This window comes from Plantactinospora endophytica, assembly GCF_016862915.1.
Taxonomy (GTDB): Bacteria; Actinomycetota; Actinomycetes; order Mycobacteriales; family Micromonosporaceae; genus Plantactinospora; species Plantactinospora endophytica.
In genome coordinates this window covers 282,503-336,129 of record NZ_BONW01000041.1, presented here as the reverse complement: position 1 = coordinate 336,129, position 53,627 = coordinate 282,503, and the positions used below count along the sequence as shown (strand labels likewise).

Below are 53,627 nucleotides of genomic sequence, written 5' to 3'. Positions count from 1 at the left end.
GAACGCGAACTCCACCAGGAAGATCGCCCTCGGGGCAACTTGCCCAACCTACCCGCTCGACCTCGCAGTGTCAAGCCCCAACTTCGGGCTAGTTGCTTGCTCGAGTGGTTTCCCCGTACTCACGCACACCGAAGGACGGTGGTCGCTTCTGTCGGGGGAGGCCCGCAGACCGGCCGATGGCCGCTCGCGGCCCATCCGCCCGGCTCCTGCCGGCTTCAGGTACTCTACCCGGTTGGTCTCGCAATCTCAACCTGAATGTCATCCGGTCGAGCACACCACCCGGCCCCGCTCTCCGTCCGGCTCACACCCTCCGGAAGATCGGGGTGCTCGCGGCCCGGCCTTTTCGTCCGGTGCGCCGCGCGCAGAGAGAAAGTTACGCGGCCGGCCCGCTGGGCGCAAATCGACGTACTCCTCCCTCCCGTACCGCTGTGACCCGACCGTGCCGCGGTTGTCCGTGTCAGAGCCGGCCAGGCGTGTCAGAGTGGCAACCATGGCCGCGTCAGCGAGCTCCACAGACGTCACCCTCGCGCAGGACAGCTTCACCGCGCTCCTGCTGCCCTTCTGGCAACTCGTGATCGGTGGTCTCGTCCTGCTGGCCGTGATCGTCTCGGTACGCCGGCTGGCCCGCCGTGGCCCGTCCCGGATGACCACCGGACTGTTGGTCACCGCCTCGGCGATCATCGGACTCGCCGTCGTCGGCATGCTGCTGCAATGAACCTTCCTGGCAGAAGCCCGATCACCTGACGACGGCCGGCACCGCCGTCAGAGCCGGCGGTTGGCCAGGCTGGGCAGCTCGGTGCGGATCTCGCGCAGCCGGTCGAGGTCGAGGTCGGCGACGACGGTCCCGACCGTGTCGGGCGCCTGGCCGAGTACCGTCCCCCAGGGGTCGATCACCATGCTGCGCCCGAAACAGGTACGGCCGGGATCGTGGTCACCGATCTGACCGGCCGCCGCCACGTAGCACTGGTTCTCGATCGCCCGGGCGCGCAACAGCACCTCCCAGTGGTCCCGACCGGTATGCAGCATGAACGCGGCGGGCACCACCAGGAGTTGGGCCTCCCCGGCGACGGCCAACTGCCGGTACAGCTCGGGAAAGCGCAGGTCGTAACAGATCGACAGGCCGACGCGTACCCCCTCGATCTCGACGGTGACCGGCGCGGAGCCGGCGGCGACAGACTTGGATTCGAGGTAGGAGACGCGGCCGGGGATCTCCACGTCGTAGAGGTGGATCTTCCGGTACGTCGCGGCGAGCGCGCCGGAGCGGTCGAAGACCAGCGAGGTGTTGTAGGTGTGCTCCGGATCCGGGCCGATCTCGTGGAACGAGCCGGCGTGCACCCACATGCCGTGCTGCCGGGCCGCCTCGGCAAAGAACTCGGCGAACTCGCCGTCGACCCGCTCGGGGGCCGGCAGACCGCGCGACGGGCCGAGATAGTCGACGTACTCCGGAAGAATCGCCAGATCCGCCCCGGCGGCTGCGGCCCGACCGAGCAGCTCGCCGGCGGCGGCCAGGTTGGCCTTCCGGTCGTCGCGGGCGTTGAGCTGACAGACGGCGACGCGCATGCCGAGAGCCTACGGCGACGGTCTCCGAGTGGCCAGACTGCGCTGGCCACCCGGGCGGCCCTCCGCAGGCTCTCAGGCTGTGCAGACCGTCAGGCCGAGCGTTCCTCACGCTCGCGGCGGGCCCGGCGTCCGGTGAACTCGCGCGGCACGATCGTCGGGTTGACGTTCTCCAGTACGACGCCACGGGTGATCAGGACACGGGCCGCGTTCGGGTTGCTGGGCACCTCGTACATCACCGAGAGGAGGACCTCTTCGAGGATGGCGCGCAGCCCTCGGGCGCCGGTCCCCCGGAGCATGGCCTGGTCGGCGATCGCCTCCAACGCCGCCTGCTCGAACTCCAGCTCCACGCCGTCGAGCTCGAAGAGGCGTTGGTATTGCCGGACAAGCGCGTTGCGGGGCTCGGTGAGGATCCGGACCAGCGCCTCCCGGTTGAGGCTCCGGACGTTGGTGATCACCGGCAGCCGGCCGATGAACTCGGGGATCAGACCGAACTTGAGCATGTCCTCCGGCATGACCCGGCCGAAGATGTCGTCGGTCGAGCGCTCGGAGACCGAACGGAGGTGGGCCCCGAAGCCGAGCCCGCCCTGGCCCGTCCGGGCCTCGATGATCTGGTCCAGCCCGGCGAAGGCGCCACCGCAGATGAACAGCACGTTTGTGGTGTCGATCTGGATGAACTCCTGGTGCGGGTGTTTCCGGCCGCCCTGCGGCGGCACGTTCGCCACCGTGCCTTCCAGGATCTTGAGCAGCGCCTGCTGCACGCCCTCGCCGGAGACGTCCCGGGTGATCGACGGGTTCTCCGACTTACGGGCGATCTTGTCGACCTCGTCGATGTAGATAATCCCGGTCTCGGCCCGCTTGATGTCGTAGTCGGCAGCCTGGATCAGCTTGAGCAGGATGTTCTCGACGTCCTCGCCGACGTAGCCGGCCTCGGTCAACGCGGTCGCGTCGGCGATGGCGAACGGCACGTTCAGCATCCGGGCGAGGGTCTGGGCCAGGTGTGTCTTGCCACACCCGGTCGGACCGATCAGCAGGATGTTGGACTTCGACAGCTCCACGCCGTCGCCCGAACCGGGCCCGCTGGCGGACTCGGCCTGGATCCGCTTGTAGTGGTTGTAGACCGCTACCGCGAGGGCCTTCTTCGCCTGGTCCTGACCGACGACGTACTGGTCGAGGAACTGGCAGATCTCCATCGGCTTGGGAAGCTCTTCCCACTTCACCTCGCCGGACTCGGCCAGCTCCTCTTCGATGATCTCGTTGCAGAGGTCTATGCACTCGTCACAGATGTAGACCCCGGGGCCCGCGATGAGCTTCTTGACCTGCTTCTGCGACTTACCGCAGAAGGAGCACTTCAGTAGGTCGCCGCCGTCGCCGATCCGTGCCACCTACGTTCTCCCTGCGCTCATCGGCCAGCCTGTTCTTCCCAGAGGCGCTGGCCTGCGGACGGTATGCCCCGTCGGTCGTGTTCGCCGGCCGGTCCCGACCGGCGGTGGGCGGTGCAGAACCGACGTTACCCGCTGCACGGGGTTTCTCCGACCCCCAAAACGGGTGTGTCAGAGGCCGGCCCCCGCACAGCGGCCCGGCCGGCCTCTGACCCAAGATGATCAGCTCGAGGCGTTCGCCGCGAGCAGGCCCTTCTTTCGGCTGGTCAGGATGGTGTCGACCAGGCCGTATTCCCGGGACTCCTCGGCAGTCATGAACTTGTCACGGTCGATATCACGACGGACTCGTTCGATCGGCTGGTTGGAGTGTCGGGAGAGCATCTCCTCGAGCTGGGTACGCATCCGGAGGATCTCCCGGGCCTGGATCTCGATGTCCGAGCCCTGCCCGTAGCCGCCCTCGGTGGCCGGCTGGTGGATGATGATCCGGGAGTTCGGCAGCGCCATGCGCTTACCGGGCGTACCGGCGGCGAGCAGTACGGCAGCGGCGCTGGCCGCCTGACCGAGGCAGACGGTCTGGATGTCCGGCCGGACGTACTGCATCGTGTCGTAGATCGCCGTCATGGCCGTGAACGAGCCGCCGGGCGAGTTGATGTACATGATGATGTCGCGGTCCGGGTCGGTGCCCTCCAGCGTCAGCAACTGGGCCATCACGTCGTTGGCCGACGCGTCGTCCACCTGCACGCCGAGGAAGATGATCCGGTCCTCGAAGAGCTTGTTGTAGGGGTTTGACTCCTTGACGCCGTACGAGGTGCGCTCGACGAAGGAGGGCAGGACGTACCGGTTGTGCACGGGCTGGAAGCCGCCACCGGCCAGCAGGGTCGGGTCAGTCATCGTTCCGCTCCTCAGCTCAGGGTCCCGGCGCCTTCCGGAACCTGCGCGGCCCCGGTGATCACCTTGTCGATGAAGCCGTAGTCCTTGGCCTCGTTGGCGGTGAACCAACGGTCCCGGTCCGAGTCCGCCTCGATCTGGCCCTGCTCCTGGCCGGTGTGGAAGGCCACCCGCTCCTGGAACATCCGCTTGGTGTAGAGCATCTGCTCGGCCTGGATGGCGATGTCGGAGGCGGTACCGCCCATGCCGCCGGACGGCTGGTGCATCATGATCCGCGCGTGCGGCAGGGCGTAGCGCTTGCCCTTGGTGCCGGCGCAGAGCAGCAACTGGCCCATCGAGGCGGCCATGCCCATGGCGACCGTGGAGACGTCGTTGTCGATGAATTGCATGGTGTCGTAGATCGCCATGCCGGAGTAGACCGAGCCACCCGGCGAGTTGATCCACAGGTTGATGTCGCGGCTGGGGTCCTCCGCGGCGAGTAGCAGCAGCTGTGCGCAGATGCGGTTGGCGACCTGGTCGGTCACCTCGCTACCAAGGAAGATGATCCGCTCCTTGAGCAGCCGGTTGTAGACCGAGTCGTCAAGGTTGCCACCAAGTGCGTCCGCACCTCGGGCTTCGGTCACCCGCAGGGGCATAGCTGAGAAGTCTGAACCAGTCATGGCAGCCCTTCGCTCTCCGTGCGTCTTACGCCCGACACTAACCGCTGACCGGGGTCGTAACGTCCCGGTCCGGGCACTGTTCGCTAACAGCGCAGTTGCCGGCGGTACGGCAGCGGCGCGCTGACCGCCGGGGCGTACCCGATGGGGTTTTGGCCGGTCGGGCCCGGTGCGTGGCGTCCGGGCCCGGCGGTCGCGTCCCCGCGCGGCTCAGTGCTCGTGGTCGTGGTCGTGCTGGTGGTCGTGCTCCTCGCCACTCGCGGCACGCAGCTCGTCCATGCTGATCGTGTTGCCGGCCGAGTCGGTGATCTTGATCCGCTCCATCACCATGGCCAGGGCCTTGCCGCGTCGGACGTCGCCGAAGACCGCGCCGGCCGCACCGGACCGGACGAGCTGGTCGTAGTACTGCTGCGGAGCCATCCCGGCCCGCTGCGCCCGGTGCACGATCTCGTGACCGAACTCGTCGTCGGAGACCTGCACCTGCTCGGCGTCGGCCAGGGTGTCCAGCAGAAGCTGGATCTTGACCCCCTCGGTGGCCGCGTCCTTCAGCTCGGCGTCGATCTGCTCCTCGGTCTTCTCCTCGGAGGTCAGGTATTCCTCCAGGGAGGCGCCGATCCGCTCGAGCTGGTCGACCATGGCCTGCTTGCGGTGCTCGACCTCCTCGCGCACGACCCCCTCCGGGGCCGGTACGTCGGCGGCGGCCACGATCTGCTCCAGGGCGCGGTCCCGGGCGGCGTAGATCTGCTCGACCTTCTTCGACCGGCTGACCCGCTCCCGGATGTCGCCACGCAGCTCGTCGAGGGTGTCGAACTCGCTCGCGAGCTGGGCGAAATCGTCGTCGAGCGGGGGGAGTTCCTTCTCCTTGACGGTGCGGACCGTCACCGAGACGTCGGCGTCGCGGCCGGCGAAGTCGCCGCCGACGAGCTGGGTCTGGAAGGTGGTCGAGTCGCTCGCCGAAAGGCCGACCAGCACCTCGTCCAGCCCCGGCAGGAGCTGCTTGCTGCCGACCTCGTGGGAGATGTTGGTGGCCGAGCCGCCCGGCACCTCCTCGCCGTCGACGGTCGCCGCCAGGTCGATCTGCACGTAGTCGCCCTCCTGGGCGGCCCGCTCGACCGTCTTGAGCGTGGCGAACCGCTCCCGCAGGCTGCCGACCTGGGCGTCGATCTCGCTCTCGTCGATCTGCAGCTCGTCGACGGTCACCTCGACGGTGGACAGGTCGGGCAGCGTGATCTCGGGGCGGACGTCGACCTCGGCGGTGAACTTCAGCGCGTCACCGTCGTTGAACTCGGTGATCTCGACCTCGGGCCGGCCCAGCGTCTTCACGTCGTGCTCACGGACCGCGGCGAGGATGTTCTCCGGGATGGCGTCCTGCACGGCCTCGTTGAGCACCGTGCCCCGGCCGACCCGCTGGTCGATCACGGCCGACGGCACCTTCCCCCGCCGGAAACCCGGGACGTTGACCTGCGAGGCGATCTCCCGGTACGCCTTCTTGAGGCTCGGCTCGAGCTCGACGAACGGCACCTCGATGGCGAGCCGCACGCGCGTCGGGCTCAGAGTCTCGACGGTGCTCTTCACAGGCGTACTCCTTGACGGATCTCGATCTTTATTCTGGGCCGGTGTTCAGCCCATCGAGTGTAGGCGAGCCGGCGAATGCGTCGGACGGCGCGGGGTGGCAAGGCTCACCCCGCACCGCAGGCGACAGTCGGGGTGGCGGGATTTGAACCCACGGCCCCTCGCTCCCAAAGCGAGTGCGCTACCAAGCTGCGCCACACCCCGTGGCGGAGAAGAGTGTATGCCGTCCGGTCAGGGTCGCGCCCGCCCGGTCTCCGCACCCGGCCGCCGTGTCGTCCCGGACCAGCTTGGTCCAGGGGTACGCGGGGAGCTGATCTTTCCGGTATTGACCCTGTTCGGGTGGGTGGTGTGAGAGGTGGGCGGCGCTGCGGCGGGGTGCCGGTATCCGGGGAGCGGGGCGACCCGTTAGGCTGTCGGTCGTGCCCTGGATTGATCGGGGCGAGCGCGGGCGTAGCTCAATGGCAGAGCTTCAGTCTTCCAAACTGACGGTGCGAGTTCGATTCTCGTCGCCCGCTCCAAGTGTTCCGGCCCAGGTCAGCGGCATGATCGCCGAGCCTGGGTCGTTTCGTTTCCCGCCGTTGTCGATCTTGTGGGCCGTCCGCGTGCCATCGGTGGTCCACGCCGGTGGGCCGGCTGGCTGCGGACAGTCTCCAGACCATCGGGGTCGGGGCACTCACGGCAAGCGACTCCGATACCCCCAGCGCATCGACGTTCCCCGTATCTTCCCCTCGTGCATGACGAACCGACGCCGCCAGGGCTCGGCAAGCGCGGGTCGACGTTCGATGACCTCGCCGCTTTCCTCCAACAGCCTGATCCCGGTGGGTACCCAGTCCAGGCCGTACGCGAGTGTGTGTGCCGCTCGTGCGGGGGCCGGTCGTTCGAGGTAGCCGTCATGGAAGAGGAGAACGCTGCTCGGCGGACCTGCCTCACATGCGGGCAGCACGAGTTCATCGCCGACAGCGAGGAGTACTGGGACGACGACACCGAGCTCGAGTGCTACTGCGCCTGCCCGTGCGGCAGTGAAGAGTTCGCGGCTGCCGTCGGGTACTCGCTGCGTGAGGACGGGGATGTCCGGTGGGTCTTCGTCGGGCTCCGTTGCCTGACCTGTGGTGGGCTTGGCATCTACGAGGACTGGAAAATCAGCTATGGCCCAAGCGCGTTCCTGCTTGACCGAGCCTGAAGATTTCTCCGCTTCTCACTCCTTGCGGTTCCAGCCGGACGCCAAACGTTCGTAGGCGACTCTGCCGGCCCAGCAGTATCCCGTGTGGTCCGGAGGGTTTCCGCATGCCCGGCAGACCTGGTTGACCAGGCGGTGTCGGAGCAGGACGGACCTCATCTCGGCGCGCTCGACCTCTTCCGGGATCGGCACCGGGCCAGGGTCACGCAGCGGGTAGAGGCTGGGCTCTCGCTCTGGCAGTGGCTCGATGTCATCCGAAGACATCGGTGCCGTCCTCCGGGATGGGCCGGGGCGGGCCTGCTGTCCGGTAGAGGGTCTTGCGGTGTCGTCGGTACTGCACGATGGTCAGCACCGCCCTGCGAAGCAGCGGGCAGAGCCCGTCCGGCTCGCAGCGCCAGCACCCGCCGAGCCGATGCACGTCCACGACCAGTACGGCAGCCATTACGCGGACATCAGGTCCGTAGTGGCCGTAGTCCGGCGAGTCGTCCGGCGACCCGCCTCGGGTGCCCATCGAGTGCCGTCCGGACGGGACCGGACCCCCATCGGCCGAACGTTGAAGCATGGGTAGTACGGCCAGCCGCAGGCACACCGGACCCGCCACGGGCGCCAGAACTTCCGAACAGGACGATGCGGGATCGGACCCACAGAGATCATCTCCTCGCGCCATGGGCGTATCCCCTGGTCCGGACCCTAGCTTTATACGTGTAATACGTCTAGCTCATACGACATGTTCACCTCGTACAGGTCGTACCGGCTGATCTGTACGCCTAGATCGTCTTCTAGGTTGTAGTCATGATCGACGAGATGTCGCCGACGCCGTTCTACGTGCAGCTCGCGGACCTGCTCGCGAAGCGCATTGAGGACGGCGAGTTGGAGCCAGGGCAACTACTGCCCAGCGAGGCGCACATCCAGCAGCAGTACGGAGTGGCTCGCGGCACGGTACGGGCTGCGCTGAAGCTGCTCCGCGAGCGCGGACTGATCGTCACGATGCCGCAGCGAGGCAGCTACGTCCGGCGCAAGTAGGGATCAACCTTGGCCGAGTTTCACCCGGCCAAGGCGGGAGGGTGGTCAGAAGCGGCCGGGGACCGCGGAGTAAAGCGCCGCGATGTTGGCGTCGGCAGCGCCTCGGCCGCCCCAGAAGCTACTTCGCGGATTGAACTGGACGGTGCTGCCGTCGCCTCGCCGGACGGTCACGTAGGAGTTGCCGGTGTAGACACCGCCGGTGTGCCACCGGGAGAAGTTGTCCTTCAGCGCGACGTTGTCCAGCGGCTCCGTCCAGAGCAGACCCTTGTCGCCCACCGACGCGTATCCGCTCTTGACCACGACGAGCCTGTGCGTGGTCACGCCGACCACTCGACGCCCCAGACCACCACCCGTGTAGGCGGAAAACGCTAGGCGGATCTTCTCACCGGCGTCGACGTACCGGGACACGATCTCCATCTCGTGCGACGTCACATCGGTCTCCAACCGCGAGGACGGCGTTTCGAGGTAGCACCAGGGCTCGGAACCTCGGCGGTCGATCCGGCACTTGCGGAGCCGGCCGCCTACCCGTACGGCCTGGCCATTGTGGACCTCTGGACGGCACAGTGTCCAGGCCAGCACGGACCGTACTCGGGACATCTGCTTGCCCTCCTGGACGCCGAGACACAGTTCCGGTGGATGCCGCGACCGGGCATCGCGCCTGGCATCGATCCCGGCGAACCGACCGGACCTGTGTCTACCCGGTGGTCAGCCGCCATGGCGCGTAGACGAACCGGATCAGCAGCGCCGCCGCCAACGTGAGCCGGGACAACGACGGTTCCCACCACCGGTCCAGAGCCGAGCGTAGGGCGGCGCGATGGCCGCTCGGGCGCGCTTGTGGACTCCCGGGCCGCCCGGCAGGGCGCATCACGGTCCGGAAGATCTCCGGAACTTTCGGCAACAGCGGCCCGGATCCCGATCCTGCGACTGACGCTCTGCCAGGTCAGACCTGAGCCGCAGCGACCAACTCTGGCCGCTGGCCAGCAACAACGTGTCCACACGCGAATCTCTGGCCGAGACCAGGTTTCCACAACGTTTCCGAAAGTTGTTGACAAGGCAACGACGTCGGTTCAATACTGACGCCATCGACGGAGCTCTATCGCCGTCGATACCACCCACCGCGGCCCGCTCCCTCCGGTCGTCGTGCAGGACGACCGGCCCACCCCCACCGCGTGGTACGACGCCGACGTCCGGTGGCCGCCCGTTGGCCATCAGCCGCACCGGGTCGTACCGCGCCGCTGGCCTCCCGCCAGCCGCCACAAGGAGGACCCACGTACATGAACGACATGAACCACACCCCCACCAGACCGAGAGGGCGCAACCGGATCCGGCTGCTCCTCGGCGCCGCCTGCGCGGCAGTGCTGGCCGTCGCCGGCACGATGGTGCTGGTCCCCAACGCGTACGCCGAGGCTGACCGGCAAGTCTGCTCGAACACCACCGGTACGCACAACGGGTTCTACTTCTCGTTCTGGAAAGACAGCGGCGACGCCTGCATGGTGCTGCGCGAGAACGGCCGGTACTCCAGCTCGTGGAGCAGGAGCACCAACAACTGGGTCGGCGGCAAGGGCTGGTCCAGCGGTAGCCGGCGCACCGTCAGCTACTCGGGCACCTACAACCCGGGCAACAACAACACCTACCTCGCCCTGTACGGATGGACGCGGAACCCGCTCATCGAGTACTACGTGGTGGAGAACTTCGGCAGCTACAACCCGAGCAGCGGCGCCACCCGGATGGGCACCGTCACCACCGACGGCGGCACCTACGACATCCTCCGCAGCCAGCGGGTGAACCAGCCGTCGATCGACGGTACCGCCACGTTCTACCAGTACTGGAGCGTCCGGCAGTCGAAGCGCAGCAGCGGCACCATCACCTTCGGCAACCACATGGACGCCTGGGCCCGCGCCGGCCTGAACCTCGGCAACAGCTGGGCCTACCAGGTCATGGCCACCGAGGGCTACCAGAGCCAGGGAAGCTCCGACATCACCGTCCGGGAGGGCGGCGGCAGCAACCCCCAACCCACCACCACCGGCCCGGGCAACCCGGGAGGCGGTAGCTGTTCGGTCAGTGTGAGCCGCGCCGAGGACTGGAGCGACCGGTTCAACACGACCTTCTCGGTCAGCGGTGCCAGCAACTGGGTCGTCACCATCCGCACCAACGGCAGCCAGAGCCTGCAGAACAGCTGGAACGCGTCGGTCAGCGGCACCAGTGGCACCATCACGGCACGCCCGAACGGCAGCGGCAACAACTTCGGCATAACGCTCTACAAGAACGGCAACAACACCACACCAACCGCGAGCTGCGCGACCGGCTGATCGGACGCGCGCGACAGGGTGGGGTGCCGGCGGGTGGTCGGCACCCCACCCGTCGTTCCGGACGACCGCCACCGAGGAGGCCGGCATTTCGACGGTACGACGGCTCGCGGTCAAGCCAGACCGAGGCGTTGCAGGGCGAGCGCCACGAAGCCGCGCGGGGCGCGGGTCCACCCGGGAATCTCGTCGGGCAGGCTGCTCCCGTAGGCGTCGACGAGGCAGGTCAGCGCGATATCGGGAACGGCGTGACCGTTGCGGTAGGCCAGGGCGACCGCAGCGCTGACCGAGACGAGGCTGTCACCGGCGACCAGCCGCTCGCCTGCGGCAAGACTCTCGGCTGCGGCAAGGCCGTCACCGGGGACGAGGTTGCCACTGGGAACGAGGCTGTCACCGGCGACCTGGCCGCTGCCGTTCCTGGCGACGTGGCCGCTGCTGGCGATGACGGTGTGGCCGCTGCTGGCGACGAGGAGGGCGGTGAGGTGCCGGTCGACGTCCGGACGGGTGTCGGGAGAGTGTGCGATGGTCAGGTTCGCGCTGGCCCGGACGCCCACCCGGTCGGAGGGTACGGCCAGCAGGGCGGCCAGGGTGGCGTCGGTCGCCGGGAACCAGGCCAGCAGGGCGGCGGCTCGCGCGGCGACTCCCGGGTCCGGATCGGCGAGCCACCGCCGGTAGCTGTCCACGTGCTCGGCCGCAGCCCGGTACGCCTCGGCGGCCCACCGGACCACCGCCCGGTCGGCAAGCAGCGAGAACGCGTCGTCGTCGAACGGATCGTCCTCGTGGTACACCCGCCGTACCACCTCGGCGATCTGGTCCTCGGTGAGCGCGGCACCGGCGGCGAAGGCCCCGACGTGGTCGAAGGGCAGCCGGTCGTCCCGCAGGTCCCCGATGGCGATCCTGGTCAGCAGTTGCGCGATCGCGGGGCGCCCCGGTGTCCGGGGATCGTCGACCAGACCGACGAGGAACGGGACGACGTACGCGCTGGCCTGCCACCGGGTGCCCTGGTGGCAGACGTTGCCGAACAGTTGCCCCAACGCCTGCGCACGAGCATCGGGGTCCGGATCCCGCAGCGCCCGCAGTTGTCCCGGCACGTCGACCGCCGGCCCGTACGCGTGATAGAGCCGTGCCCAGGCAATCCGCTCCAGGTTGCCCGAACCGTCGACGGCTAGCCCTGCCATTCCTCGGCGAGCAGTCCGTAGACGACGTTGTCCGCCCAGGTGCCCTTCGTCCAGTAGTCCCGGCGCAGGTACGCCTCCCGGACCATGCCCACCCGTTCGCACAGCCGCGCGGATGCCTCGTTCCGGGCGTTGAGCTGCGCGATCAGGCGGTGCATTCCGCAGTGCCCGAAGGCCACGCCGATGAGGGCCCGAACCGCCTCGGTGGCGAACCCCTGGCCCGACACCGCCGGGTGGAAGGCCCAGCCCATCTCGCCCCGGGACAGCGTTTCGTCGGCCGGCCACAGGATCAGGTCGCCGACGACCTCGCCCTTGTGCTCCACCACCAGCGCCAGCCGGGACTCGATGCTGGTGATGCCGGTGTAGTCGACGCGCTTGCCGACCATCTCGGCGGCGAACTCCCGCGACCACGGCTCCCACGGGATGTAGCGGGCAACGACCGGATCGCTGTAGTACGACAGCAGCGCGTCCACGTCGTCGGCGCGGTACTGGCGAAGCAGCAGTCGCTCGGTGCGGATCGGCAGGACGGGTTCGGACATGCCCCCCAGTATCGACGTTGCCGACCGCCGGCCCGACAGGGCATGCACCAGAGTCCCCGACACTGCGCTAGGGCGGCGGACCGGCTATCCGACCGGCACCGGCTCGCGGGCGGGCGGTCGGGGGGCCGGCCGGCGGCGCCCGACAAGCAGGGCCAGGCCGGTGACGCAGGCGGCCGGGATCAGGGCGTACCCGCTGAAGGCCAGCACGGCGACGACCGCGACGAACGCGACGGCGGCGACCGCCCGGAGTGCTCCGGTCAGCAGTCGGACGGCGGCGGCGGTGCAGCCGAGGTACACCACCAGGAAGAAGGTGGTCGGCACGTTGACCAGCCCGGCCAGGCTGAGCACGCCGGTACCCAGCAGTCCGATCAGCCCGGCCCCGACGGTCAGCAGGACGACGAGCAGCCACGGCGGCAGGGTGTCCCGGGTAACAACGTCCAGGGCAACAACGTCCCGGGCGGCGGCCTCGCGCGCGGCGGCGGCCTCGCGCGCGGCGGACTTCCGGGCGGCGCGGCTCGGGGACAGCGAGCGGGCCAGGGTGCCGGCGCCGGAGAGGTACGCGAGGACGGCGCCGACGGTGAGCACCACCGCGCCGACTGCGGCGACGGCCGGCCCGACCGGTCCGACCGCGAGGGTGAGCAGCGCGGCCAGCGGCACCGACGTGCTCGCCCCGGGGCCGAGCGCGGCCACCGTCACCGCCCCCAGCGCCAGGTAGATCACGGTGGTGGTGCCGAAGGCGATGCCGATGACGACCGGGAGTTGCCGGCGGGGCCGGGCGAACCGGTTGGTCAGCGGGGCGATCGCCTCCCAGCCGACGAACGCCAGCATCAGGGTCGAGGCCGCCGGACCGATCGCTGCCCAGCCGTGCGGCGCGAACGGCCTCCAGTTGGCGCCGCTGCTCGCCGGTGCGGCCCCGACGACCGCGCCGACGACGATCGTGACGAGCAGCACGACCAGGCCGAACTGCACCGTCGCCGAGGTGCGGACGCCACGCAGGCTCACCGCGAGGGTGCCGAGCAGCAGGACGGCGGCGGTGGCGCAGGCGAGCCGGAGGTCGCCGCCGAGCAGTTCGGGGACGTAGTTGCCGCAGGTGACGCAGACGATCGGCGCCCCGCTGACCACCCCGGCGAGGAAGCACCAGGCGACCGCGCGGCCGGCCCGGGTGCCGAGACCCGCCTCGGCGTACGCCCGGACTCCGCCGGCCGACGGGTGACGGACGCCGAGGGCGGCGAAGACGACCGCGAACAGGCCCGACGCGACCAGCAGGCCGGCCCAGGCCAGGATCGACGCCGGTCCGGCCCGGGTCACGGCGAGGCCGGGCAGGAGCAGCAGGCCCGGCCCGAGCAGGGCCCCGATGTAGAGGGCGGAACCCCGAAGAACACCGAGATCCGGTACGACAGAAGCGCGCTGACGGGTCATGCGACGGAGTTTCGCAGCGCGGGCGCGGCACACGATGGCAAAGATGCGCGGATGCTCATCCTCCCACGCAATAATATTGCGCCGCCCCCGTCGGCTACGGCAGCATGTGCCGATGGCTGCGTACGACTCCACCGACCGGGCGATCCTCGACCGGCTGCAGAGCGACGGGCGGATCGCCAACGTCGACCTCGCCGAGGCGGTCGCGTTGTCCCCGTCGGCCTGCCTCCGCCGGGTACGTGCCCTCGAACAGGACGGGCTGATCGCGGGTTACCGGGCCGAACTCGACCGGGCCCGGCTCGGCCTGGACCTGACGGTCTTCATCGAGCTTCGGGTCGGGGAACACTCCCGGGAGACCGCCGCCCGGATCGAGGCGGTGCTGACCGGCATCCCCGAGATCGTCGCCTGCCACGTGGTCTCCGGTTCCGCCGACTTCCTGGTCGAGGCGGCGGTGGCCAACCTCGCCGCGTACGAGCGGCTGCTGATCGATCAGATCCTGGCCATTCCGGCGATCGTCGACGCCCGCAGCACCTTCGCCATCCGCACGGTGAAAACCCGTGGACCGCTCCCCCTCGCACAGTTGCGCTGAGCCGCCCGGCTGTTTTCCCGCCGACGGATTCGCGGGACAATTCACGGGTGATCTCATTCGTGATCTGTGCCCGGGGCGAGCATCCGGAAGTGCTTCGGCGTACGGTCGACGGACTGCGGGCGACCAGTCCGGGCGGGGAACGCGAGATCGTGGTCGTCGACGACGGGAGTATCGATCCGGTCGGCCCGTTGGGGCCGGGTGTGGAAGTCGTCCGCAACTCCGTGCCGGCCGGGGTCTCCGGGGCCCGACGACAGGGTTTCGCGCTCGCCGGTGGAGAAGTGCTCGTCTGTCTGGACGCGCATATGACCTTCGACCCCGACTGGTTGACGCACATGCTCGACCACGTCGATTCCGGCGCCCTGTTGTGCGCGTCGTTCTGGGACTACGAACGTACGGTCGGCGGTTTCTACGGCGCCGACTTCGAGTGGTGCGGCGTACGCGACTACGCCGCCGGGCACAGTCCGGGCTTCCGGCCACGGCACCGCGTCCGGTACCCGGGGCCGGGCGCCTCCGACGTGCCGATGGTGCTCGGCGCCTGCTACATGATCCGGCGCACCAGCTACGACCTGCTCGGCGGCTTCTCGCCGCTGTTCCGGGTCTGGGGGGCCGACGAGCAGGACCTCTCGGCCCGGGCGTGGCTGGCCGGGATCGGCGCCCGCTGCGTCGCCGACGCCCGGGTGGGCCACCTTTCGCGAAAGAGTTTCCCCTATCCGGTCTACTACGACCACGTGGAGTTCAACCAGCTCGCATTTCTGCGCAGCGTGTTCGACCATCGTACGGTCGAGGCACTGGAGCGGTCGTTCGAGCCGCTGTCGGATCCGGTGCGTAGCTGGCTGGCGGAGGCCGGGACAGGGCGGTGGCGGGCGGTGGTGCAGCGCACCCGGCAACTGACCGACCGGGAACTCTTCGCGCGCATAATGCCGGGCGCCCGGTTGCCCGTCCAACATCGTCGAGCGTCTCCGTCGGATCAGGGACACCGGCACGATTGAGTATTGATTTGACATTCAGCGGAAAATAGTTTCGGGACGTCGCTGGCCACGCCGGCCACGCAACGTCCGGACGGTGATCCCCATGCCCGACAACGACTTGGCGAGAATCGCGAGAGAATTTCAGCTCGAATATCCGATAGCGACCAAGTCAGAGTTCGTCGAGCAGATGTCCCGTTCCCCGGAAGTCACCTTCCGCGGCGTCGCGTACGAGACGCGGTTCGCGGCAGCGCTGATTCCCGGGTTCTTCTTCCCGATCAGTTCGGCGGACGACCTGATCCGGAAGGCGACCGAGCTACTCGCCACCCGGGGTCTGCGGGTGCCGGCGCCGCCGAGCACCGGAGCGACCCGGCGGCCCGGCGGCAGACCCGACGGACCGGCCAGGTCGATCGAGGAGATCCTGGCCGACCTCGAAACCACCATCACCGACCCCACCGTCGACGAGACGGACCGGCACCGCATCGAGGCGCTCGACGTACTCACGCACGCCTTCGAGTTCGTCGGCCATCCCCAGGCACTCGAACTGTGGCGCGCGGCCGTCGCCGGCCACCTCCCGGCCACCACCAGAGACACCGTCGGCACCATGCTCCGGTACATGAAACAGGCGATCGACCGCGGCGACTGGGACGCCGTCTCGGCGGTCTGCGACTGCCTGTTCGACCTCTACCACCCGGAAAGCCCTCGGGTGCACATCGGAGGCATCCGGCGGACCGCGCCGCCTGCCTGACCACCGCCATCCGATCCCTGCCCGACCACCGCCATCCAATCTCTGCCCGACCACCGCCATCCGATCCGGTGAGCCGAAGGAGGCCACTCGTGATGCCCAACGACGACTTCGAGGACTTCACCCCGGACGATCTCCGGTATCTGAACCTGGCTCTGCGGGCGTTCCCGGGGGTCGCCGACGGGCTGCGCGCCGTCGTCGACGTCGCCGCCCGGCTCCGGTTCCCGGTCGAAGGGGCCGACGCGCTCCGGGCGGCCATCGACAGCGGCGGTGTCCGGCTCGGCAGCCAGGAGATCCCCGTCGCGCAGCTACCCCAACTGATGCCCGAGTTCTACTTCCCGATCGAGTCCGAAGAGGACTTCGTGGCGAAGGTCGCCGACGCCTGTGCCCGGCAGCGGGAGCCGTACGGGCCGAACATGCCGGCGGTGACCCTGATGGAGGCCACGGCGGAACGACGGGGTGACCCGCCCCGGATCAGCGAGGCGGAGATCCTCCGTCTCGCCGGATTCCGGCCGGACGAGGACGGCCCGGCGTCTCCCGGTGCCGGCTCGCCGGGCGTCGGCGGACTGACCAAACGTGGCCGGGAACGGAGGTGAGTCGCCATGTGGATCCACGTCTTCGACTGCAACACCCAGGCACCGATCCTGAACGCCTGGTTCAGCGTCGCCGCCTACAACGCCGGTAACGGCTGGTACGACATGCAGATCGGGCTCGGCCAGAACTTCGGCGTCGGCGCACCCGGTTACTACACCCTCTACGGCAACACCGACTACTACGAGTCGATGTGGGCGAGCCTCTGCCCGCAGCCTCCGCCGCCGCCGACGTACGGCGACTGTTGGTCGTGACGATGCCGCCCGCACCGTCGGGCGGCACCTCCGCCGTAGCGGCCCCCGGCTGGGTCCCGAGCCGCTACGGCGGAGCGATGTCGACCCGGCACGTGGCCGCGGCGGCCCGAACCGCCCTGTCGGCCCGGGGCTTCCGCCCCGATCTGGCCACCCTCGGCCGCAGCGTCGCGGCCGAGGTGGCCCGCCGGGAGGTACTCGTCGACACCGTCCTGCCGGCCCGCTGGCCCGACCTGGCCAGGGCGTGGCGGCAGACCACCGGCCCGTTGGCCGAACGGCTTCCGGCGATGCTGGCGCTCGGCGAACGGCACGCCCGCCTGCTGCACCGGATCGCCGGTGGCACCGCCGACGACGACCCGACCGACCCGAGTGCTCCGACCGACCCGAGTGCTCCGACCGATACGAGCGCTCCGACCGACACGAGCGCTCCGACCGACGACGACTCGACTGGCACGAGCGACTCGACCGACACGAGCGACACGAGCGACCCGAGCGACTCGGTTGCCGACGACGGTCCGAGCGATCCGAGCGACCGGACCGACAGCGTCGCGACCGACGTCGGGCTGCTCGGCGGGCTGTTCAACGCCACCATCGCGACGATCGACACCGTCGGCGACGCCGGAGACGGGCGGCTCCTCGCCGCGCTGACCCCGGAGGCGCTGAGCACGCTGCTCGACGGCGGGACCGGGCGTATTGCGACCCTCGACGGCTTCCGCCGCCGGGCGTACGACCATCCGTCGGCGCGGGTGGCGGTGGAGTTGATGGCTGCCTGGACGGCGCTGGCGGGCCGGCTGCTGGCCCGGTACCGGAACGAGCCGGCCTGGGTACTCCTCCGGGGCACGCTGCACTCGCTGCTGAAGGCGCAGCGGACGGTGACCGGTGCGGCGGCCGGGACAGGTCCGCAGGTACCCGGACTGCTGGCCGCCGCCCGGCTCAAGTCGGCGGGGCCGTCGACGGCGATCGCCCAGATGGTGGCCCTGGCCCGGCGGCCCGGCGACCCGCCGCCGGAGCTCCTGTACCGCGCCGCCCGCCGCCTCGGCACGGTTTTCTGCCTCGCCGACGACCTCGCCGACCTGGTGGACGACGCCCGCGCCGGGCGGCCCAACGTGCACCTGCTGTGGGCGCGGCCCGGCGGCGGACGCCTCTCCGACCCGGCGGTCTACGCGACGATCGACCGCGCCGCCGCCGAACTCGGCGAGGTCGTCCGGCCGACCGGCGGACCCGACGACGAGTTCGCCGCCGAACTGGTGGCCCGGTGGCTCCGCTGGGACGACCATCAACGGAACCCCGCACCGCCGGTGCTGCTGGCCGACGGCGACGACCGGGCGGCCCGGGCGGCCGTGACCCGACTGCTGGCCGATCGGGCGGCCGGCCACCCCGGTGCGCGGCACGCGCTCACCCTGCCGGTCGGCCGGGTCGGCGCCGAGCGGACCGAGACCCACTCAGATCTGCTGTTCGCCCGGGCGGTCGCCCTGGACGCGCTGGTCGACGCGTACGACGCGGGGCTGCCGGTCGGACCCGACGTGCTCTGCGCGGAAGCTATCCAGTTGCTGCTCGCCAAGCACCCGGGCGTCCGGGGCGGCTGGAACTACCTGGGCAGCCTGCCGGAGCTGCCGCCGGACACCGACGACCTGGCCCAGGTGATGCAGGTACTGGCCCGGCTGGGCGGGCGCCCGCTCGCCGCCGCCTGCGACGAGGCCGTCCGGGTCGCCCTGGACGGCGGCGACGGCACCGGGGCCGTACCGACCTGGATCGTGGACCGTCGCCGGGGCAGCGCCCTCGACCTCGCGATGGCCCGGTTCGTCGAGGTCGTCGGCGGTGGCGGGGTGCATCCGGAGGTCGTGGCCAACCTGCTCGTCGCGCTGTCCCGGACGGATCCGGTCCGGTACGCCCGGGTCATCGCCTCCGGTGCCCGCTACCTGGCCGGAGCCCAGCGCGCCGACGGCTCCTGGGCCAGCGCCTGGTACGCCGGCCCGTACTACGGCACGTTCCGGGCCGCGTCGGTGCTGGCAGCGGTGCCGGGCTGGCCGGAACAGTGCGCCCGGGCCCGGGACTTCCTCGTGGCACGGCAACGGCCCGACGGCGGCTGGGACGGTAGCAAAAGTCGGGACGGTGCTGACGGTCGGGGTAGCGAGGGTCGGGACGGTGACGCTGGGGAGCGGGCGAGTCTGGCTACCGCGTTCGGCGTACTCGGGCTCTGTGCGCTGGACCCGGTTGGTTGCCGGGACGCCATCGCCGCAGGTGCCGATTGGTTACGGGTCGCGCAGCAACCGGACGGCGGATGGCCGGCCGGACGGTGGATCGAGTTTCCGACCCGGGACGGCACGGTGTCGTACCGCAGCCCGACGGCCACCACCGCGTTCTGCCTACAGGCGCTGCTGGCGGCGGCCCGGGCCGGCGGTACTCCGGTGGGGCCACGGTGACCGCGCTGACCCGGTTCGCCGACGACGTGGCGGTGCTGGTCCGGGGTGACGACGCGGTACTGCTGCGGGACGGCGTCGAACTGCTCCGCGTGCCCGGTGCCGGTCCGGCCGCCGAGTGGCTGGCCGGATGGTCGACGCGACCGTGGCACCGGCAGGAACTGGCCGGCGCACCGGCGGCGGTACGCGACCTGCTGGCGCTGCTGGAACGGCACGGGGCGGTGGTCGCCGACCCGCTCACCGCGCACCTGCTGGACCTGCACGGCCGAACCGTCGGCGGTCACCTCGACCTGCCGGCGGTGCCCGGTGCCGACACCGCCTTCCAGGCCCGGGAGGCCGGCAGCGGGCCGATCGTCCGGCTGCCGCCACCCGCACCGGGCAGCACGCCGCTCGGCCGGGCCCTGCGGGACCGGCGGTCCGCCCGACGCTTCGGCACCGGCCCGATGCCGCTGGAGGTGCTCGGCACCCTGCTCGGCGCCGGCGCGGGAACCGTGCCCGACAGCGCAGACGCCACCGGCCGCGCGAGCGGGCCCGACGACAGAGGCGAACCCGACGGCGCGAGCAGGCCCGACAGCAGGGGCGAGCCCAGCCGCGCGAGCAGGCACGACGTCAGAGGTCAGCCCGGCGGCAGAGACGAATTCGACGGCAGCGAGCAACCCGACGGCAGGGACGAAGTCGACGGCAGGGACGGAGTCGACGGCGCGAGCTGGTTCGGCCGCGCCCATCCGTCCGGGGGTGGGCTCTGTCTGGTGGAGACGCACGTCGTGGCGGTGCGGGTCGCGGGACTGCCGGCGGGCGGGTACCGCTACCTGCCCCTCGCCCACGCACTGTCCCGGCGGGCGGGCGCGCCCCCGGCGACCGAACCGGCCCGCTGGCTGCCCGAACTGCCGCCCGGAGACACCGGCGCAGTGGTACTGCTCACCGTGGACTTCGCCCGCCCCGGCCTGGCCCGGTACGGCGGCAAGGCGTACCGGCTCGCGCTGTTGGAGGCCGGGCACATCGCGCAGAACCTGCTGCTGCTCGGTACCGCGCTCGGGGTCGCCGGGCGGCCGTACTGCGGGTACGACGACGAGGCGGCGGCCCGCGCCGCCGGGCTCGGACATCCGACCGAGACGGTGGTGTACGCCGTCGCCCTCGGCCCCGCCCCGGAACCGTGCCGGCCGAACGCGCTCACCTCGGCAAGTCAGGTGCCGGACGGGCGGACGGCGGACGGGCGGGGCTGAGTGGACGGGTGGGTCTGAGTGGACGGGGTGGCGGCGGAGCTGGTCCGGCGGCTCGGGATGGTGGTCAGCGACGATCCCCGCCCCGGACCGGTGGGACCGGCGACCGCCGCCGCACATGCCATGATCAGCGTCGACGGAGAGACCGTGCGGGGCTTCGGTGCCGGGCGTACCCCGGAGCGGGCGCGGACGGTCGCGGTGTGGGAGTGCGTCGAACGGTGGGCGCAGTTCGGCCGGTCCGCCGCCGAGGCATCCGGGAGCAGTTACCCGGCACATGTGACCCGGGACAGTTACGCGGCGCTGGGCGAGGTGGCGATACACCCGTCCGACCTCGGCCTCTACGCCCAGGCCCAGTACCGGCGGCCGGACTTCGGGCTCGCCGCCTTCGACGAGCGGGCGCCACTGGAGTGGCTGCCGGTGAACGAGCTGGTCACCGGGGCACAGCGGCTCGTACCGGTGGAGTTCCTCCATCCACACGCCCCGCTGCGCCGGCCCGCACTGGTCGCCGAGACGTCGAGCGGATCGGCGGCGTACCCCGATCCGGACCGGGCCCGCCTGGCGGCACTCTGCGAGGTGGTCGAGCGGGACGCGGCGATGCTGCTCTGGCACCGCCGCCCGGCGGCACGGGTCGTACCCCTCGGGGAGCTGCCGGACCGCGCGGGCCGGGCGATGACGGACCTGGCCCGGGCCGGGTACGTCGGCCGGGTCGCCCGGATCGACCAGGACGTCGCCGTACCGACCGTGCTGGCGATCGCGTTGCGCGGCCGGTCCTTCCGGTACGGGCTGGGCACGCATCCGGACCCGGACACCGCGACGGAACACGCCGTCGTCGAGCTGGGCCGGGGGCTGCGTGCCGGTACCCGGCCGGACCGCTACACCCATCTGCCCCTCGACCAGGTACGCCGGCCCGCGCAGCACCGGGCGCTCTACGACGACGGCCCGCTGCACGACGTACTCCGGACGTTCCTGGCCGACACGCTGGTCTCCGGCGTGCGGCCGAGGCGGGCCGGACCAGGACCGGCCGTGGGCGACGTCGAGCGGCCGGGCGTCGACGAGTTGCCGGCCGACCCGCTCGACGCGGTGCTCGGTGCTCTCGGCCGGCACGGGCTGGCCGGCTACTCCTACGACCTGACCCCGCCCGAGCTGGCCGACTGCGGCGTCAGCGTGGTCCGGGTACTCGTGCCGGGTCTGATCCCGCTCTCGTTCGGTTATCGGCGGCTGCGGCTCGGCTGCCGACGCCTGGTCGGCGGAACCGCCCCGGGCCGGCTCAGCACCCTGCTACCGCACTTCATGGGCTGACCCTCACCCGTCCCCCGACCCCCTCGCCACTCCGCTGACCCCTCTCCACTCCCCTGCGCCGTGGCCGGGCCCCTGATCCCTGGCCGGCCCCCTGATCCTGAGCGGGTCCGGCGATCCTGCGCGGGTCCGGCGTCGCCGGGCAGCGGGAGGGGTCGGTCGCGCAGTCGTGAATTAGGCTGCCCCGCGCCGACCGGGTACGGCATCCTGCTGTCACGGTGTCACCGTTGGTGACCCGGGTCAGGAGGTGCGGCCGACGATGGCGGTGGAGCTGCTGCTCTTCGGCGACGTGCAGGCCCGGGTCGACGGTCGGACGGTCGACCTCGGCCATGCCCGGCAGCGGTGCGTACTGGCGGCGCTGCTGGTCGACGCCAACCGGATCGTGCCGACCGACCGACTGCTGGACCGGGTGTGGGGCGAGGAGCGGCCCCGGCACGCCAGGAACGCCCTCTCCGGCTATATCTCCCGGCTGCGGGCCCTGCTCGGCACGACCGGCGAGATCGCGATCATCCGCCGCTCCGATGGATATCTGCTGACGGTCGATCCGGACGCGGTCGACCTGCACCGCTTCCACCGGCTGCTGGAGCGAGCCCGCACCGCAGCCCGGCACGCCCGGCACGACACGCTCAAGAACCACCTCGAACAGGCGCTGTCGCTGTGCCGGGGCGAGCCGTTCGGCACCCTCGACACGCCGTGGCTGGCCGGGCTGCGTACCACGATCGCGGCGGAGCGGCTGGCCGCCGAACTCGACCTGGTCGATCTTGCCCTGGCCGCCGGCCGGCATGCCGAACTCCTCGCCGAGCTGGCCGCCCGCGCCGGCAGGCACCCGTTCGACGAGCGGATCGCCGGACAGGTGATGACCGCGCTGTACCGCTGTGGCCGGCAGGCCGACGCGCTCCGGCACTACCAGGACGTCCGTACCCGGCTGGCCGAGGAGCTGGGTATGGATCCGGCGCCGGCACTGCAACGGCAGTACCAGCAGATACTCACCAACGACCCGGCGTTGGACCCGCCGCCGGCAGCAGAGCCGGAGCCTGTGCGGGACTTTACCGAAGGCACCGACGGCACCGACGGCACCGACGGCACCGCGACGAGTCCGACGCCGACGGTGCCCCGGCAGCTACCGGCCCCGCCGGCCGCGTTCACCGGCCGGGAGTACGAGCTGACCGAGCTGGACGCCGTGCTCGATCCGGCATCGGACGGCAGTGTGCTCGACCCGGCACCGCAGGGCAGTACGACGGCGGTGGTCTCCGGCTCCGCCGGGGTGGGCAAGAGCGCGCTGGCGGTGCACTGGGCGCACCGGGTCGCCGACCGTTTCCCGGACGGGCAGCTCTACGTCAACCTGCGCGGCTTCGACCCGGACGGCGTGCTGGTCGGCGCCGAGGAGGCGGTACGCGGCTTCCTCGACGCGTTCGGCGTCCCCGCACGGCGGATCCCGGTCGGGCTCGCCGCGCAGACCGCGCTGTACCGGAGCCTGGTCGCCGGCCGGCGGGTACTCGTGGTCCTCGACAACGCCCGGGACGCCGCGCAGGTCCGCCCGCTACTGCCCGGCGCGGCCGGCTGCGCCACGGTGGTGACCAGCCGGAACCGGCTCGCCGGCCTGGTCGCGATCGACGGCGCCCGGCCGGTCGGACTGGACCTGTTCAGCCCGACCGAGGCCCGCCGCTTCCTGGCCCGTCGGCTGGGAGCCGACCGGGTGGCCGACGAGCCCGCCGCCGTCGACGAGATCACGGCCCGCTGCGCCCGGCTGCCGCTGGCGCTGGCCGTGGTGGCCGCCCGCGCCGCCGCGCACCGGGGCTTCCGCCTCGCCGACCTGGTCGCCGAGCTACGCACCGCCGGCGGCAGCCTCGACCCGTTCGACGGCGGCGAACCGGCCGCCGACGTCCGGGCCGTCCTCTCCTGGTCGTACCGGGCGCTCAGTCCCGCCGCCGCGCGACTGTTCCGGCTGGTCGGACTGCATCCCGGGCCGGAGCTGACCACGCCGGCCGCAGCCGGTACGGCGGGGCTGGCCGCGTCGGCGGCACGGCGGCTGCTGACCGAACTCGCCCAGGCACACCTGCTCGACGAGCGGTCGCCGGGGCGGTACTCGCTGCACGACCTGCTGCGGGCGTACGCGGTGGAGCAGGCCGAGGTCGAGGAGGTCCCGGCCGAGCGGCGGGCGGCTGCGGGCCGGCTGCTGGACCACTACCTGCACACCGCGTACGCGGCCGACCGGCTGCTGTACCCGCACCGGGACCCGATCGTGCTTGCCGAGCCGGTACCGGGTGCCGGGCCGGAACCGTTCGCCGAGCAGGCCGGCGCGCGGGCGTGGCTGCGTGCCGAGCACCGGACGCTGCACGCCCTGGTCGACTGGGCGGGCCGAACCGGGTTCGACCGGCACTGCTGGGAGCTGGCCTGGAGCCTGACCAGCTTCTTCAACCTCAGCGGGTACTGGCACGACCAGGTGGCCGTGCAACGGACCGCGCTGGAGGCTGCGGCGCGGGTCGGCGACGAGGCGGCGCAGGCACACGTACACCGGAATCTCGGGCGGGCCCAGACCCAGCTCGGCCGGCTCGACCAGGCCCGGACCCACCTCGCCGAGGCGTCCCGACTGTTCGTGGCGGTCGGCGACCGCGCCAACCAGGCCCAGACGCGGGTGAACATCGCCCGGATCCTGGAGCAGCAGGGTCGGCACCTGGAGGCGCTGCACCACGACCAGCGCTCGCTCGACCTCTACCGGGAGTGCGGGCACCTGACCGGGCAGGCCCGCGCGTTGAACAACATCGCCTGCATGCTGACCCGGCTCGGCGAGTACGACCAGGCCCGGGAGCTGTGCCGGCAGGCGCTCCGGCTGAACGACGAGATCGGCAACCGGCACGGCGCCGCCACCAACTGGCAGAGCCTCGGCTATCTCGACTGCGCCGCCGGGGCGTACCGGTCGGCGGTCGCCGGCTGCCGGCGCGCGCTCGACCTCTTCGACGAGGTCGGCGACCGGGCCGGCGCGGCCGAGACGCTGACCTGCCTCGGCGAGGCACTGCGGGGCAGCGGCGAGATCCGCGCCGCCGTGCGGGCGTGGGAGCGGGCGCTGCTGCTGCTCGACGAGATGGGTCACCCGGACGCCGGCCTGGTCCGCCGGCACCTGCTCGCGGCCCGGGACGCGGGTGGCGGGCCGGTCGAGGCGGCGGTCGCCGTGAAGCCGATCTGAAGCCGCTGGTTGGCAGACGTCGGGCGCGATCGCCGTGAAGCCGATCTGAAGCCGCTGGTTGGCAGACTTCGGGCGCGGTCGACGGTTCGGACCGCTGCGCCGGACGGGCGGGGCAGCGCGCGCCTGGTTTCGGTGGCAGAGGACCGGTGGCAGCAAGTACCGGCTGACCGGGAGGAGACGACATGGAAGCCTCGTCGGCCGGCGTCGTGCGGGCCGGGTTCCCGCGCTGGCACGCCGTGCTGCACCGCTGGCCGAGCCTGCTCGGACTGGCGGTGGCCGTACCGCAACTGGCGCTCGGCGTGGACCGTGAGACGGTCGCCATCGTGGTCTGCGTGGCCACGCTGTGCTACCTCGGCGCCGCCGCGTTCGACCGGCCGTGGGTCGCCTGGGCGGCGATCCCCGGCGCCAGCGTGGTGGTGACGGTCAGCAAGATCACTGGCCTGGCCTGGTGGGCCGGTACCGGCATCGCCGCACTCGCCCTGGTCGTCGTCGGACTGGTCAATTGGGCACCCCGGCCGGCGTTCACCGCACAGGTCTGGGCCCTGATCGGGTACGGCGGCCTGGCCGTGGCCGCGCTCGCCGTCGCGCCCCGCGCCGGCCTGGTACTCGCCGGGCTGGTGCTGGCCGTGCACGGAGTCTGGGATCTCGTCCACTACCGGCGCGACCGGGTGGTCCCCCGTTCGCTGGCCGAGTTCTGCATGCTGCTGGACCTACCGCTGGGGATCGGCGCCGTCGTCCTCGCCTTCCTCGACTGACAGCCGCGACGACCGGAGTCAGGAGCCAGAAGTCAGGCCCGGGGGTCGACGCGAGGAGACGGGTTCAGGAGTCCGGAGTCAGGAGTCGGGTTCGGGTTCGGAGGTCGACGCGAGGAGGCAGGGTCAGGAGTCAGGAGTCGGGGTCGGGCGCTGTCGCGGTGAGACCACCGTCGGCTCCGGCTTCGCCGCCCGGTCTGACGCGTCTGCGTAGTCGTGGATGGTTCAGCACGATGTCGACGGCCGCGTCCAGCGTCCGCCGCTGCGGCCGGCCGTCCACCGGCAGCACGTGCCAGCCCCACTCCCGCGCCGCCGTCCGGTACTCGTCCGCCATCACCGTCTGGAACCGCAGGTACGACTCTGGTCCGGTCTGGCCGGTCAACCCGAGGTCGGCGCCGGGCTCGACCCGCCCGGTCTGCGACACCCGCCACCGGTACGCCAGTTCGGGATCGGCGTCGAGCAGGATGCCGACATCCGGTTGCAGGTACGCGTCCGAGTAGGCCGCCCGCACCGCGTCGACCAGGGTGTCCAGCGCGCCGGACGGTACGGCCGGGTCGGGCATCCGCTGGGCGAGCCGCAGCGTACGGACGACGTTCTTCAGCGGGAAGCTGTCCGACACGCAGACGGCGCCCCGGAGCAGGGCCGGCCGGATCACCTCGGCCCGCAGCAGGTAGTGCCCGGCGAACTCGACGAGCGCGGAGACGACGACGCCGGGCTGCCGGACCCCGGCCGGGCCGGCGGGCAGGTCGGCGCCCATCCCGGCGAGGCCCGACGAGGCGAAGGCGGACGACACCGCGTCCTCGGCGGGCCGGCCGTCGACCGTGCCGCCCGCGTAGAACAGCCGCCATGCCTCCAGCGCCAGCAGTTCCAGACTGGACCGGGGATAGCCGGCCGGCAGGCCGGTGCGGGACAATGCGGTGGTCAGCCCCGGATCCACCACCTCCAGGCCGGCGGCGCCGAGTGTGGCCCGGAGTTGCCCGGCCAGGGTGGTCTTGCCGCAGCCGTCGATCCCCATTAGCGCGACGGTCACGCCGTCGGACGTCATCGCCGCCTCCACCTCCGTGGCTCGGGCCGGACCGCCCGGGTGCCCGGTGCCCAGCCTGCGTCCCCCTCCGGCTACCAGCCGCGCAGCCGGGGCCAGACCTCCGCGACGGCACCCGTGGCCGGGTCGAGCACCTGGTACTCGTCGTGCTGCGCGCCGGTCGCGCAGGCGTGGATCGGCAGGATCCGGACCCGGGTACCGACCGGCAGCTCGGGCAGCGCGGCCGAACTGCCCGGCCGGACGGTCAGGATGCCGTGCTCCTGGCTGGCGTCGGTCATCAACAGGTCCGGACAGAGCGGCCCGTCGAGCCGGGCGACCAGCCCGTACCCCTGGTCGACGGGCTGCTGGGCGGTACCCCGGTCGCGCGAGGTCGCCATCCAGCCGCCGTCGGTGACGATCCAGCCCCGCTCCGGCTGGTGGCCGATGACCGTGACCACCACGGACATCGCCAGGTCGTCGACGGTGCAGACGCCGATCCCGGCCATCACCAGGTCGAAGAAGACGAAGTTGCCGGCCCGGACCTCGGTGACCCCGGTCAGATCTGCTGCGAAGTGCGCGGTCGGGGTCGAGCCGACGCTCACCACCGGCGCGGCGAACCCGGCCGCCCGGAGCCGCTCCGCGACGCGTACGCCGGTGGCCCGCTCGTGCTCCGCCGCCGCGACCAACTCCGCCCGGGACCGACAGTGGTACGACCCACCGGCGTGCAGCAGCACACCCCGGGCCTCGGCACCGCCCCGTTCCAACGTCTCGGCGATCCGCACCGCCACCGGGTCGTCGGGGCGTACGCCGCTCCGGTGCCCGTCGCAGTCGACCTCGATCAGTGCCGGCACCCGTACCCCGGTCCGGGTCGAGACGGCGGCCACCGCCTCGGCCTGGGCGACACTGTCGATCAGCACCTGGAGGTCCACCCCGGCGCGGTGCAGCGCGACGACCCGGTCCAGTTTGTGCGGGGCGAGACCGACCGCGTAGAGGATGTCCGAATAGCCGTGCGCGGCGAAGACCTCCGCCTCGCGCAGTGTCGACACGGTGATCGGCCCCGGCTCGCCGTCGAAGAGCAGCCGGGCGACGGCCAGCGACTTCGCCGTCTTCACGTGCGGGCGCAGCGGGGTGCCCAACCCGGCCAGCCGGGACCGGAGCCGGGCGACGTTCCGGGCCACCCGCTCCGGGTCGACCAGCAGGAACGGCGTCTCGGGCTGGCCCTCGGCGGGCCGGACCTCGCCGGCCAATGCCGGACGGGCGTCCTGGGTCAGGGACACGACGACTCTCCTTCTGCGATGCGCGACCAAGTTTAGGCTGGTCCGCGCCGCCACCCCCGGGGCCGGCCGGAGCCCGCCGCGCGGCCCGACCGACCACCCCCGGTCCGGAACGAGCCGGAGATCAGCCGCCGGGACTCCGGCCGGGCCGGAGCGTGTCGCGGCGCGCTGGCGGGCCGGAGATGTCGGCCGGGAATATTGGGCGGAGGCCGGCGTCGGCGGCTGGTAGCGTCCGCCGTCGACGTGGGTGGCCGGACGTCGGGGCGGCCGGTACGACAGCGGGGTGGCGGGTGGACGGATCAGTGGTGTCGTTCCGGGCGGCGACCGGCGAGGATGCCGAGGATGTCGCGGCGCTGCACGCGGAGAGCTGGCGCCGGCACTACCGGGGCGCGTACGCGGACTCCTTTTTGGACGGTGACGTGTTGGCCGACCGCCGGGCGGTCTGGTCGGCCCGGCTGACCGAGCCCGCGCCGGACGGGGTCACCCTGGTTGCCGAGATCGACTCCGAGCTCGCCGGTTTCGTGCACGTCGTGCTCGACCAGGACGCCCGATGGGGCTCCCTTGTGGACAACCTGCACGTGTACCCGGCCCACCACCGGCACGGCATCGGCGCCGGTCTGATGCACCGGGCGGCGGGTACGGTGCTCGACCGTGGCGCGACCGACGCGATGTACCTGTGGGTGCTGGAGCAGAACACCGCCGCCCAGTCGTTCTACACGGCGGTCGGCGGCCGGATCGCCGAGCGGTCGTACGTGGAACCGCCGGGCGACGCGCCGGGCCGGCTGAACGGGCGTCCGGCCAAGCTGCGCTGCGTCTGGCCGGACGTCCGCGACCTGCTGTCGCGGCAGCGATAACCGGACGGCGGTCCGGCAGACAGCCACGGCGGTCCGGCAGGCAGGTGCGGCGGTCCGGCAGACAGCCACGGCGGTCCGGCAGGCAGGTGCGGCGGTCCGGCACGCGGGTGCGGCGGCCGGGTAGTCCCGGGGCGGGGCGGTTCGTCGGCGAAGCGGCGGGGCGGCGTCAGGACCGTTCGACCGCCGGCCGGCCGGTGCCGCCTCCCGGCTGGGCCGGCGGATGGCTCGGCCGGACCAGCCCCGTCTCGTACGCGTGGATCACCAGTTGCGCCCGGTCCCGGGCGCCGAGCTTGGTCAGGATCCGGCTGACGTGGGTCTTCGCGGTGAGCGGGCTGACCGTCAGGTGCTCGGCGATCTCCTGGTTGGTCAGCCCGGTCCCGATCAGGGCGAGCACCTCCCGCTCCCGGTCGGTGAGTTCGCCGAGCGTGGCGGGGCGGACGGACGCCTCGGGCCGGCTGAGGAACCGGCTGATCAACATCGTCGTGGCGGCCGGCGAGAGCAGCGACTCGCCGTGCGCGACGGTGCGGATCCCGTCGAGCAGGTCGGCCGGGCGGGTGTCCTTGGCCAGGAAACCGCTCGCACCGGCCCGCAGCGCGGCGACCACGTTCTCGCTGTTCTCGAAGGTGGTCAGAACGAGTACGCGTACGCCGGTCAGGTCCTCGTCCGCGACGATCTGCCGGGTCGCGTCGATGCCGTCCAGTTCGGGCATCCGGATGTCCATCACCACCACGTCCGGCCGTTCCGCCCCGGCCAGCCGGACCGCCTCCCGGCCGCTCTCCGCCTCGCCCACCACCAGCATGTCGGGAGCGGAGTTGACCAGCAGGGCGAAGGCCCCCCGCACCAGGGCCTGGTCGTCGGCGAGCAACACCCGGATCGTCATCGCGGCTCCCGGATCGTCATCGCGGCTCCCGGGCCGGCGCCGGTACGGGGGCGGCCAGCGGCAGCGGCAGCACCGCCTGCACCTCGAACCCGCGACCGGTACGAGGGGCCGCGGTCAACCGTCCACCCACCGAATGCGCCCGTTCCGTCATGCCGAGGATCCCGTACCCGCCGCGCCGGGCCGTGGCCGAGCCGTCGGTCGAGCGCCCCGGACCGTCGTCGGTGACCACTATCCGTAACGCGGCCAGATCGTAGACCACCCGGACGTCGATCCGGTGCGACCTGCCGTGCTTCACCGCGTTGGTGACCGCCTCCTGGATGATCCGGAAGGCCGCGACGTCGTGGCCGGGCGGCAACGGGCGGCGGTCGCCGGAGACCTCGACGGTCAGTTCGGTGCCACCGGCCCGCAGCGCACCGGCCAGCTCGGGCAGCCCGTGCAAGCCGGGCACGGGGTCGCTGACCGGTACGTCGTCGTCGCGCAGCCAGTCCAGCGTCGCCCGCAGGTCGGCCACCCCGCCCCGGCTGGTCTCGGCGATGCCGCGCAGGATCTCGCCGATCGCCGCCAGCGTCGCCTCGTCCGGCCGGGGCGTCTCCTCGATCAGGTGCGCGGCCACCCCGGCCTGCACGTTGATCGCCGCGATGCTGTGCGCGAGTACGTCGTGCACGTCGCGGGCGATCCGCATCCGCTCGTCGGCCACCCGCTGCCGAGCCTCCGCCTCCCGGGTCGACTCCGCCCGGGCCAGCCGGTCCTCCACCTCCGCCGTGTACGCCCGGTGGTAGCGCACCGCCTCACCGAGGGCCAGCGCCACGATCACCCAGCCGAGCGCGCCGACCAGCTCCGGGCGGTACGACCCCGGCTCGGCTATCGCCAGAGTCACCACGACAAGTACGCAGGTCAGCGCGCCCACCACCAGCGACCGGCGACGCTCCCCGGTGGAGGCGACGGTGTAGAGCGCGAACAGCACGGCCGGCAGGGTCGGCTCGGCGGGATAGTCGAGCAGTTGGTAGCCGACGACCGCCGCGAAGTTGACCGCCAGTACGCCCACCGGCCAGCGCCGCCGGACCACCAGTACCCCGGTCATCGCCAGCAGCAGGGCCACGGCGAGCAGGTCCGGGGCCCGGTGCGCCTCGTCGTCGGCTGGGATGGCCGTCAGCGCGGCGAGGGCGATCCCGAACAGGCCGGCGGCGAGCAGCGGATCCCGCCACCGGACGATCTCCGTCCAGACGCGACGACCGGCGACCATGCGTACCTCCCCGTCCGATTATCGTTCGCCGGACGCCGCTGGCGGCCGTACCGGAGGAATCTCCCGGTCCCGGAGCCGACGCGTGGTCAGTGTCGGAGCGACTCCGCCTCCTCCTCGGCGCCGGTCCCGGTTCCGCCGCCCGCCTGCCCGGCCGGTTGCGCCCCGGCCGGTTCGGCTGTGGACCCTTCTGCGGTGCCGGGCTCAGCAGTGGCGGAATCTGCGGTGCCGGACTCAGCAGTGGCGGGCTCGGCGCTGGCCGGCTCGGCGCTGGCCAGGCCCGCCGGGCCCGACGGGCCGGACGGGCCGGACGGTTCGTCGGGGCGGCGCCACAGCCCGCCCGGCCACCAGATCCGCCGACCGGTCACCAGGGCGACCGCCGGCACCAGCACCGACCGGACCAGGAAGGTGTCCAGCAGCACGCCGAGCGCGACCAGGAAGCCGAGTTCGATCATCAGCACCAGGGGCAGCGTCGCGAGTACCGCGAAGGTGGCCGCGAGGACCAGCCCGGCCGACGTGATCACCCCGCCGGTGGTGGTCAACGCCCGCAGCGTGCCCGCCCGGGTGCCGTGCGCCGCCGTCTCCTCCCGGGCCCGGTTCATCAGGAAGATGTTGTAGTCGACGCCGAGCGCTATCAGGAACAGGAAGCCGAGCAACGGTACCGAGTGGTCGATCCCCTCGAACCCGAAGATCCGGTCGAAGACGAAGACACTCGCGCCGAGCGCGGCGGCGAACGACAACACCACCGTGCCGACCAGGATGACCGGTGCCACGATCGCCCGGAGCAGGATCCCGAGGATGACCAGCACGACCGCCAGGACCAGTGGGATCACCACCGCCCGGTCCCGCTCGGAGGTGGCCGCCTGGTCCAGGTTCTCCGCGCTGGGCCCGCCCACCAGCGCCTCCGCGCCGGCAACCTGGCCAACGGCGGTGCGCAGCCGCTCGATCGTGGCGCTCTCCGCCGGGGTGTCCGGGGCGTCCGCCGGGAAGGCGGTGATCTCCGCCCAGTCCGCGCCGGCCCGGCCCGGCACCGCCTGGGTGATGCCCCGGGTACCGGCCACCACGGCGAGCACCTGGTCCCGCTGTGCCGGTCGGCTGAGTACGGTGATCGGCTGCCCGCCGAGTTCCGGGTAGTGCGTGGCCAGCACGGCGAACCCGGCGACCGACTCGGGTGTGTTGACGAACTGGTCCTGTTCGCGGAGCGAGTTGGTCGGCCCGGTCAGCCCGAGCGCCAGCACACCGAGCACCGCGAGCGAACCGAGCATCGACCAGGTACGGCGACGGGCGATGAACCCGCCGAGCCGGGCCCAGAGGCCGGGCCGGCCGGAGTCCGCCGTCCCGGTCCGGGGCACCGCCGGCCAGAAGACCCGCCGGCCGAGGACCACCAGCAGGGCCGGGAAGAGGGTCAGCATGGCGAGCAGTGCGCAGGCGATTCCGGCGGCGCCGACCGGGCCGAGCCCCCGGGTGCTGTTCAGGTCGGCGGCGAGCAGGCAGAGCAGCCCGGCCATCACCGTGGCGGCCGAGGCGACGACCGCCGGCCCGACGCCGCGCAACGCGTTCCGCATGGCGAGGCGTACGTCGTCGACGTGTCGAAGCTCCTCGCGGTAGCGGGCCACCAGCAGCAGGGCGTAGTCGGTGCCGGCACCGAAGACCAGCACGGTGAGGATCGAGGCGCTCTGCGTACTCACCGTGATGCCGAACGCCTTGACCAGCAGGTAGACGGCGGCCATCGACAGGATCGCGGCACAGCCGACCGCGGCGAGCGGTACCAGCCAGAGCACCGGGCTGCGGTAGGTGAGGACCAGCAGGATGGTGACCACCGCGATGGTGGCGATCAGCAGGGTGGCGTCGATGCCGTCGAAGACCTCGTCCAGGTCGGCGTCGACGGCCGGCGGCCCGGTGACCTTGGCGTCCAGCCCCGCCGGCCGGTCGGCCACCACGGCGCGGATCTCGACGACCAGGTCCTCCGGCTCGCCACGGTCGGTGCTGACCGGCAGCAGGAACATCAGGGCGGTACCGTCCCGGGAGGCGGTCGTCCCCTCGTCGCCCTCCTCGTCCGGCCCGTCCTGGCCGGGCACCGACGCCGGGTCGCCGAAGCGCTGCACCAGCGTGCTCCGCTGCCGCTCCACCGCCGCCCGGTCCGCCTCGGTCAACCCGCCCGGCCGGTGGTAGACGACGATGTAGTCGTCGTTGTCGCCGCCCGGAAGCCGGTCCTCCAGCTCCGCGACCCGGGTGGAGCCGGCGCTCGCCGGCAGGTAGTCGACCGGCCGGTCGCTCTGCACCGACTCCAGCTCCATCGCGAACGGCATCATCGCCACGAGTGCCGCCACCCAGAGGCCGATCACCGCCCAGGGCACGAATCGACCGCCCCGCCGGCCCGCCGGCCGGTCCCCCGTGGTGTGGTCGTTGCCAGTCATCCTGAGCCTCCCGCTCGTCTCGGCACTGTCGTCCTACGGTCACCCACCGGCCCTGCCCGGCGCGTCGGCGCGGGGCTGACACCTGCGCGTACTCCTCCGGGAGTACGCCCCGACCCCGGGTACTCGCCGCCGCCCACCGAGCGCGTTCGGCAGGGCGGCGCAGCCGGCAGGGTGGCGCAGCCGGCAGGGTGGCGCGGCCGGCAGGGCGGCGCAGCCGGCACGGTGGCGCGGCCGGTCAGTCGCTGCGGCGGAGTTGGCCGATGGCCAGGCCGAGCAGGCCGATCCCGGTGACCGCGACGATGGACAGCTCCAGCCAGACCGGCACCTGCCAGCCGCCCCAGGTGATCCCCTGGGTGAAGGTCGCCCCGCTGCCCGGCGGCACGGTCAGGTGGTCGAAGACCGCCCGGCGCATCGGATCCACCGCGTAACTCAGCGGATTGACCTTGGTCAGCACGTCCAGCCAGGTGGGCAGGTTGGCCAGCGGGAAGACGGCGCCGGAGAGGAAGAACATCGGCATCGTGAACATCTGCACCAGCGTCATGAACGACTGGGTCGCCTTCATCCGTACCGCCGCGACCATGCCGAACGCGGTCAGCGCGAAGGAGAGCAGCAGGGTCTCGCCGAGCAGCACCAGGATCAGCTCCGGCACGTACGGCACGCCGGCCAGCCCGGCCATCGCCAGGATCACCAGACCCTGGAAGGTGGCCACCACCGTACCGCCGAGGCATTTGCCGATCACGATGGCGGCCCGCCGGACCGGCGCGACCAGCATCTCGCGGAGGAAGCCGAACTCCCGGTCCCAGACGATGGTGACCGCCGAGAAGAGCGCGGTGAACAGCGACGACAGCGCGATGACCCCGGCGAACATGTAGGTACGCATGTCCATGCCACCGCTGTCGGCGACCAGCCCGGAGAGTCCGGTGCCGAGCACGAACAGGAACAGCAGCGGCTGGAAGAGCGAGGCGATCATCCTGGTCCGGTCGTTGACGAACCGGATCAGCTCGCGGTGCAGCACGATCCGGATCGCCCGCAGGTCGCGGCGCAGCGGATGGTCCGCGCCGCGCCCCGGCGTCGGGCCGGAGCCCGGTGCGGTCGCGGATCCCGGTGCGGTCGCGGATCCCGGTGTTCCGACGGGAACGGCAGGAGCGGTCATCCGGTCTACCTCCCTCGGTGCGCGAGTCGCCGCAGGTCGTCGGTTGCCGACGCCTCGGCCTCCCGGATGGTGCTGCCGGTGTACGCCAGGAACACGTCGTCCAGCGACGGCTGGGCCACCGTCACGGCGCGGATCGGCACGCCCAGTTCGGCGAAGAGTCGCGGTACGAACTGCGCTCCCGCCGGTACGGCGAAGTCGACCGCACCGTCCCGGACGGCCGCCTCGACACCGAACCGCTCCCGCAGCGCAGCGACGGCCCGCCCGTCGTCGTCGGTGTTGATCCGCACCCGGTCGTCCCCGACGCTCGCCTTCAGCGCCTCGGGGGTGTCCACCACGACGATCCGGCCGTGGTCGATGATGGCGATCCGGTCGCAGAACTCCGCCTCGTCCATGTAGTGCGTGGTCATGAAGATGGTGGTCCGCTCGGTCCGCTTCAGCTCGTTGATGTACGCCCAGATCGAGGTCCGGGTCTGCGGGTCCAGCCCGACGGTCGGCTCGTCGAGGAAGAGCACCCGGGGCTCGTGCAGCAGCCCCCGGGCGATCTCCAGCCGCCGCTTCATGCCGCCGGAGAAGGTGCCGACCAGGCCACGCCGCCGTTCCCAGAGCCCGACGATCTCCAGCATCCGGCGCAGCCGGTCCGGTACCGAGGCGCGGGGCATGCCGTACAGCTCGGCGTGGAACCGCAGGTTGCGTTCGGCGGTGAGGTAGTTGTCCAGGGTGCTGTCCTGGAACACCAGCCCGATCTGCTGGCGTACCCGGTCCCGCTCGGTCACCACGTCGTAGCCGGCGACCGTGGCCGTGCCCGCCGTGGGGCGGATCAGCGTACAGAGCATGTTGATCGTCGTGGACTTGCCGGCGCCGTTCGGCCCGAGAAAGCCGAACGTCTCGCCCGGCAGCACCGCCAGGTCGATGCCCCGGACCGCCTCGACGTCGCCGTAGCGTTTCGCCAGTCCGTGCACCGCGACCGCCGGTACGGCACCGTCGGACGACGTCGTCCCGGTTTCCCGTCGCCGGCTCACCGCCGTTCCCGCCATGATCCCTCCCGTCACCCGTCCAGCTCGACGGTGCCGGCTCCGCCGTCCACCGTGACCAGTTGGCCGTCCCGGATCCGGGCGGTGGCGTCGCCCGCACCGACGACGGCCGGAATGCCGTACTCCCGGGCGATCAGCGAGGCGTGCGCGGCCAGCGTCCCGCCGTCGGTCACCACCGCCGCCGCCCGGGCGAACAGCGGCGTCCAGGCCGGTGCCGTCGCCTGGCCCACCAGCACCTCACCGGCGGCGAACCGGGCGAAGTCCTCCGGGCCGCGCACCAGTCGGGCCGGTCCGGTCGCCCGGCCGGGACTGGCCGGATGCCCGACGATCGCCCCGTCCGGCACCACCGACCTGGTCCGGACCGCCTCGACGGTGGCGTCGAGGAACTTCTCGGCCAACTTCTCGGGCGGTCCCAGGGTCAGCGGCGGAGAGAGCCGGCGCTGCCGCTCCCAGCGTTCCCGGCGGTGCCGCACCCGCTCCTGGGCCGGCCGGCTGCCGGCCAGTTCGGCGGTGGTGAGGAAGAACGCGTCCGCCGGGTCGTCGACCACCCCGGCCGCCCGGGCCAGTTCGCCGAGCCCGAGCACGGCGCGGCGCAGTACCGGCCAGCCGAGGGTCAGCAGCGGGCCCTGCTCGTCGCGCAGCACCGCGTACTTGCGGGCAACGGCCAGCAGGGTCTCGAACCGGGCCAGGTCGGCCGGGCGGTCGGCGAGCGCGGACCGGCAGTCCGCCTCGGCCCGCATCCGCCGCTCGACCAGTCGACGTCGACGGTCCGGGTCCGGGCCGCCGGGCGCCGCCGGCAGCTCGCCGAGGGTGGGCCGGAACCAGTCCAGGCTGGACACCGCGTACGGGGCCAGCCGGGCCTCGCCGCAGGGCAGCCCGCAGAGCAGCCACTGCACCGCGTCGGCGCACCGCCCGCCGAGCCGGTCCCGAAGGTACGCCGCCAGCGCACCCTCCATCTTCCAGGCCGCCCCGCCGACGGCGGAGATCCAGAACATCTGGGTACCGGCCAGCGCGCCGACCTCGTCCACCAGGGCGACGAGTTCGGCCCGGGAGGCTGTCTCGACCCGCTCCTCGGCAGCCCGTACCGCCGCCCGGTAGCCGGGCAGGAAGGTCGCCCGCCAGTGCAGGGCCAGCCCGCCGAGCAGCACCCGGTCGGCGTGCTCCGGCCGGCGGCCAGCCTGGAAGAGCACCGTCCACAGGTAACGCAGCAACCGCAGCCGTCCCCGGGCCAGCGCCGCCAGTACGGCCGGCGGTCGGGGATGCGCCGTGTAGTACCAGCCGTTGACCTGCCCCTGCGGAAACCGTACGGCCGCACCGGCCCGCTGCCGCATCGCAGCCAGGAAGCCGTACTCGATCCGGGGCAGCAGCCAGTCGCCGAAGAGCGGGGTGACCGGCTCGGGCAGCCACTCGCCGAGCCGGAAGTTGCGCATCCACGAGCCGGGTCCGGGCGGTACCCAGGTCGCCGGCTCGGGCAGTGCGGTCATCGGCCGGGCCTGCAACAGCACCGGTTCGGCACCGTCGGCCAGCGCCCACTCGACGTCCTGCGGCTGCTCGGCCAGGGCCGCCACCCGGGCGGCGAGGGCGGCGACCCGCAGCGCGTCCGCCTCGTCGAGGGCGTGCTCGGTGTCGCGCAGGCACCGGGCGGTGCCGTTGCCGACCACCCACTCGTCGCCGACGGCGGCGCCGGAGACCAGCCGCTCGCCGAGCCCGCGCACCGCGTTGACCACGGTCTCGTCCCGGGCCCCGGTCAGCGGATGGGCGGTGAACGCCACCCCGGCCGCCCGGGCCCGCACCATCCGCTGCACCAGCACGGCCATCCCGCCCGCACCGCCCGCGCCGCTCGGTCCGGCCGCGTCGCCCATCTCGCCCATCCCGCCTGGCCCGGTGCCGGCGGTACCGCTGGTGGCCGGCGCTCCGGCCGACGGCGGTGCGGTAGTACCGGCGCCGGTGCCGATCGGCTGCCGGGCCCGCTGGTAGGCGGCGACCTCGACCCCGTCGGCCGAACGCAGGCAGCGGCGGACCGCCTCGACCAGACCGGCCCGGTCGACGTCCAGGTAGCTGTCGTAGAGACCGGCGTAGGAGGCACCCGCCAGGTCCTCGTCCCGGGCCGACGAGCGGACCGCGAACAACTCGCCGTCGAACCTTCCGGTCCCGTCGGTTCCGTCGATGCTTTCGGTGCCGTGGACGTCCCCGGTTCCGTGGCTGCCGGCCATGCCGTCGCGGCCGGTCATCGCGTCGATCGCCGCGAGCAGGTCGGCGTCCCATCCGTCCGGCCCGGCGGCGATGGTGACCACCACGCCAGGTGGCACGGGCAGGCCGGCGGCGGCGAGCCGGGCCAGCGCGGCGGCCTTCGTACCGAGCAGATCGGCGTCGTACCGGTGTGCTTCGGCCAGCGTGACCAGGGCAGGCCCGGCCCGGTGCGGTCGAGGGGGCCGGGCCGGGCCCGCGCTCATCGGTCCGCCTCCGGCGACGCGGCGGCGAGTACGGCGGCGGAGTTGAAACCCCCACTGCCCCGGGCCACCACCAGGGCCCGGCGCAGCCGGGCCGGGCGCGGCTCGACCACCAGGTCCAGGCCGTACCCGGGGTCGGCGGCGACATTCACCGAGGGCGGGATCACCCCGTGGTGCAGCGCCAGCGCGGCCCAGCCGAGGTCCAGTGGGGCGGCACCCGAGCAGAGTCGCCCGGTCATCGTCTTCGGCACCGTCACCGGAACGGCACCCGCGCCGAAGACCTCGCCGAGCGCCGCCGCCTCCAGCCGGTCGAGCTGCCGGTCACCGGCGCCGTCGGCGAAGACCACGTCCACGTCGTCGGGGCCGCACCGGGCCCGGTCCAGCGCCTGCCGGATGGCCCGGGTCAGGTGCCGGCAGTCCGGCGCCGGTTCCTCCGGGTCGTACGCGTCGTGGGTGGCCGCCGCACCGGCCAGCTCGGCGTAGACCCGGGCACCTCGGGCGTACGCCCGGTGCCGGGGCTCGACCACCAGCATGGCGCCGCCCTCGCCGGGTACCCCGCCGGTGGCGTCCGCCGCGAACGGCCGGTACGCGGTCGCGGCGTCGCCGCCCGCGCTGAGCGTCCGCTGGCTGCTCTGGCAGGCCAGCGCGTACGGCGACAGCGGCGCCTCGGTGCCGCCGACGAGTACGGCGTCGCCGCCCCGGGCCAGGATCCGGCGGGCCTGCCACGCCGCGTCGATGCCGCCCGCCCCGTCCGCGACCAGCACCCCGCACTGGCCCTTGAGCTGGTGCAGGATCGAGATCTGCCCGCTGCTCGCGGCGTAGAACCAGCCGATCGACTGGTACGCGCTGACCGCACGCGGCCCGGTCGACCAGAGCGCCTGGATCTCCCGCTGGCCGAACAGGTTGCCGCCGGAGCCGCTCGCGGTCACCACGGAGAGCCCCAGCGGAGGCGCTTTCCGGGGGTCGAGTCCCGCGTCGTCCAGGGCCAGCCGAGCGGCGGCCAGGGCCAGCCAGGTCCACCGGTCGGTCTGCACGATCAGCCGGTGCTCGACCCACCCGGTCTGGTCGAAGCCGGCGACCTGCCCGGCGACCGCGACCGGCAGGGCCGAGACGTCGAACTCGTCGATAGGCCGGATGCCGCTGATCCCGGCGAGGCTGTTCCGCCAGTGCTCGTCGACCCCGGTCCCGGTCGGGGCCACCACCCCGATGCCGGTGATCACCGCCGCGCGGCTCACGACTCCTCCGCCGGCTTACCGAAGAGCATCGCGGACTGGAAGCCGCCGAAGCCGCTGCCGACCGAGAGCGCGTGCTGCACCACGGCCTCCCGGGCTACCAGCGGGGTGTAGTCGAGGTCGCACTCCGGGTCGGCGGTGTGCAGGTTGGCCGTCGGCGGGATCAGCCCGCGTTGCAGTACCAGCGCGCAGGCGGCCATCTCGATCGAGCCGATGGCGCCGAGCGAGTGGCCGACGACCGACTTGATCGAGCTGATCGGCACCTTCCGGGCCGCCTCGCCGAGCGCCCGCTTGTACGCGGCCGTCTCGTGCCGGTCGTTCTGCCTGGTCCCCGAGCCGTGTGCGCTGATGTAGCCGACGTCCGACGGGTCGAGCCGGGCCTGGTGCAGTACGTCGGCGATCGCCTCGCCGAGTTCGAAGCCGTCCGGCCGCAGCCCGGTCATGTGGTAGCCGTTGGCCCGGGCCGCGTACCCGGTCACCTCGCAGTAGATCCTGGCCCCCCTCGCCCGGGCGTGGCCGAGTTCCTCGACGACCAGGAAGGCCGCCCCCTCGCCGAGTACGAAGCCCTGCCGGTCGTTGTCGAACGGCCGGGACGCGGCGGTCGGCTCGGCGTTGCGCGGGCTGGTGGCCCGGATCGCGTCGAAGCAGGCCACCGTGATCGGCGAGATCGGCGCGTCCGACGCACCGGCGAGCACCACGTCCGCCTCGTCGTCCTGGACCAGGCTGTACGCGTGTCCGATCGCGTCGATCCCGGAGGTGCAGCCGGTGGAGACCACGGCCGCCGGTCCGTGTGCGCCGAACCGGGTGGCGAGTTCGGCGGCACCGCTCGACGGCACCAGCGACTGGTAGAGGAAGGGCAGGGCGTGCCGGTGGTCGACGACCCAGTTCCGGCCGTGGTCGCTGGCGACGACGTACTCGTCCTCCAGCCGGATGGTGGAGCCGACCGCCGTACCCAGGCTGACGCCGAGCCGGTCCCGGTCGACGCCGCCCAGTTCCGCGTCGGCGACCGCCTCGTCCGCGGCGACCAGCGCCAGCTGGACGAACCGGTCGGTGCGCCGGACCTCCCGGGGGGTCAGCCCGGACGCGGCCGGGTCGAAGTCGCACTCGGCGGCGATCTGCGAGCGGAACGGCTCCGGGTCGAACCGGCTGATCCGGCGGATCGCCGGCCGGCCGTCGACGATCCGCTGCCAGAACTCCTCGCGGCTGCCGCCGCCCGGTGCCACCACACCGACTCCGGTGATAACAGCACGCCTCATCTCGTACTCCCTGGTCTGTCGCTGGGCAGGTGGCCGGGTCCGTTGCTCAGGAGGTGGCCGGCGCGAGTGGCGCCGCCGCCGGTTCGGCGGCCGGACCCGGCTCGGTGTCGACGTGCCCGAGTTCCGGGCGGGGTGCCAGCGGGCAGAGGTTGAAGACGGCCAGCGCGTCGGTCAGCCCGACGTTGACCAGCCGGTGCCGGACGTTGCGCGGGATCAGCAGCCCGTGTTGCGCAGCCAGGAAGACCGGCTCGTCGTCGAGGTCGATCCGCAGCTCGCCCTCGGCGAGGAAGAGGAACTCCTCCGAGTACGGGTGGTAGTGCTCGGCGACCCGTTCGGCCGGGCGGAGCCGTACCGCGCCGCAGAAGCCGGCGGACGAGCCGACCGTGCCGGGCGCGACGATGGTCCGCAGGTCACCGCCGCGCCGGGTGTTCGACGGTACGTCGGTGAAGCCGACCGGCCGACGCCGGCGTCGTTCCACCCTCTCCTTGATGGCCCGCATCTGGCCGGGCGTGTTGCCGTTGATCCGGTCGGTCATCCCGGCGGTGTCCACCGGCGCGTCCGGGCGCATCTGGAAGTCCTGCACCCAGCGCATCCGGGTCCGGTCCGGCTCGATCTGCTGGTAGCTCCAGGTGATGTTCATGAACTCGAACGGCCCGGTCTCCACCCGGCGGGCCCGGACCGTGAAGGTGTCCCGGTCACAGCTCCGCTGGGAGACCCAGGACCAGACCCGGCCCTGCTCGTCGGGGTGCATGGTGAGCCGGAACAGCACCGAGGTGGCGTCCTCGCGGAGCACCTCGACCGAGGCGTACTCGGTGAACAGGTTGGGCCAGTCGCGCACGTCGTTGGTCTGGATCCAGACGAAGCCGATCGGGGCGTCGATCTCGATCTCGTTGTCGGTGTGTCCGATCACCGGGGCTCACACCCCCGCTGCGGCGAGCCGCGCGTTGACCAGCCGTTGCAGGCCGATCGGGGTCTCGCTCGGGGTGAGGTCGTCCTCGACCTCGACCCCGAAGCGGTCCTTGACCCGGCTGGCGATCTCGATCCGGGCCAGCGAGTCGAGTTCCAGCTCCTCGAAGGACCGGGTCAGGTCGCCGGCCGCCACGGCCGGGCTGGCGCCCACCGCCAGCAGCAGGCCACGGACGTCGTCGTCGGTCAGGGTTCCGGTTTCCATCGTTCGGCTCCTCCTGTCGTCTCGGCCGGTGGCCGGTCGTCTGCGCCGTGGGTCAGCCGGCGGCTTTGGGCAGTACCTGGGCGAAGCGGGGGCGGCGGGTCAGGTAGCGCATGTGCTCGGGGCCGGTGGCGGCGAGCTGGCGGACCATCTGGGCGAGCTGTTCCGGCTGCGGGTAGATGAATCGCTCGTCCCGGTCGTCGAGTCCGACCGAGCGGACCACCGCCGGTGACGCCGAGACCGTGGCCATCAGCTCGCGGCCGGCGACGCCCGCGTCGAGTTCACCCCGGTCCACCGCGTCGGTGAGCCGTACCATCTCGTCGAACAGCCGTACGTAGTCGGGATTGTCCGGCAGCAGGTGCCCGAGGAACGGCACCTCCTCCATCTCGATAAGCACCCGCTCGTCACGCGAATCGAGATAGCGGTCGAGATATTGCCCGAACCGCAGGTTGATGGGAATCTCGGCGGCCCCCCAGACCCGGTAGACCGCGTTCCACAGCTCGTAGTTCGAGAACGAGACGAACGAGGCGTTCACCAGTTCGTCGTTGTATTTGATGAGCCCCTTCTGGAGATCGTCGACGTACTGGAAACGCTCGGTCGAGAAGTCGTCGTCCTTGAGCGCCGCCAGCAGCCGCCAGGCGAGCGAGTTGATGACCTCGCCGGTGTTGGTGAGGCCCCGCGAATAGAGCGGGTCGATGAATCCGGCGGCGTGCGACAGCAGGCACCAGCGGGGCCCGATCGTCTGGGTCGAGGTGTACTGGAGGCGGTCGGTGGAGACCCACGGGCGTACGGTCCGGGCGTCGGCGAAGATCCGCTCCAGTACCGGGTAGCGGGCCACGTACCCCCGGAACTCCTCCTCCGGGCTGAGGTCGGCCGGCTTGGGGTACCGCCGCTCGTCGAAGGTCAACCCGATGCTGACCAGCGGGTTCTTCGAGCGGGGCTCGTTGTTGAACGGGATGATCCAGAACCAGCCCCGGTCGATGATGTGGTGCATCGTGCCCTGTACCCAGGGGATCGGCGGCATCTCGGCGGCCGGCATCCGCAGGCACTCGTCGGTCGGCCGGACGTTGACCATGTGGGTGAAGAGCGACCGCGAGTGGTGCTTCAGCGCTTCCGGCCCGGCCCGCAGGCCGAGCTTGCCGGCGATCGGCGAGCGGAAGCCGCTCCCGTCCACCAGGTAGCGGCCCCGGTACCGCTCGCCGGTGTGCCCGACCACGGTCACCCCGTCGTCGTCCAACTCGGTCTCGACGACCCGGAACGCCTGCCGCGCCGTGCAGCCGTAGCTGATCGCGGTGTGGAACAGGTAGGAGTCGCTGTCCTGCCGGTGCAGGTGGCTGGTCTGCAACTGGGCCGACGGCGGACTGAACTGGTTGACCTCCCGGGGGTCCGGCTCCGCCCCCTCGGTGTGCAGCATGAACCCGAAGTGCCGCTTGGTGCCGAACGACGAGCCGATCGCGTCGAGGCAGCCCTCGAACGAACAGAACGCCTCGATCTCCGGTACGTCGTACCGCTTCGCGAGGATCCGGAAGACGTTCAACGTGTAGAGCGTGGTGGATTCGCCGACCGCGAACCTCGGGTGCACCCCGGCATCGAGGAGCAACACGCTGGCACCATTCCGGGCGAGTACGGCGCCGAGCACCGATCCGGCAATTCCGGAGCCCAGGACGATGACGTCGAAATTACCGTCGACACGACTCGACACACTGGTCATTGGTCCTCCGCAATCGGGATTGGCAATTGCCGCTCTCAGGGCGCTGCCGACGTTCAACACGCTATGGCGGAATCGTTTTGCGGTCTTCCCCCGCGGTGATGAGAACCCGGCTCATCCCCCGGGCGGGGCGACAACCTCGACGGCCCGGTCCGGGGGCCGGACGACCGACGCGGTGCCGCCGGTGTTGCGGAACGCGGCACTGTCCAGGAAGGACGTGGTGTGCCGGCCGGCCCGGAACACCGGATCGGCGAGGATCTCCCGGACCAGGTCCCGGGTGGTACGCACGCCCGGCCCGTCGACCCGCAGTTCGGCCAGCGCCCGGTCCAGCCGGGCGAGCGCCTGCGCCCGGTCCGGCGCCCAGGCGACCACCTTCGCCAGCAGCGAGTCGTACTCGGGCGGCACCCGCCAGCCGGGATAGGCGTGCGTGTCGACCCGGACGAACGGCCCGCCGGGCGGCACGAACCGGTCCAGCCGCCCCGGGCTCGGCGCGAAGTCCCGGGTCGGGTCCTCGGCGTTGATCCGGCACTCCACCGCCACGCCCCGGGGGCGCACCTCCGGCTGGGTGAGCGTCAACGGCAGCCCCGCCGCGACCCGCAACTGCTCGCGGACCAGGTCGATGCCGGTGACCATCTCGGTGACCGGGTGCTCGACCTGGATCCGGCAGTTCACCTCGATCAGCGCTGTCTCGCTGCCGTCGATCAGGAACTCGAAGGTGCCGGCGCCGGTGTAGCCGACCGCCCGGGCGCCCCGGACCGCGTACTCGGCGAGCCGGTCGGCGACCCCGTCCGGCAGCTCCGGCGCCGGACTCTCCTCGATCAGCTTCTGGTGCCGCCGCTGGACGGAACAGTCCCGCTCGCCGAGGTGCAGCACCGTACCGTGCTGGTCGGCGAGGACCTGCACCTCCACGTGCCGGGCCCGGGGCCAGTACCGTTCCAGGTAGACGTCGTCGTTGCCGAACGCGGTCCGCGCCGCCGCCCGGGTCGACCGGTACGCCGGCAGCAGCCGGTCCCGGTCGTGCACCACCGACATGCCCCGGCCGCCGCCACCGGCGGACGCCTTGATGATCAGTGGTAGCCCGATCCGGGCCGCCGCCCCGGTCACCTCCGCGCTGCTGCGCACCGGGCCGGGGGTGCCGGGCAGCACCGGCACGCCGGCCCGGCTCAGCAGGGCCCGCGCCTTCGCCTTGTCGCCGAGCTGCGCCATCACCTGCGGCCGGGGGCCGACGAAGACCAGCCCGTTGGCGGCGCAGATCTCGGCGAAGTCCGGGTCCTCGGAGAGGAAGCCGTAACCGGGGTGGATCGCCTGGGCACCGGTCCGCAGTGCCGCCTCGATGATGGCCGGCGGGTAGAGGTAGCTCTGCCGGGGCGGCCCCGGACCGATCAGCACCGCCTCGTCCGCGGCGAGTACCGCCGCCGAGTCCCGGTCCGAGGTGGAGTAGACCAGCACCGTGCGGATGCCGAGTTCCCGGCAGGTACGCAGCACCCGCAGCGCGATCTCGCCCCGGTTGGCCACCAGTACCGTGTCGAAGTACCGCCCGTCGGCGGCCGGAGCACCCGTCATCGAGCTACTCCTCGACCGGGGCGAGCGAGAGCAGCGGCTGGGCGTACTCCACCGGTTCCGCGTCGCCGACCAGTACCGCGACGACCCGGCCGGACCGGTCCGCCTCGACCGCGTTCATCAGCTTCATCGCCTCCACGATGCCGATCTGCTGCCCGGGGCGGACCACGTCGCCCACCTCGACGAACGGCGGCGCGCCCGGCTCGGGTGCCCGGTAGAAGGTGCCCACCGTGGGTGCGGTGACCGTCGACAGGTCGGCCTGCTCCGGCACGGCCGCGTCCACCGGCCCGGCCCCGGGCGCCGGTACGACACCACCGCCGGCCACCGGCCACTCGACCTCCACGCTCGCCGCCCCGTACCGGACGACGACCCGGGCCGGCGGGTTCGCGCCGGCCGCCACGATCCGGGCCACCCCGTCGACGACGGCGTCGAGCTGGCTCGACGCCACCACCGCCGTACCGTCGCCGGGGTGTTCCGCGCCCCGGCCGTTGCCGGCGCCGCGCCGGTCGACCCGGACGGTGGTCATGGCCGCTCCGCGCCGACGCCGCCCGGCGACACCGCGCCCGGGTGACCGACGGCGGCCGGGGCACCGGCGGCCGGAAGCTCCCACCGGCCGAACCGGCGGAACCGGTCCCGCCGCTCGCGGACCAACTGTTCCCCCGGAATGCCGCGCAGTTCGCGGAGGGTGGCGACCACGGCGGACCGGATCGCGTCACTGGCCCGGACCGGGTCGGTGTGCGCGCCGCCGTCCGGTTCCGGGATCACCCCGTCGACCACGCCGAGCCGCAGGCACGACTCGGCGTCGATCCGGAGCGCGTCGGCGGCCCGCGCCGTGGCGGCCGGGTCCTTCCAGAGGATCGCCGCGCAGCCCTCCGGGCTGATCACCGAGTAGATCGCGTTGGCGCAGATCAGCACCTGGTCGGCGACACCGAGGGCCAGTGCCCCACCGCTGCCGCCCTCGCCGGTGACCACACTCAGCACCGGTACCGGCAGCGAGCCCATCAGCCGCAGGCACTCGGCGATCGCGCCGGCCTGCCCCTGCTCCTCGGCGGTCACCCCCGGATAGGCGCCCGGAGTGTCCACCAGGGCCAACACCGGCAGCCGCAGTTTGGCGGCCAGCCGCATCAGCCGGGCGGCCTTACGGTAGCCGGCCGGGCCGGGCATGCCGAAGTTCCGGCGGACCAGCTCGGCGGTGGAGTGGCCCTTCTGGTGCCCGAGTACCAGCACCGGCAGCCCGTCCAGCATCGCCACCCCGCCGACCAGGGCGGGGCAGTCCTCCCCGGCCCGGTCGCCGTGCAGCTCGACGAAGCCCTCCGCCCAGGCCGCGACGTGGTCGAGCAGGGTGGGCCGGTCGAGGTGCCGGGCCAGCGGCACCACCTCGGCGACCGGACGCTGGGCCAGTTCCTCCGGCCGGCGCCGGACCGGGTCGACCTCGTCGCCGCCCCACTCCGGGTCACCGGGCGTGGTGGCGGCGAGCAGCAGCGAGATGGTCGGCGCGAGTTCGGCCCGTGGGCGTACGTCGTCGACCAGTCCGTGCGAGAGAAGGAACTCGGCCCGCTGGAAGCCCTCGGGCAGCCGTTGCCGGATGGTCTGCTCGATCACCCGGGGGCCGGCGAAGCCCATCCGGGCCGCCGGCTCCGCCACCACCACGTCGGCGAGGGTGGCGAAGGAGGCGGCCACCCCGCCGTAGGTGGGATCGGTGACCAGGGTGACGGTCAGCAGGCCCGCCTCGTCGAGCGCCGCCATCGCGTTGCTCGTCTTGGCCATCTGCATCAGCGAGAGCGTGCCCTCCTGCATCCGCGCGCCGCCGCTGGCGGTGACGATCAGCAGCGGCAGCCGCTCGGCGAGGGCGGTCTCGGCCGCCGTGGTGATCGCCTCACCGGCGGCCACACCCAGGCTGCCGCCGAGGAACCCGAAGTCCATCACCGCCACCACCAGCGGGCTGCCGCGCATGGTCCCCCGGACCACCCGTACGGCGTCGTCGTCGCCCCGGCCCGCCCGCGCCGCCGCCAGCCGGTCGGCGTACGGCCGGTGGTCGGTGAAGGCGAGCGGGTCGTGCACGGTCGGGGCGACCGGGATCGGCTCGAAGCCGGGATCGAGCAGCAGCCGGAGCCGGTCGTCCGCGCTCAGGCCGCTGTGGTGCCCGCAGTCCGGGCAGACCCGCTGCAACCGCTCGTACCGCTTGCGGTAGACCATGGTCCGGCAGGCGCGGCAGGCGATCCAGTCCGGTTCGGTGCTGACGGCGGGTTCCAGCGTGCTGGTCATCGTCTCTCCCCAATCGCGCTTCCGGTCGACGGGCCGGTCGGCGTCCCGGTCGGCGTCACCTCCGCCGTCGGGTCCGTCCTCCGCCCCGGCCGGCGGTGGCAGGTACCACCCGGTCCCGGCGGCGGCGAGGCCGGAGAGGCCCTGGACGAGGTACTCGGACCACCGGCGGGACCGGGGGGTCACCGCCCACCGCCCGGTGGTTCCGCCGACCACTCGTAGATGGACCGGGCCATGGCGTCGGCCGGGCCGCGCCAGGTAGCCGGGTCGTACGGCGTCACGTGCTCGGCCAGCTCGTCGCTGAGCTGCCGGAAGTCGGCCCGGCCCCGGGCCAGGTCGACGGCCTGGCGGGCGTTCCCGGCGAACTCCGCGTAGTGGAAGTAGAGCCCCTGGAAGGTGAAGAGGTGGCGTTGCGTCACGCCGAGAATCCGGGGCAGTTCGCCCTGGTCGGAGGCTCCGAAGAGCCGGGCGACCGGGCCCGCGCTCTGCGGTGCCATCCGGGCGACGATGAGCATGCGGTCCGCCACGACGGCTCCCTGGTGTTGTCCGAAGTGGATCCCCTCCGGCGCCTGGCGCGGTCCGCCCGAGCCGACGGTGCGGGTCGGGCGGCGGATGCCACGCGGTTCAGCGGAGGGAGGATCCAGTGGTTGGTCGGGACAACCACACGCTATGGAGCGGGCCTGCGGGTGTCTCCCGCCGGCGAAATGAAGTCCGGCCTCCCCCACCGAGACGACGTCCTCGTCCCTCCGAGGGACTCCGTGCCGCGTCCGGGCTGCACCAGCCCGTTCTCGTACGCGTAGATGACCACCTGGACCCGGTCGCGTACGCCGAGCTTCTGGTAGAGGTGTTGGATGTGCGACTTCACCGTGCTCTCGCCGAGGGTCAGGATCCGGGCCATGTCCTCGTTCCGGTAGCCCCGGACGAGCAGCTTGAACATGTCCATCTCGCGGTCGGTGAGGCCGGCCAGCTCGGGTGCGGTGGTGTCGGAGAGCATCGGCCGGCGGGCGAACTCGGCGACCAGTCGCCGGGTGACCGACGGCGACAGCAGCGCGTCGCCGGAGGCGACGGTCCGGACCGCCTCGACCAACTGCTCGGTCGGGGCGTCCTTGAGGATGAAGCCGCTGGCCCCGGCCCGGAGCGCCTCGAAGACGTGCTCGTCCTGGTCGTAGATGGTCAGGATGACCACCCTGGTCGCGGCGGTCTCGGGCAGGGTGGTGACCTTTCGGGTCGCCTCCAGCCCGCTCATCACCGGCATGTTGATGTCCATCAGGACGAGGTCGGGCCGCAGCGCCCGGGAACTGGAGACCGCGTCGGCCCCGTTGCTCGCCTCGGCGACGATCTGTAGCCCGGGTACGGCGCCCAGCGTCGCCCGCAGCCCGTTGCGGACCAGTGGCTGGTCGTCCGCTATGAGTATCCGGATGTCGTCCATCGTGTCCGCCCGCTCCTCCCCTGACGGCGCCGTTCCGACGGCACCGGGACAGCACCCACGACCCGCTCAGCCACTGACCGGGTCCAGCCGGTCCGGCCGCTCCCCGGCACCCGGTGACCGGGGTGCCGGGGCGCTCGGCCGGATCGGGCGCATCGGCAGCCGGGCGCGGACGATGAATCCGCCGCCGCGCAGCGAGCCGTACTCGAAATGACCGTTGTGCGCCACCACCCGCTCGCGCAGCCCGGCGAGGCCGTAGCGCCGGACGTCGTCGGGCGCCTGGCCGACGATGCCGACCGGGCCGGGCCGGAAGCGCTCGCCGTCCGCGCCGACCCCGGTGACCACCGAGACGGTCAGGTCCACGCCGAACCGGATCGTCACCCGGGTGAGTTGGCCCCGCCCGTGTTTCAGGGAGTTGGTGAGCCCCTCCTGGACGATCCGCAGCGCGGTGGTGAGCACCGTGCCGGCCAGGTCGCGCTCCGGGCCGACCACCTCGAACGCCACGGTGCTGCCCGGCGCGGGTAACTGGGCGATCAGGTCCGAGACCAGCCGGGTGAGCGGCGGGTTGTCCCGGCCGGCCGCGGACGGGTCGTCGGCGCGGGCCGGCGGGTCCGGCTGCGGCGTCGGGTCCGGCTCGGCGCGGTGCAGCACGCCGAGCATCCGGCGCATCTCGCCGAGGGTGCGCTGCACCGTCCGGTCGATGGCCTGGAACGCCGAGTGGAGCTGCGGATCCGCCGGCCGGGCCTGCCGGGCGTGCATCGCGATGACCAGCAGGCCGTGCCCGACCACGTCGTGCAGTTCCTGGGCGATGCGCCGCCGCTCCCGCATCACCGCGACCGCCACCCGGCCCTCGGCGGCGCCGTCGGTCCGGCGGCGTTCCACCAGCCAGCTCACCAGCAGGTAGAGCGCCACGCCGGAGAGGCCGCCGACGATGACCGCGGCAGCCAGTTGGAGATGGTGGAACCCCCCGGGGCCGACGACGGCGTCGCCGACCACCGGGCCGGGGACACCACCGGAGTCCACGGCCATGCCACGCCACGCAGATTTCCCCAAGACGCCAACTCCCCCAGTACCGGCGCGCACGCAAGAAGATATGCGGGTGGAATCATTGGCGCCGAGATTACGTGAACTTCAGATGCACAACAAGGCCACCTCATGAAAATAGCAAGTAAACAGAATGACATCTCGGACGCTGCGGCGACCATACCGACGAGTAGGGATTGCTTGGCGGAATTTCAGGTCGATAGCTGTCGATTCTGGACGCCCGAACCGGACGGGCCGCCCACCCGGGGGATGGCGGGCGACCCGCGTACCGAGATCGACATGGGTCATGACCAGAGTGGAGAGGGGACCATTCGGGGGTGGAAATTTCCGGACATCGCGCCTGTCCACACGCCTGGTTCCGACGAATGTCCGAGTACGGTATCGGACGTTAGGTCAGTGTCGACGACACGATTAACCGGGCCTGAAAACGAAATGCTCCTTACCGTGGAACGATCGAGAATACATACACAGGTTCGGGAAACCGAACGGCGAAGAGGACCGCGCGGGGCGCGGGATCCCGGCGCCTCACGAGATCAATTATGAAAGCGTCCCCGGACCGGCCGGCGCGGGGCACCGCAGGGCCACCGGCGCACCGACTTCCGCGCCGACGGCCGGCCCGGATCCGGACGGTCAGCCCGGTACGTGCGCGACGATGGCGACCAGCCGCATCCGCGCCGAGCGTCGCAGTTTGCGCAATTCCGCAGTCGCCGCGTCCTGGTCGTCACTCCGCTCGAAGGCCCGGAACGACCGCTCGTCACGCCAGTCCGAGGTGATGGTGAAGACGGCCTCGCCGCCGTCGGGACCGCCGTCTCCGCTGCTCACGCCGTCGACGCCGGCCACCCGGTCCGGGCCGTCGACGCCGGCCACGCCGTCCGCCCCGGTCGGGCCGTCCTCGCGGCAGAGCGACTGCCGCAGGCAGCCGGGCTGGCTGCCGGCCCAGGCCGCCACCTCGGACCAGGCCCGGACGAACGCCTCGCTGTTGCCGGTGCCGACCCGGACGGTCAGCACCGCCCGGACCGGCCCGCTCCGACCACCCGCCGCCGTACCGCCGTCGACCATCGCCGACTACCCGACCGTCGCCGCGTCGCCGGCGATCGCGGCGGCCCCGGCGATCGCGCCGGCATCGGGCGCCGGCCGGATGGTGGCCGGGGCGAGGTCGAACAGAGTGCGGGCGTTCGTCTCGCCGACCCGCCCCCGCACCCCGTCGGGCAGCCCGTCGACCAGCCCGACGATGCGGCCCAGCACGTCCATCAGCGGTGGCGCGTCGGAACCGAGCAGTACCCGGCCGGGGCCGAAAAACTCCAGGTTGGCGCGGAGCTGTGCGGCGCTCGGGCAGGACGTCTCCACATGGAACCGGCGCAGCGAGTCGCTGGCCCGGCCGAGCAGCGCGGCCCGCCGACCCGGCGTCGGCGGGCCGGGGCGGGGCTGGGTGGCCAGGTCCAGTTTCTCGGCGAGCTGGGCGATGCCACCGCCGCCGGCCGCCGCGATCAGCAGCAACTCGGGGTGGCGCTCCAACCAGCCGCCGCAGACGATCGAGGCCACCGACATGGTGATGTCGCAGGGGCGTACCACGTGCTCGACCAGGCCCGGGTCGGGCATGCTCGCCGTACCGACCGGCTCGGCGGGCGGATGCAGCAGCACCGGTACCCCGGCCCGGGCCGCGAACGCGAAGAAGTCCGCCGCCCGGGGCGAGCCGAGGTACTCGTCCCGGATGCTGGTGTTGACGATCAGCCCGACGAACCGCCAGTCCCGGAGCAGGTCCTCGGCCATCGCCAGCATGGCGTCACCGCCGAACGGGTCCAGGTAGACGTAGCCGCGCAGCGCCTCCGGGAACCGGCTCACCAGGTCGCCCATCAGGTCGTTGTGCGCCCGGATCTGGTCGGCCGACTGCCGGTAGTTGTCCACTCCCGAACCCGGCAGCATCGAGCCGGCCCCGGCCGGGCTGCCGATCAGGGTCATCCCGATCCCGAGGGCGCGCTTCGCCTCGATCGCCGCCTCCGGGTCGCGCAGGCTCGGCGGGCCGCCGCCGGTCTCGCCGTACGGGGCGAGGTGGCCGTGCACGTCGACGTACATGCCGCTCACCCCCGCCCGGGGCCGGGGCCGCCCGGGGGCCGCCCGATCAGCGTGGTGGTGAAGCCGAACCGGCCGAGTACGGGCACCTGGGCGCCGTACAGCCCGTCGGCGGCGTCACTTGTCAGGAAGCCGACCACCTTGGCCACCTGCTCCGGGGTGACCGCCTCGTCGAAGTTCATCTGCGGGCGCTCGGCACGGGCCTCCGGCGTGTCGGCCATCGTCATCACCACCGTGTTGACGTGCACCCCGAGGTGTTTCACCTCGTGCGAGAGCGACCGGAGCCAGGCCACCAGGGCGGCCTTGGTGGCCGCGTACCCGGACAGGCCCGGCAGCGGCTCCTGGGCGAGCGGGCTGGCGAAGAAGACCAGTCGGCCGCCGCCGGTCAGCCGGGGGATGACCGCCTGCGCGGTGAGTACCGCCGAGAACAGGTTGGCCCGGACCAGCCGGTCGAGTTCGGCGGCGTCGGTGCGCAGCGCCGGGCCGGCGGCGAAGGCGCCGACCAGGTGGACCAGCCCGGCCACCCCGCCGAACCGGTCGACCGCGGCGCCGACCGCCGCCGCCGCGCCGCCGGGCTCGCTCACGTCCGCCTGGTACGTCTCCACCTGGCCCGGTACCCCGTGCACCCGCTCGGCCAGGGCGAGCCGCTCCCGGTCCCGCCCGACCAGCAGCAGCCGGTCGCCGCGCTTGGCCAGCAGCGCGACGGTGGCGCCGGCCATCGGACCAGTCGCGCCGGTGACCAGGTATGCCGGCCCGTCCGTCATGCCGTGACCTCGGCCGGCCGGGCCGCCGAGACCCGGGTGGTGACGTGTTCCATCATGGCCTTCTGGAAGAACGCCCGGGCGCCCTCCGGGGTGCTCGCGTCCCGCTTGTCCTCCTCGACGAGGTAGTTGTCGAGTTCCCGCTCGACCGCCTGGATCCCCGGCTCCCTGGCGATGTGCGCCATCAGGCCGGGCAGGCTGCCGTCGATCTCGATCATCCGGATCACCAGCCCGTCCTTCATGAACACCGACGTGCTCAGCAGCCGGGTGCCGTCCGGTGCCACCTGGGCCGGCGGCGCGTAGTTGGCGAGCAGTTCCCGGACCCGGTCCTCGGTACCGGGACGAACCCGGAACATGATGGCGAAGCGTTGCATGGTGGTCCTTTCGCTGGCTGACGGGCGGTCGATGGTGGCCGGCGGATACCTCCGGCCGGCGCCGCCGCCGTCGGACACGGCGCCGGACCCTCATCGTCGGCCGACCGCCCCCGGTCGTCTTCCCACCGGCGAACGAACCCCGGCCTCACCTGTCCGGATGACCTGCTGACCTGGCGGCGGTAGACAGCGCTGATAGGCAGGGAACAGGGCGGATTCCAGGCCGTCGGAGCGGAGGATCGGGATGGACGAGAACGTGTTCGAAACCGCGTACGGCGGCCGGGCGGCCCGGGGTTCGGCCATCGCGGCGACCCCGTGGGAGATCGGCCGGGCGCAGCCGGTGGTCGAGGAGCTGTACGGCTTCGGCGCCTTCTCCGGCCACGTGCTCGACGCCGGCTGCGGTACCGGGGAGAACGCGCTCTTCCTGGCCGCACAGGGGCACAAGGTGACCGGCGTCGACGTGGCGCCGAGCGCGGTGGAGACGGCCCGACGCAAGGCCGCCGAACGGGGCCTGTCGGCCGACTTCACGGTCGCCGACGCCACCCGGTCGCTCGGCGACGACGGGTCGGTCGACACCGCCCTCGACTGTGGACTGCTGCACAGCCTGCGGCCGGAGCACCGGGCCGGCTATCTCGCCGCACTGCACCGGGTCTGCCGGCCGGAGGCGCTGGCGCACGTCCTCTGCTTCAGCGACCGGGTCCGGTTCGACTTCGCGGGCGGCCCCCGGCTCTTCGACGAGCCGACCGTA

49 protein-coding genes, 2 tRNA genes and 1 pseudogene (1 of these 52 cut by a window edge) are annotated in these 53,627 nt (G+C 72.3%); 17 read left to right on the top strand and 35 right to left on the bottom strand.

Translation table 11 applies throughout. The annotated features are described in order from the left end of the window. The first annotated feature begins 490 nt into the window (after nt 1-490). Nucleotides 491-715, top strand: coding sequence for a hypothetical protein (locus tag Pen02_RS35045; RefSeq protein WP_203870453.1), 225 nt, complete (start codon nt 491-493; stop codon nt 713-715). A 47-nt stretch (nt 716-762) separates the two neighbouring features. Here Pen02_RS35045 and Pen02_RS35040 read toward each other — a convergent pair whose 3' ends face one another. The 6 genes from Pen02_RS35040 to Pen02_RS35015 all read right to left on the bottom strand — a co-directional run bounded on the left by Pen02_RS35040 (nt 763) and on the right by Pen02_RS35015 (nt 6,259). Further along, nucleotides 763-1,560, bottom strand: coding sequence for a carbon-nitrogen hydrolase family protein (locus tag Pen02_RS35040; RefSeq protein WP_203870452.1), 798 nt, complete (start codon nt 1,558-1,560; stop codon nt 763-765). A gap of 89 nt (nt 1,561-1,649) precedes the next feature. Next, nucleotides 1,650-2,942 carry an ATP-dependent Clp protease ATP-binding subunit ClpX gene (gene clpX / locus Pen02_RS35035; RefSeq protein WP_203870451.1) on the bottom strand — a complete coding sequence of 431 codons (1,293 nt, stop codon included), beginning with the start codon at nt 2,940-2,942 and terminating at the stop codon, nt 1,650-1,652. Nucleotides 2,943-3,161: 219 nt separating this feature from the next. Next, nucleotides 3,162-3,830 carry an ATP-dependent Clp protease proteolytic subunit gene (locus Pen02_RS35030; protein ID WP_101367584.1) on the bottom strand — a complete coding sequence of 223 codons (669 nt, stop codon included), beginning with the start codon at nt 3,828-3,830 and terminating at the stop codon, nt 3,162-3,164. Nucleotides 3,831-3,841: 11 nt separating this feature from the next. After that, on the bottom strand, nt 3,842-4,486 hold the full coding sequence (locus Pen02_RS35025) for an ATP-dependent Clp protease proteolytic subunit (protein ID WP_275413640.1): 645 nt from the start codon (nt 4,484-4,486) through the stop codon (nt 3,842-3,844). Nucleotides 4,487-4,693: 207 nt separating this feature from the next. Next, nucleotides 4,694-6,058: a trigger factor gene (gene tig, locus Pen02_RS35020; RefSeq protein WP_203870449.1), complete on the bottom strand. Its 1,365-nt coding sequence runs from the start codon at nt 6,056-6,058 to the stop codon at nt 4,694-4,696. Between the two features lie 127 nt (nt 6,059-6,185). Next, nucleotides 6,186-6,259 (bottom strand) — tRNA-Pro (locus Pen02_RS35015). 240 nt (nt 6,260-6,499) lie between these two features. Here Pen02_RS35015 and Pen02_RS35010 point away from each other — a divergent pair. Together Pen02_RS35010 and Pen02_RS35005 are read left to right on the top strand one after the other, a co-directional pair. After that, nucleotides 6,500-6,573, top strand: a tRNA-Gly gene (locus Pen02_RS35010). 212 nt (nt 6,574-6,785) lie between these two features. Continuing rightward, nucleotides 6,786-7,235, top strand: a complete 450-nt coding sequence (locus Pen02_RS35005) for a hypothetical protein (RefSeq protein WP_203870448.1) — start codon at nt 6,786-6,788, stop codon at nt 7,233-7,235. Nucleotides 7,236-7,482: 247 nt separating this feature from the next. Here the strand turns inward: Pen02_RS35005 and Pen02_RS35000 are convergent, their stop codons facing one another. Then, a complete protein-coding gene (locus Pen02_RS35000) occupies nt 7,483-7,674 on the bottom strand; it encodes a hypothetical protein (protein WP_203870447.1) in 192 nt (63 codons plus the stop codon). Between the two features lie 350 nt (nt 7,675-8,024). On the opposite strand from Pen02_RS35000, the gene Pen02_RS34995 reads away from it, so the two are divergent. Further along, nucleotides 8,025-8,255, top strand: a complete 231-nt coding sequence (locus Pen02_RS34995; protein WP_203870446.1) for a GntR family transcriptional regulator — start codon at nt 8,025-8,027, stop codon at nt 8,253-8,255. A 45-nt stretch (nt 8,256-8,300) separates the two neighbouring features. Here Pen02_RS34995 and Pen02_RS34990 read toward each other — a convergent pair whose 3' ends face one another. Then, entirely contained in the window at nt 8,301-8,687 is a 387-nt protein-coding gene (locus Pen02_RS34990; protein ID WP_203870445.1) for a hypothetical protein, read from the bottom strand. An 851-nt stretch (nt 8,688-9,538) separates the two neighbouring features. Here Pen02_RS34990 and Pen02_RS34985 point away from each other — a divergent pair. Next, nucleotides 9,539-10,564: a glycoside hydrolase family 11 protein gene (locus Pen02_RS34985; RefSeq protein WP_372445731.1), complete on the top strand. Its 1,026-nt coding sequence runs from the start codon at nt 9,539-9,541 to the stop codon at nt 10,562-10,564. A 110-nt stretch (nt 10,565-10,674) separates the two neighbouring features. Here the strand turns inward: Pen02_RS34985 and Pen02_RS34980 are convergent, their stop codons facing one another. From Pen02_RS34980 to Pen02_RS34970, 3 genes are all read right to left on the bottom strand, one after another. Further along, nucleotides 10,675-11,736, bottom strand: a complete 1,062-nt coding sequence (locus Pen02_RS34980) for a hypothetical protein (RefSeq protein ID WP_203870444.1) — start codon at nt 11,734-11,736, stop codon at nt 10,675-10,677. Next, entirely contained in the window at nt 11,724-12,272 is a 549-nt protein-coding gene (locus tag Pen02_RS34975) for a GNAT family N-acetyltransferase (protein WP_203870443.1), read from the bottom strand. The genes Pen02_RS34980 and Pen02_RS34975 overlap by 13 nt, the downstream gene beginning before the upstream one ends. Before the next feature lie 84 nt (nt 12,273-12,356). Continuing rightward, the gene (locus Pen02_RS34970) at nt 12,357-13,691 is read right to left on the bottom strand and encodes an APC family permease (RefSeq protein WP_203870442.1); all 1,335 of its coding nucleotides are present in this window, start codon (nt 13,689-13,691) and stop codon (nt 12,357-12,359) included. A 112-nt stretch (nt 13,692-13,803) separates the two neighbouring features. On the opposite strand from Pen02_RS34970, the gene Pen02_RS34965 reads away from it, so the two are divergent. The 10 genes from Pen02_RS34965 to Pen02_RS34920 all read left to right on the top strand — a co-directional run bounded on the left by Pen02_RS34965 (nt 13,804) and on the right by Pen02_RS34920 (nt 25,704). Then, on the top strand, nt 13,804-14,277 hold the full coding sequence (locus tag Pen02_RS34965) for an Lrp/AsnC family transcriptional regulator (RefSeq protein ID WP_203870441.1): 474 nt from the start codon (nt 13,804-13,806) through the stop codon (nt 14,275-14,277). Nucleotides 14,278-14,324: 47 nt separating this feature from the next. Next, nucleotides 14,325-15,266, top strand: a complete 942-nt coding sequence (locus Pen02_RS34960) for a glycosyltransferase (RefSeq protein WP_203870440.1) — start codon at nt 14,325-14,327, stop codon at nt 15,264-15,266. An 82-nt stretch (nt 15,267-15,348) separates the two neighbouring features. Then, nucleotides 15,349-15,990 (top strand): hypothetical protein, encoded by a 642-nt coding sequence (locus tag Pen02_RS34955; RefSeq protein WP_203870439.1) that lies wholly within the window; start codon nt 15,349-15,351, stop codon nt 15,988-15,990. Between the two features lie 92 nt (nt 15,991-16,082). Beyond that, a complete protein-coding gene (locus tag Pen02_RS34950; RefSeq protein ID WP_203870438.1) occupies nt 16,083-16,583 on the top strand; it encodes a hypothetical protein in 501 nt (166 codons plus the stop codon). Between the two features lie 6 nt (nt 16,584-16,589). Continuing rightward, the gene (locus Pen02_RS34945) at nt 16,590-16,832 is read left to right on the top strand and encodes a hypothetical protein (RefSeq protein WP_203870437.1); all 243 of its coding nucleotides are present in this window, start codon (nt 16,590-16,592) and stop codon (nt 16,830-16,832) included. Nucleotides 16,833-16,909: 77 nt separating this feature from the next. Then, nucleotides 16,910-19,252 carry a prenyltransferase/squalene oxidase repeat-containing protein gene (locus tag Pen02_RS34940; RefSeq protein WP_203870436.1) on the top strand — a complete coding sequence of 781 codons (2,343 nt, stop codon included), beginning with the start codon at nt 16,910-16,912 and terminating at the stop codon, nt 19,250-19,252. Continuing rightward, entirely contained in the window at nt 19,249-20,472 is a 1,224-nt protein-coding gene (locus Pen02_RS34935; protein WP_203870435.1) for a SagB/ThcOx family dehydrogenase, read from the top strand. Before Pen02_RS34940 ends, Pen02_RS34935 begins: the two co-directional genes overlap by 4 nt. Nucleotides 20,473-20,490: 18 nt before the next feature. Continuing rightward, nucleotides 20,491-21,768: a YcaO-like family protein gene (locus Pen02_RS34930; RefSeq protein WP_203870434.1), complete on the top strand. Its 1,278-nt coding sequence runs from the start codon at nt 20,491-20,493 to the stop codon at nt 21,766-21,768. A 256-nt stretch (nt 21,769-22,024) separates the two neighbouring features. Next, a complete protein-coding gene (locus Pen02_RS34925) occupies nt 22,025-24,949 on the top strand; it encodes an AfsR/SARP family transcriptional regulator (protein ID WP_203870433.1) in 2,925 nt (974 codons plus the stop codon). Between the two features lie 182 nt (nt 24,950-25,131). Next, a complete protein-coding gene (locus tag Pen02_RS34920) occupies nt 25,132-25,704 on the top strand; it encodes a hypothetical protein (RefSeq protein WP_203870432.1) in 573 nt (190 codons plus the stop codon). A gap of 130 nt (nt 25,705-25,834) precedes the next feature. Here the strand turns inward: Pen02_RS34920 and Pen02_RS34915 are convergent, their stop codons facing one another. Both Pen02_RS34915 and Pen02_RS34910 read right to left on the bottom strand, forming a co-directional pair. Continuing rightward, entirely contained in the window at nt 25,835-26,746 is a 912-nt protein-coding gene (locus Pen02_RS34915) for a nucleoside/nucleotide kinase family protein (protein ID WP_203870431.1), read from the bottom strand. Nucleotides 26,747-26,817: 71 nt separating this feature from the next. Then, on the bottom strand, nt 26,818-27,999 hold the full coding sequence (locus Pen02_RS34910; protein WP_239141784.1) for an alanine racemase: 1,182 nt from the start codon (nt 27,997-27,999) through the stop codon (nt 26,818-26,820). A 287-nt stretch (nt 28,000-28,286) separates the two neighbouring features. Between Pen02_RS34910 and Pen02_RS34905 the strand changes: the two genes are divergently transcribed. Continuing rightward, on the top strand, nt 28,287-28,850 hold the full coding sequence (locus Pen02_RS34905; RefSeq protein WP_239141782.1) for a GNAT family N-acetyltransferase: 564 nt from the start codon (nt 28,287-28,289) through the stop codon (nt 28,848-28,850). A 166-nt stretch (nt 28,851-29,016) separates the two neighbouring features. Here Pen02_RS34905 and Pen02_RS34900 read toward each other — a convergent pair whose 3' ends face one another. The 22 genes and pseudogenes from Pen02_RS34900 to Pen02_RS34800 all read right to left on the bottom strand — a co-directional run bounded on the left by Pen02_RS34900 (nt 29,017) and on the right by Pen02_RS34800 (nt 52,882). Then, nucleotides 29,017-29,730 carry a response regulator gene (locus Pen02_RS34900; protein ID WP_203870428.1) on the bottom strand — a complete coding sequence of 238 codons (714 nt, stop codon included), beginning with the start codon at nt 29,728-29,730 and terminating at the stop codon, nt 29,017-29,019. A gap of 16 nt (nt 29,731-29,746) precedes the next feature. Continuing rightward, nucleotides 29,747-30,973 (bottom strand): sensor histidine kinase, encoded by a 1,227-nt coding sequence (locus Pen02_RS34895; RefSeq protein ID WP_203870427.1) that lies wholly within the window; start codon nt 30,971-30,973, stop codon nt 29,747-29,749. Nucleotides 30,974-31,059: 86 nt separating this feature from the next. Continuing rightward, a complete protein-coding gene (locus tag Pen02_RS34890) occupies nt 31,060-33,387 on the bottom strand; it encodes an MMPL family transporter (protein WP_203870426.1) in 2,328 nt (775 codons plus the stop codon). A 235-nt stretch (nt 33,388-33,622) separates the two neighbouring features. Further along, nucleotides 33,623-34,540, bottom strand: a complete 918-nt coding sequence (locus Pen02_RS34885; protein WP_203870425.1) for an ABC transporter permease — start codon at nt 34,538-34,540, stop codon at nt 33,623-33,625. 5 nt (nt 34,541-34,545) lie between these two features. Further along, nucleotides 34,546-35,574, bottom strand: coding sequence for an ATP-binding cassette domain-containing protein (locus Pen02_RS34880; protein ID WP_203870424.1), 1,029 nt, complete (start codon nt 35,572-35,574; stop codon nt 34,546-34,548). An 11-nt stretch (nt 35,575-35,585) separates the two neighbouring features. Next, nucleotides 35,586-38,024 (bottom strand): PEP/pyruvate-binding domain-containing protein, encoded by a 2,439-nt coding sequence (locus Pen02_RS34875; RefSeq protein WP_203870423.1) that lies wholly within the window; start codon nt 38,022-38,024, stop codon nt 35,586-35,588. Continuing rightward, a complete protein-coding gene (locus Pen02_RS34870; RefSeq protein ID WP_203870422.1) occupies nt 38,021-39,256 on the bottom strand; it encodes a beta-ketoacyl synthase N-terminal-like domain-containing protein in 1,236 nt (411 codons plus the stop codon). Before Pen02_RS34870 ends, Pen02_RS34875 begins: the two co-directional genes overlap by 4 nt. Further along, nucleotides 39,253-40,509 (bottom strand): beta-ketoacyl-[acyl-carrier-protein] synthase family protein, encoded by a 1,257-nt coding sequence (locus tag Pen02_RS34865; protein WP_203870421.1) that lies wholly within the window; start codon nt 40,507-40,509, stop codon nt 39,253-39,255. The genes Pen02_RS34870 and Pen02_RS34865 overlap by 4 nt, the downstream gene beginning before the upstream one ends. 46 nt (nt 40,510-40,555) lie before the next feature. Next, nucleotides 40,556-40,987 carry a cupin domain-containing protein gene (locus tag Pen02_RS34860; RefSeq protein WP_372445730.1) on the bottom strand — a complete coding sequence of 144 codons (432 nt, stop codon included), beginning with the start codon at nt 40,985-40,987 and terminating at the stop codon, nt 40,556-40,558. A gap of 6 nt (nt 40,988-40,993) precedes the next feature. Beyond that, nucleotides 40,994-41,419, bottom strand: a pseudogene (locus tag Pen02_RS42220) (SRPBCC family protein); the annotation flags it as partial. Between the two features lie 6 nt (nt 41,420-41,425). Next, nucleotides 41,426-41,680 (bottom strand): acyl carrier protein, encoded by a 255-nt coding sequence (locus Pen02_RS34855; protein ID WP_203870420.1) that lies wholly within the window; start codon nt 41,678-41,680, stop codon nt 41,426-41,428. A gap of 52 nt (nt 41,681-41,732) precedes the next feature. Further along, nucleotides 41,733-43,388, bottom strand: coding sequence for an NAD(P)/FAD-dependent oxidoreductase (locus Pen02_RS34850; protein WP_203870419.1), 1,656 nt, complete (start codon nt 43,386-43,388; stop codon nt 41,733-41,735). A gap of 111 nt (nt 43,389-43,499) precedes the next feature. After that, on the bottom strand, nt 43,500-44,948 hold the full coding sequence (locus Pen02_RS34845) for an acetyl-CoA carboxylase biotin carboxylase subunit (protein WP_203870418.1): 1,449 nt from the start codon (nt 44,946-44,948) through the stop codon (nt 43,500-43,502). 4 nt (nt 44,949-44,952) lie between these two features. After that, nucleotides 44,953-45,471 (bottom strand): acetyl-CoA carboxylase biotin carboxyl carrier protein, encoded by a 519-nt coding sequence (gene accB / locus Pen02_RS34840; RefSeq protein ID WP_203870417.1) that lies wholly within the window; start codon nt 45,469-45,471, stop codon nt 44,953-44,955. Continuing rightward, nucleotides 45,468-47,210, bottom strand: a complete 1,743-nt coding sequence (gene accA, locus Pen02_RS34835; protein WP_203870485.1) for an acetyl-CoA carboxylase carboxyl transferase subunit alpha — start codon at nt 47,208-47,210, stop codon at nt 45,468-45,470. The genes accB and accA overlap by 4 nt, the downstream gene beginning before the upstream one ends. Before the next feature lie 179 nt (nt 47,211-47,389). Then, the gene (locus Pen02_RS34830; RefSeq protein WP_239141780.1) at nt 47,390-47,734 is read right to left on the bottom strand and encodes a TcmI family type II polyketide cyclase; all 345 of its coding nucleotides are present in this window, start codon (nt 47,732-47,734) and stop codon (nt 47,390-47,392) included. A 140-nt stretch (nt 47,735-47,874) separates the two neighbouring features. Then, the gene (locus Pen02_RS34825) at nt 47,875-48,636 is read right to left on the bottom strand and encodes a response regulator (protein ID WP_203870416.1); all 762 of its coding nucleotides are present in this window, start codon (nt 48,634-48,636) and stop codon (nt 47,875-47,877) included. A gap of 66 nt (nt 48,637-48,702) precedes the next feature. Next, complete coding sequence (locus Pen02_RS34820; protein ID WP_203870415.1) at nt 48,703-49,662, bottom strand: sensor histidine kinase; 960 nt, start codon at nt 49,660-49,662, stop codon at nt 48,703-48,705. A gap of 645 nt (nt 49,663-50,307) precedes the next feature. Further along, nucleotides 50,308-50,736, bottom strand: a complete 429-nt coding sequence (locus tag Pen02_RS34815; RefSeq protein WP_203870414.1) for an antibiotic biosynthesis monooxygenase family protein — start codon at nt 50,734-50,736, stop codon at nt 50,308-50,310. Between the two features lie 6 nt (nt 50,737-50,742). After that, entirely contained in the window at nt 50,743-51,750 is a 1,008-nt protein-coding gene (locus Pen02_RS34810; RefSeq protein WP_203870413.1) for an amidohydrolase family protein, read from the bottom strand. A 5-nt stretch (nt 51,751-51,755) separates the two neighbouring features. Then, a complete protein-coding gene (locus Pen02_RS34805) occupies nt 51,756-52,511 on the bottom strand; it encodes an SDR family NAD(P)-dependent oxidoreductase (RefSeq protein ID WP_203870412.1) in 756 nt (251 codons plus the stop codon). Next, the gene (locus Pen02_RS34800; protein WP_203870411.1) at nt 52,508-52,882 is read right to left on the bottom strand and encodes a SchA/CurD-like domain-containing protein; all 375 of its coding nucleotides are present in this window, start codon (nt 52,880-52,882) and stop codon (nt 52,508-52,510) included. The genes Pen02_RS34805 and Pen02_RS34800 overlap by 4 nt, the downstream gene beginning before the upstream one ends. Nucleotides 52,883-53,123: 241 nt before the next feature. Between Pen02_RS34800 and Pen02_RS34795 the strand changes: the two genes are divergently transcribed. Continuing rightward, nucleotides 53,124-53,627 carry the 5' portion of a class I SAM-dependent methyltransferase gene (locus Pen02_RS34795; RefSeq protein WP_203870410.1) on the top strand. It continues 120 nt past the right edge of the window, so the window shows 504 of its 624 coding nt (coding positions 1-504); its start codon is at nt 53,124-53,126; the stop codon falls past the right edge of the window.

Coding starts and splice junctions, on each gene's coding strand:
- Pen02_RS35045 (WP_203870453.1), top strand. CDS start 491: ATGGCCGCGTCAGCGAGCTCCACAGACGTCACCCTCGCGCAGGACAGC.
- Pen02_RS35040 (WP_203870452.1), bottom strand. CDS start 1,560: ATGCGCGTCGCCGTCTGTCAGCTCAACGCCCGCGACGACCGGAAGGCC.
- Pen02_RS35030 (WP_101367584.1), bottom strand. CDS start 3,830: ATGACTGACCCGACCCTGCTGGCCGGTGGCGGCTTCCAGCCCGTGCAC.
- Pen02_RS35025 (WP_275413640.1), bottom strand. CDS start 4,486: ATGACTGGTTCAGACTTCTCAGCTATGCCCCTGCGGGTGACCGAAGCC.
- Pen02_RS35000 (WP_203870447.1), bottom strand. CDS start 7,674: ATGGCTGCCGTACTGGTCGTGGACGTGCATCGGCTCGGCGGGTGCTGG.
- Pen02_RS34995 (WP_203870446.1), top strand. CDS start 8,025: ATGATCGACGAGATGTCGCCGACGCCGTTCTACGTGCAGCTCGCGGAC.
- Pen02_RS34985 (WP_372445731.1), top strand. CDS start 9,539: ATGAACCACACCCCCACCAGACCGAGAGGGCGCAACCGGATCCGGCTG.
- Pen02_RS34980 (WP_203870444.1), bottom strand. CDS start 11,736: ATGGCAGGGCTAGCCGTCGACGGTTCGGGCAACCTGGAGCGGATTGCC.
- Pen02_RS34975 (WP_203870443.1), bottom strand. CDS start 12,272: ATGTCCGAACCCGTCCTGCCGATCCGCACCGAGCGACTGCTGCTTCGC.
- Pen02_RS34970 (WP_203870442.1), bottom strand. CDS start 13,691: ATGACCCGTCAGCGCGCTTCTGTCGTACCGGATCTCGGTGTTCTTCGG.
- Pen02_RS34965 (WP_203870441.1), top strand. CDS start 13,804: ATGGCTGCGTACGACTCCACCGACCGGGCGATCCTCGACCGGCTGCAG.
- Pen02_RS34955 (WP_203870439.1), top strand. CDS start 15,349: ATGCCCGACAACGACTTGGCGAGAATCGCGAGAGAATTTCAGCTCGAA.
- Pen02_RS34950 (WP_203870438.1), top strand. CDS start 16,083: ATGCCCAACGACGACTTCGAGGACTTCACCCCGGACGATCTCCGGTAT.
- Pen02_RS34945 (WP_203870437.1), top strand. CDS start 16,590: ATGTGGATCCACGTCTTCGACTGCAACACCCAGGCACCGATCCTGAAC.
- Pen02_RS34940 (WP_203870436.1), top strand. CDS start 16,910: ATGTCGACCCGGCACGTGGCCGCGGCGGCCCGAACCGCCCTGTCGGCC.
- Pen02_RS34925 (WP_203870433.1), top strand. CDS start 22,025: ATGGCGGTGGAGCTGCTGCTCTTCGGCGACGTGCAGGCCCGGGTCGAC.
- Pen02_RS34920 (WP_203870432.1), top strand. CDS start 25,132: ATGGAAGCCTCGTCGGCCGGCGTCGTGCGGGCCGGGTTCCCGCGCTGG.
- Pen02_RS34915 (WP_203870431.1), bottom strand. CDS start 26,746: ATGACGTCCGACGGCGTGACCGTCGCGCTAATGGGGATCGACGGCTGC.
- Pen02_RS34900 (WP_203870428.1), bottom strand. CDS start 29,730: ATGACGATCCGGGTGTTGCTCGCCGACGACCAGGCCCTGGTGCGGGGG.
- Pen02_RS34895 (WP_203870427.1), bottom strand. CDS start 30,973: ATGGTCGCCGGTCGTCGCGTCTGGACGGAGATCGTCCGGTGGCGGGAT.
- Pen02_RS34890 (WP_203870426.1), bottom strand. CDS start 33,387: ATGACTGGCAACGACCACACCACGGGGGACCGGCCGGCGGGCCGGCGG.
- Pen02_RS34885 (WP_203870425.1), bottom strand. CDS start 34,540: ATGACCGCTCCTGCCGTTCCCGTCGGAACACCGGGATCCGCGACCGCA.
- Pen02_RS34880 (WP_203870424.1), bottom strand. CDS start 35,574: ATGGCGGGAACGGCGGTGAGCCGGCGACGGGAAACCGGGACGACGTCG.
- Pen02_RS34875 (WP_203870423.1), bottom strand. CDS start 38,024: ATGAGCGCGGGCCCGGCCCGGCCCCCTCGACCGCACCGGGCCGGGCCT.
- Pen02_RS34865 (WP_203870421.1), bottom strand. CDS start 40,509: ATGAGGCGTGCTGTTATCACCGGAGTCGGTGTGGTGGCACCGGGCGGC.
- Pen02_RS34855 (WP_203870420.1), bottom strand. CDS start 41,680: ATGGAAACCGGAACCCTGACCGACGACGACGTCCGTGGCCTGCTGCTG.
- Pen02_RS34850 (WP_203870419.1), bottom strand. CDS start 43,388: ATGACCAGTGTGTCGAGTCGTGTCGACGGTAATTTCGACGTCATCGTC.
- Pen02_RS34845 (WP_203870418.1), bottom strand. CDS start 44,948: ATGACGGGTGCTCCGGCCGCCGACGGGCGGTACTTCGACACGGTACTG.
- accB (WP_203870417.1), bottom strand. CDS start 45,471: ATGACCACCGTCCGGGTCGACCGGCGCGGCGCCGGCAACGGCCGGGGC.
- accA (WP_203870485.1), bottom strand. CDS start 47,210: ATGACCAGCACGCTGGAACCCGCCGTCAGCACCGAACCGGACTGGATC.
- Pen02_RS34825 (WP_203870416.1), bottom strand. CDS start 48,636: ATGGACGACATCCGGATACTCATAGCGGACGACCAGCCACTGGTCCGC.
- Pen02_RS34820 (WP_203870415.1), bottom strand. CDS start 49,662: ATGGCCGTGGACTCCGGTGGTGTCCCCGGCCCGGTGGTCGGCGACGCC.
- Pen02_RS34815 (WP_203870414.1), bottom strand. CDS start 50,736: ATGGTCGACGGCGGTACGGCGGCGGGTGGTCGGAGCGGGCCGGTCCGG.
- Pen02_RS34810 (WP_203870413.1), bottom strand. CDS start 51,750: ATGTACGTCGACGTGCACGGCCACCTCGCCCCGTACGGCGAGACCGGC.
- Pen02_RS34805 (WP_203870412.1), bottom strand. CDS start 52,511: ATGACGGACGGGCCGGCATACCTGGTCACCGGCGCGACTGGTCCGATG.
- Pen02_RS34800 (WP_203870411.1), bottom strand. CDS start 52,882: ATGCAACGCTTCGCCATCATGTTCCGGGTTCGTCCCGGTACCGAGGAC.